Here is a 56,681-nt window from a genome sequence, read left to right as displayed (position 1 = left end):
CGTCGTGCTGAAGCCGGCACCCGATGCCCCGCTGAGCATCGGAGTGCTGATCGAGGCGATCGAAGAAGCCGGTCTGCCTGCCGGGGTGGTCAACATCGTCAATGGCGGCGTAGACACCGGCAGCTACCTGGCGTCGCACCCGGGCGTGGACAAGGTGACCTTCACGGGCTCGACTGCCGTGGGAGCCCGGATCGCCGCGGCCTGTGGAGCTCAAATGCGGCGCTGCAGCACCGAACTGGGCGGCAAATCGGCGGCCATCGTGCTCGCTGACGCACCGCTGGAGTCGACGGTGCAAGGGCTCGTTACCGGCGTGATGGGCAACAATGGACAGCTTTGCGCCGCTCTGACCCGGATCCTGTTGCCGAGCAGTCGATACGATGAGTTCGCCACGGCGGTGACCAAGGCGGTGGAGGGGCTGACGGTAGGCGATCCGGCAGATCGTTCCACCGATGTCGGGCCGCTGATCAATGAAGCCGCCCGCGACAAGGTCGAAGGCTTCCTCTCGCGCGCCCGCCGCGACGGCGCAAAGATTCTGACCGGTGGTGAGCGTCCCCCGGGCCCCGGTTGGTTCGTCACCCCGGCGGTCGTCGCTGCCACCAACGACATGGAGATCGCCCGCGAGGAGGTTTTCGGCCCCGTGGTGGTGGTGATTGAATATGACGACGCTGCAGGAGATTCCGCCGCGGTGGACATCGCCAACGATTCACCGTACGGCCTCGTCGGGGCGGTCTGGTCGGCGGACAGCGACCGTGCCTGTGCCGTCGCCTCGCAGATTCGCGCCGGGTCGGTGGCAGTGAACTCGACAGCGGTGCTCGATTTCGGCAGTCCGTTCGGGGGTTTCAAACAATCGGGGATCGGTCGCGAAGGCGGACCCGAAGGTATCGCCGGCTTCGTCGAGTACCAGGCCATCATCAAATAGAAGGAGTTCTCGTGCAGACGCAGGCTGCCGTGCTGTGGGAGCGCAACACCCCGTGGTCCATCGAGACCATCGACCTCGACCCGCCCAAGGCCGAGGAGGTGCTCGTCGAGTTGCATGCCTCGGGCATGTGCCACTCCGACGACCACCTCGTCACCGGCGACATGCCGATCAGGCTGCCGTGCATCGGGGGCCATGAGGGTGCCGGCGTCGTGAAAGCCGTTGGCGACCACGTCTCGTGGCTGGCGCCCGGTGACCACGTCGTCTTCAGTTTCATCCCGTCCTGCGGGCGGTGCACGTCCTGCTCGACGGGGCACCAGAGTCTGTGCGACCTGGGCGCGAAGATCTACAGCGGCATGCAGATCTACGACGGGACCGCCCGCCACCACGCCAACGGAGCGGACCTGGCCCTGGCATGCGGCGTCGGCTCGTTCGCTCATCACACCGTGGTGCATGAAGCGAGTTGCGTGAAGATCCCGCAGCACTACCGATTGGATCTCGCCTGCCTGTTGGGGTGCGGGTTCATCACCGGCTGGGGTTCGGCGGTCTACGCCGCCGACGTGCGTCCCGGCGACACGGTCGTCGTCGCCGGGGTCGGTGGCATCGGGGCCGCGGCGGTGCAGGGTGCCCGCTTGGCAGGCGCCCGGACGATCACCGTGATCGACCCGTCGGAGTACAAGCGCGAAGAAGCCCGCAAGATGGGTGCGACGCACGTCGCAGCCGATTGGACGGAGGCCAAAGCCGTTGTCGCCGAGGCGACGTGGGATCGCGGTGCGGACAGGTTCATCTGCGCGATGGGCGTCGGTGAAGGCCAGCTGGTCGGACAGGCTCTGGCGATGACCGCGAAACGCGGCCGGCTGGTGATCACCAACATCCATCCGATGCTGGAGCGGGAGATCCGAGCCAACCTGATGGATCTCACCTTGACCGAGAAGCAGATCGTCGGCACGCTCTACGGCTCCGGCAATCCGCGCGCGGACATCCCGAAGATCCTCGAGTTGTACAGCGCAGGTCAGGTGGACCTGCAATCCATGGTCACCAGGACCTATCCACTGGAGAAGGTCAACGACGGCTACGCCGACATGCACGCGGGCGCCAACATCCGCGGCGTGCTGATCTATCCACCGGCCGAGTAGGCACCGGTCACGGCGCTCCGCCGTCGGCGAAGATCGTCTGACCTGTGACAAACCCACACCGGTCGGACAGCAGAAACGCGATCAGCGCGCCGATCTCGTCGGGTTGCCCCGGGCGGCCGAGAGCGGCGTCGAACCCGAAATCCTCGACGAGCGCGCGTTCGAGGGCTTCCTCGTACGGATATCCCTTACTCTCGGCGAGGTAGCCCCGGATCGCATGCAGCGCATCGGTTTCCACCGCGCCGGGGGCGACGCAGTTGGCCCGGACCCCGTCCTTGCCGTGCGTGCGGGCGATGCCGCGGGTGAAGGTGGCGACGGCCGCCTTCAGGCTCGCGTACGGCAACCGTGGTTCGTGCGGCGAGCGCGCCGAGTACGCCGCCGTCGTCACGATCGCGCCCTTGGTCTTCGCCAGGTGTGGCAGGGCCGCCTGAACGGTGCGCGTCGTCGCGAGCAACACATCGCGGAACGCGGCGTCCCACGCCTCGTCGTCGGAGTCGATCGGCATCATGCCTGCGGTGCCCATCGTGATCGCAATGCCGTGCAGGGTCCCGCCCAGCAGATCGACGGCGGCACTGACGGCGGCACCGGCGGCGCCGGGCTTGCTCACGTCGTAGCTGAGCCCGTGTGCCGCCCCGGCACCCGCCCCCGACACCGCTTCCGCCGCAGCTTTGGCCCTGCCCTCATCGCGGCCGACCACGGCGACCCGGGCCCCGTCGGCCGCAAGCGCTTTGGCGGCCGCAAGGCCCATGCCTGCGGTCCCACCGATCACGACGTACGACTTGTCCTGCAGATTCAGATCCATTGCCGGTGCGCCTTCCGATTGTGAACAGTACTGTCAGAACATAACTGATGGCCAGAGCCGCTATAGGGTAAGTAGACGAACTCAATTAGGACAGCCAGCACCTTAGCCGCGATCCTCGTTGTTGCCATTGAGTGACAGTAATGCCAGAATCAGAGAGTGCCTGCGACCGAAACCAGTGAACTCGAGTACCGCTCGCTGATCGACCTGCGATGGTGGCAGGATCGTCCGGACGAACGAGCCGCGCTCTACGCCCGGTTGCGGGAAGAGGGCAAACCGGTATTCGTTCGCACCAATCGTCCTGATGCACCGACCGCTCGCGGCTTCTGGGCAGTAGGCAGCCACGCCGACGTCGTCGACATCAGCCGTCGTCCCACGGAGTTCTGTTCCGGCGCGGGCACCCAGATCTTCGACCAAACCCCCGAAATGCGGGAGTACCGCGGCTCGATCATCGACATGGACGATCCCGAACACATGCGGCTTCGCAAGATCGTCTCCCGCGGCTTCACCCCGCGGATGCTGTCGGAGCTGCGAGGGCTGGTCGAAGAGACCACCGCCGAGATCCTCGACGAGATGCCGTCATCGGGCGAGTGTGATTTCGTCAATGCCTTCGCGGTTCTTCTGCCGCTACGCATGATCGACACCATGCTCGGCGTCCCGCGCGAGCACGAGCAGTTCATCCTGCGGGTCACCAATGTCGTTCTCGGCGCCTCCGACCCCGAGTACGTGCCCGACCAGACCGTCGCGGGCATCGAGGCCGCGGTCACCGAGAACAGCGAGCAGTTGATCGATCTGCTCAAGAGCATCGCCGAGGACCGGATCAAGAATCCCACCGGCGACGTGATCAGCAAGCTCGTCACCTCCGACGAAGAGAACCTGACCCCGCAGGAACTGGCGAAGTTCTTCATCCTGCTGGTCGGCGCGGGCAATGAGACCACCCGCAACGCGCTGACCCACGGTCTGCACATCCTGAGCCGCCACCCCGAACAACGTGATCGACTGCTCGCGGACTACGACGCCCTGGCGCCGAAAGCCATCGAGGAGATACTGCGGTACTCCAGCCCGGTCATCCACATGCGCCGGACGGTCACCGCGGACGGGGTGGCGCTGACATCCGGGACCCATACCTTCAGTAAAGGCGACAAGGTGGTCATGTGGTACCCGGCCGCCAACCGCGATCCGGCGGTCTTCGACGACCCCGAGACGTTCGACATCGCCCGGACACCCAACAACCACGTGGCATTCGGCGGACCGGGCCCGCACTTCTGCCTGGGTGCGCACCTGGCCCGACTCGAGCTCAACGTCGCGTTCAAGATGCTCTACGAGCGCTTCCCCGACATCACCTCGGTCGGCGAACCGGTGATGTTGCGCTCGAATTTCGTCAACGGCATCAAACACCTGCAGGCGACGTACACCGCATGAGCACCGAACAGACCGTGCTGTCCGAGAAGCGCGACGGCGTCCTGACCATCACCTTGAACCGGCCCGAGGCCGCCAACGCACTGCGCCCCGACGACCGTGACGATGTCATCGCGCTGCTGGGTGCCGCGGACGGCGACGACGAGGTTCGCGTCGTCGTGTTGCGAGCCAACGGTAAGCACTTCTGCGCCGGTGCCGACGTGGCCTCGCTGGCCAATCGCCGTGCCACAGTGGAGAAGACGGTGCTGGACCCGATGCGGCGGATCATGAACGGAGCTCAAAAGCTCGTTGCCGCGGTGCTGGACTGCAACAAGCCGGTGATCGCCGCGGTGCAGGGCGCCGCGACCGGAGTGGGCGCGCATCTGGTGTACGCCGCGGATCTGGTTGTCATGACCGAGAACGCCTACTTCGCCGAGTCTTTCGCCAAACGCGGCCTGGTCGTCGACGGTGGTGGCTGTTACCTGCTGCCCAGACGCATCGGGATGCAGAAGGCCAAGGAGATGGCATTCTTCGGCGAGAAGCTCACCGCTGCCGAGGCGTTGAGCCTGGGGCTGGTCAACCGGGTGGTAGCGCCCGACGAACTCGACTCGGCGGTGACCGACTTCGCGGCCCGGTTGGCCGGCGCGCCCACCAGCGCGATCGCGCTGACCAAGCGTCTACTCAACGACTCGCCGGACAGCGACCGCGCAGGCGCCTTCGTCGCCGAGGCAATGGCGCAGGAAATCCAGTCGTATTCGCACGATTCCAGAGAAGGCGTGCAGGCGTTCACCGAGAAGCGGCCGACGAAGTTCACCGGGAAGTGACACGTGGCCCGGGCTGATATTCCCACGATCGATCCCGCCAGTGCGCCCTACTGGGAGGCGGCGCGGCAGGGTCGGCTGCTGATCGCCGAGTGCAGGTCCTGCGCGACCGTGCATCACTACCCGCGGCCGTTCTGCCCGACCTGCTGGAGTGAGGACGTCCACCCCGTTGCCGCCAGCGGGACCGGCACGCTGTACACCTATTCCACGGTGTACGTGAACGACCTTCTTCCGTTCCGGGAGCGGTTGCCCTACACCGCGGCCATCGTCGAGTTGGCCGAGGGCCCGAAGGTGATGACGTTGATCGAAGGCGCTCCGGCGGAACGACTCCGGATCGGGATGACGGTGACGGCCGCGTTCCGCCCGATCGACGACGACGACCCCGACTCCCCGTATCTGACCGTCTTCACCCCCACTGAGGAGACAGCATGACAGGACTGCTCGACGGAAAGGTCGCCCTGGTCACCGGCGCCGGCCACGGTATCGGCCGCGGCCACGCTCTGGAGATGGCCAAACACGGCGCGACGGTGATTGTCAACGACCTCGGTACCAGCCTCTCCGGCGAAGGCACCGGGAAGGTCGCCGACGAAGTCGTTCAGATCATCGAGAGCCGCGGCGGCACAGCCGTTGCCGACTTCACCGACGTCGGGGACGAAGAGCAGGTCGACCTGGCGGTCGAACGCGCATACTCGCAACTGGGCCGCCTCGACATCGTGGTCAACAACGCCGGCATCGTCCGCGACAAAGCCATCTGGAACATGTCGGTCGATGACTTCGACCTGGTGATGCGCGTGCATGTCCGCGGCAGTTGGCTGACCAGTCGCGCAGTGGCCCGCAAGTGGCGCGCCGAAGCGAAAGCCGGCAGCGGCCGGATCTACGGCCGGATCATCAACACCACCTCGGGCGCCGGCCTGCACGGGCATTTCGGGCAGACGAACTACAGTGCCGCCAAGGCGGCGATCGTCGGGCTGACCCAGACGCTCAGCCTTGAACTCGCGTCGATCGGCGCCACCGCCAACGTGATCAGCCCGGGCGGCCGCACCCGGATGTCGGCGTCCATGCCCGGTGCAGCGGCACCGATCGAGCCCGACGAGCGGTCCGAAGACGAGTTCGATCCCAAGGACCCGTCGCTGGGTTCGCCGGTGGTGGCTTGGCTGGCCAGTCCCGAGGCCGGCCATATCAGCGGGCAGGTCATCCGGGCGCTCGGAGAGAATCTTCAGCTGCTCAAGGGATGGCATCCTGTGGCGAGCGTGGCCAATGGTGGAAAGCGTTGGGATGCAGAGAAACTGGGTACCATCATGGCGACCGACGTGTTCGGCACCCGCAACGCCGGACTTCGCCTGGGCGGCTGACACGTCGACAACGGTCAGCCGAACAGCACGCGTAGATCTTCAGGACTGCTTCCGTGCAGCACGAGTTCGTCCGCACCCGCTTCGTGGTAGCGCTCGAGTACGTCGATGCACGTTGACCTCGAGCCCACCGCGGCCGCGTCGGTGAGCCAATGAGACGGCACCGCCGCGACGACATCGACGAGTTGGTCGCGGGTGAGCACGGAGTCTGCGGAGCCCTTCACTCCCGCCAGGAGCGGGTGGGAACGCAAGCGGTTCAACTGCCCGGGATCCCACCCGTTCGTCGCGGCGAGCCGCTCACCGAGTCCGGGCACCTGCAGATAGGTCACCGCCCTCGCTCCCACCACCGCGGCCTCGGTCGCGGCGGGCAGCGCACAGGCCACCACCACGGTGGCGTAGACACGGGTAGCGCCCGGTGGACGGCCCGCTTCCCGTTCGGCTTCTCTGACCGACTCCACCGAACGCCGCACGGCCTCCGGGGTGAGAAAGGGATGCAGCAGAACACCATCGAAGTGCCGGCCGGCCAGTTCGAGGCCTCTCGGACCGATCGCCGCCAACACCAGGGGCGGAACCGGCTGTTCGGGAAGATCGGTCAACCGCAGCGACGGATACCGTCCGGCGGGACCGTCATAGCGCACCTTCTCACCGCGACACAGCCGCCGAAAGATGTCGGCATGGTCGACCATCGACGCGTTGGTGGATCGGGGCAGCCCTACTGCGGACCACATTGCGTCCATCGAGCGACCTACTCCGACGATCATGCGGCCACCCGAGAGCGCCTGTGCCGTCATCGCCAGAGAAGCCAGCACCGCCGGATGGCGGGACTGGAAATGTGTTATCCCCGATGCGATTTTGACAGTCGATGTCACCTGGCTGATCGCACCGGCGAGCACCCCGAGATCTTTGGTGCCCCACCGTTCACTCAGCCAGACGGTGGACATTCCGAGGTCCTGCGCCGCCCGCGCCTGCCCGACAACGGCACCGGAATCGGTGATCCGCCCGGGCAACAGGTAAGCGCCGAGCGGTATCTGCGCGGCGATCGGATCTACCATGAGCCTATTCTGACACCAGTGTCCAACAACTGACCCGAAGGGGTTACGCCATGGCGTACACGTCCGCTCGCGGCGACGTCGGCGCAGCGGTCCGCGACCGGCTGCACACGTGGCTGCCGGCCCACATCGCCCCGCGCGGCGCCACCTCTTTCACCATCTCCGAGTTCACTGTCCCCGACGCGGGATACTCGGGAAAGACCGTGTTCTTCACCGCCTCATGGACTGATCCATCAGGACGGCGACGCAGCGAAGAGTTGGTATTGCGGCTCCAAGCGGACGACCACCAGTTGTTCGTCACTCCCGACGCTGCACGGCAGGCCGAGGTGATGGAGCGCCTCGCCGGACACGGTCTCCCGGTCCCGCAGATCGTCGGCGTCGAACCCGACGAGCAGGTGTTCGGCGCGCCCTGCTACGTGATGACCCGCGTGCGGGGCCGTGTGCCATCCGACGTGCCGAGTTGGCACAAGCGCGGTTGGACCACCGAACTTAGCGCGGTACAGCGAGAACTGCTCTGCGACAACGCACTCCGCGCACTCGTAGCCGTACATCGGATCGATGACGCGGAGACGATCCAGTATCTGCGGGGACACTCCGAATCGTCGGGCACCGCGCTCCAGCGCTACCTGCACGATCTCGTCACTTGGTACGAATGGTGCAACAGCGACCTGCATGTCGGCGCGGACACGCTTGCCCGTGCTCTCCGGGTCATCCTCGACGCCGCACCGGACGAGGACGCAGAGGGGATTGTGTGGGGAGACGCCCGAGTCGGCAATATGTGTTTCGCCGATGACCTGTCGGTGGCGGCCCTATTCGACTGGGAAGCCGCAACCACCGGCCCGCCCGGGATCGACATGGGCTGGTGGCTCATGTTCGAACGGTTCCTCTGCGAGTCGCTCGGCTTCACCCGGCCCGCGGGGGTTCCCGATGACTCCGAATTCATCCGCCGCTACCGTGATTTCGGCGGTGTGCTGGGCGAAGAGATCGCCTACTACCAACTTCTCGCCGCCTTTGTGCTGTCGCTGATCAACAATCGGCTCGCAGTCCTTCTGGTTCGCGACGGCCTCGATCCCAGTGTGGCACGGCGATATCCCGAGACAGCGGTCGATCTCGTGAAGCGTTATCTGCGGCAGGTCTAGCACGAAGCGCCGGCACCCCCGAAGGGGTGCCGGCTCGACGATCGGCCTCCGCTCAGTGCACGAGCCGAAGGTCTTCGTCGGCGAGACTGAGCACGGCCTCGGTGTCGACTCGTTCCGTAGCCCGCAGGAATCCGCCGCGACGATGGTAATGCTCGACGTGGTCGGCGGGCACATTCTCGCTCCCGCTCAACAGGTCCCGCGGGGAGGGACCGATCCGGTCGGCGACCGCCTGCAGACGCTGCGCGTCCACGGGGAAGGCGCGCATCGCGTTCTCCCCGAGGATCATTCGCGCCTCGTTCTCCGGGACGCCGTCAAACGCCACCCGGATCCAGTTCCAGGTGTCCGGCCACATGCCCTCGGGGTGCGGGTAATCGATCCCCAGCATCAGCCGCTCGGCGCCGATGGCGTCGCGCGCCTCGACCTCGACCTTGTGAATCGACGACGGGGTCGCGAAGCAGTTCCTGGCCCAGTACTCGCTCGGACGCATGGTCAACGGTGTCTCCCGCTCCTCGAACCAGGAGTCCAGCAGTTGCAGCGTCATCGGGACCCAGTCCGAGCGGACCTCGGTCAGCACGAAGCGCAGTGAGGGGTAGCGATCGAAGACACCGGCGAGCATCAACTGCCACAGCAGACGCCGCGGCCCGAAATCCAGGCGGAACGGTGACGCGGGAGATTCGGCGAACTCCTTCTGCAGCGCCTCTCTGGCGTCATCGTCGAGACGCTGTTGCGCAGCCATCATCTGACTGGCTTCCTGCCCGTCGAGGTGGGTGGCGAGGAATGCGGAGATGAACTCCTGGTAGCGCCCCTGCGGGAATCCCCAACCGGCGTGGACCATGAGTGTCGTGTCGGTATCGACACAGGCCTGCCAGAACGGCTCGTAGTGATCACTGAACAGCGAGGGCAGGGTGGGGTCCTCGATGATGCCGGGCGCGCCCACGCTGACGAAGCCGTGCTCCCGAGCCCAGGTCAGTTCCCGGACCGCTGCGTCGATGTCATGGCACGGCCCCGGGTCGGCCATGCCGTAGAGGCGGCCGTCTCCGCCGGCCATGAAGTCGGCGAGCCAGCGGTGGTAGGCCCGCATACCGGCGTCCCGCAGATCCGCTTCGAACGGCTTGTTGACGACGCTGAAAAGCGGCAACGAGGAGAACTGGTGCCCGGGCACCAGGATTTCACCGGCCACGCCCTCGCTGTCGAGTTGTTGCATCCGCACGTCGATGTCCCAGCCGCCGAAACGTTCTGGAGCCGCCGGCGACCACAGCCGTTCGGCGGGATCCGGCTCCTTCTCTTCGGCCCGCGAAGTGAAGTCCGGAGCCATCATCTTGCGGTAGTCCTGCTCTTCCTGCGTGAGCAGGTCGGCGACGGTATCGCGGATCTCGGGATCGAAGTAGGGCAGGTAGTCCCTCATCCGCTTGGCGCCGGCGTGGCCGTCCGCCGAGAAGATCAAGACGTTGTCCGCTGTGTCTGCCATGTTCTGCTCCTTAGTTCCGCTTGCACTCGTCGCGAGGTTTACGGTTGCCGTGCCGGTAGGACCGGCGTGTGTCGGCGCTGGGCAGCGCCGTCATACACTCTGTATGTGGAGGATACAAACTGTATGTCCGATGGTCAACGCGCAGGGACAACCCCGAAGAAGAAGGCCGTCCGAACGGCCGACATTGCCGAGCGGGCGGAGGCGACCCGCGCCGCGCTGATCGCCGCGGGACGCCGGCTGTTCGTCGAGAAGGGCTACTTCGCGACGGGAACGGAGGAGATCGTCGCCGCCGCCGGGGTGGGTACGCGCGGCGCGTTGTATCACCACTTCCCGAACAAGCAAGCGCTGTTCATGGCCGTCTTCCTCGAAGTCCAGGAGGAACTGCACAGCCAGGCACCCCAGCCCGATGAGGCCGGCGACTCCCTACTCGCCCTGCGCAGAGGTCTACGTGCATACCTGAAGTCGTCCCAGACCGGCGAAGTCCAACGCATTCTGCTCGTCGACGGGCCGGCCGTTCTCGGTTGGCAGCAGTGGCGGGCGCTTCAAGTGCAGTTCGGTCTCGGCTCCATCCGCGCGCTGCTCGAGCGGGCGATGCAGCAGGGCGCGGTGGCCGAACAGCCGGTCGATGTGCTCGCGCATGTTCTGTTGGCGGCCACCGATGAGGCCGCGCAGTTCATCGCCAACGCCTCCGATTCTCGCCGCGCCCGCGAGGAGGCCGTCGTCGTCATCGACGGGCTACTCGCGAGTCTTGGTCACCAGCGGCGCTGACGTTCCAATGATCCGAGTCGAGCCGGCGTGAGCGTTGAAATACTAGATGTATGTCTTTCACCTTTAAGCGGTATGGAAATACACTGAGCGCATGCCCCGTGGTCGACAACCAGCGAATGCGCCGAAGACGCTTCGCGCTGCCCAAGCCGAGGCCACCCGCGCGGCGTTGATCACCACGGCGCGACGGTTATTCGTCGAGAAGGGCTACTTCTCCACCAGCATTGAGGACATCGTGGGCGCGTCGGGCGTCGGCACCCGCGGCGCGCTATACCACCATTTCGAAGACAAGCGGGCGCTTTTTCAGGCCGTATTCGAACAGGTCGAAGAAGATCTGATCGCCGAGGCCGCGGGCCTGGAGGACGGTGGTGACGCGCTCACGAGACTGCGTTCCGCACTCCTGAGATTCCTCGACGCCTCGCTGACCCCTGAGGTGCAGCGGATTCTGCTCATCGACGGTCCCGCAGTGCTCGACTGGCAGACCTGGCGTCAGCTCGAAGGGCGGTATGGCATAGGCGCCATTCATGCACTTCTCGAAAGGGCTGTACTGGAAGGCTCACTGCCGGCACAGCCGTTGATAGTGCTCTCGCACGTACTGCTCGCAGCGGTGGATGAAGCCGCACTCGTGATCGCGAACTCGCCAGAACCAACGGCCGCCCGTCAGCAGGGAGTCGACGCTATCAGCCTGTTGCTTGCCGGACTCGACGCACCGCCGCGCCGGCAGTGACGTAGATGCACCGCCGGCTGTCGGCCATCGCGGTGACGGTTGACAGCGATGTCCATATTCAACATACTGGTCGCATGTGAACCGGGCTCGATCCGCGGCCGCGTTCTACCTTCGGCGCCGAGCCCCGATAGTTCGCCGATGGCGTCGACCACTGGGGATGACGCTCCCTCACCGCTAACGAAAGGTCGCAGTGACGAACCGAACCGTCCGTATCGATGGGCTGGATATCGAATACGCCGATACCGGCGCGGGGCCGACTCTGCTGTTTGTGCATGGCGTCTATGTCACCGGCGCATTGTGGAACGACGTCGTCGCCGAGCTGCAAGGGAACTTTCGTTGCATCACCCCGACATGGCCGTTGGGCGCACATCGCACGAAGGTCGTCGACGCCGACCTTCGCGCCGAAGCGACCTCTCGGCGCATCGTGCACTTCATGGAGGCCCTCGAGCTTTCTGAAGTCACCGTTGTCGCGAATGACACCGGCGGCGGTTTGCTTCTCGCCTCCCTCGGCGACCCGACTTTGGATACGTCTCGAATCGCTCGCCTGGTACTGACGAATTGCGATAGCTACGAACACTTTCCACCGGGGTCGTTCGCACAGATCGTGAAGCTGTGCCGATTGAGCTCCGCCATCGGAGGAGCGATTCTGCGGCTGCTTGCCACTGGTCCGGGCCAGCGATTCTTCCTCAAGGCCGTATGCAAGCACGCCCCCACAGCGGAGCGTCAGCGGGAGATCTTCGGAGCATTCGCCACCAGCGGGACCACCCGGCGTGACGCCGTCACAGTGACCGCCTCCTTGGATCCGGCGCTCACGATGCGTGCCGCCCCAGCCATCGAAAGGTTCGACAAACCGGTCACGCTGGCTTGGGGCGCCGCCGATGAGCTGTTCCCCCTCAGCCACGCCTACCGACTTCGCGACGCGTTCCCGAATGCCACACTGACCGAGATCCCCGACTGTTCCAGCTTTGTCATGGTTGACGCGCCGAAGGTACTCGCCGCGGCGATCCGCGAGGGATGACCCCGGCTCGCTCAGCCTCTCCGGAGAATCCGCTCTCCGGTTCCCAGTGCGTCACCGAAGATGTCGAAGCGTCAACGAGATTTACGAGGATCAAGGTGGCAGCAGCTAGTCCATGGGCAGCGGCACCACTCGAACCTGGTGCTGGGCCGGCAGCACCTCGTACGCGGTCGAATCGCCATCGAACGGCTGCCCCTCCCCTGCGGTGAAACCATCGAGCTCGCATCCCTCCAGTGCAGCTTCCCACGGGTCGAAGACGTCACCCCACTCCAGCACGATTTGGGCGCCGGTCAGGCAAGTAGCGTCACCGAAGCGCTTGTTCCAGAACGTAAACTAGCGCGGGGACGTCTCGAGCCCACTTCTCCGAGATCGGTGCGGTGCGGCCGTCGGCGAACGCGTATCCCGCTATCTCCTCGACGGGCACCTCGTCAAGAAGTTTGATCGACTCCACCTCGCATGTTCCATCCCCTCGCCTGTTACGGGGTGGATCCTGACGCCAACGCGCGCAACGCCTTCCGGTCCACCTTCAGCATCGACGTCAACGGGAGCTCGTCGACGATGACGAGCTCGTCCGGGGCCTTATAGTCCGCCAGTTGGCTTTTGACGTAGTCACGCAGATCTTCGAGCGCAGGCGGCGGGCCCACAGGGACGACGAACGCCACGCCGATCTCGCCGATCACCGGTGCGGGACGTCCGACGACGGCTACCGCCTTCACGCCGGGGTGCTCGGCCAACACCTTCTCCACCTCCACGGGGTGGATGTTGTAACCCCCGCGGATGTACATGTCACCGCTGCGGCCGACGAGCGACAGGTTGCCATCGTCACGGATGACACCGACGTCACCGGTGCGCAGCCACCCGTCCCGGAGCACCGCGGCGGTCAAGTCGGGATCTCGCCAGTAGCCGCGCATCACACACGGCCCGCTGACCTCGACGACCCCGTCGTCGGCGACACACACCGCCATGCCGGGCGCGGCCCGCCCGACCGTCTGAAACTGGACCTCGGGCGGATCGTCGGGCGCCGTGCCGCAAATGGTCGGGCACTCCGTCATCGCGTACCGCACCACCAGCGCCACCCCGATCCGGTCCGCCACCGCGCGAACCAGATGCGGCGGTGCGGGAGCGGTGGCCACCACACCGATACGGAGGTGGGGCAACGAATCCCGGCATACACCGTCGAGTTCGAGCAGCTTCGCCCACTGGGTGGGTACCGCGCCTGCAACGGTGATCTTCTCCTCGCGCAGAACCGAGAACATCCCGTCAGCCGACCACGGTGTTGGCGGCACGACCAACGTGGTGCCCCAAACCAGCTGGTCCCACAACTTGAACATGTAACCAGCGTGCGCGAACGGCGTCGACGTCAGTCGTCGGTCGTACGGCGCGCTCATCACCCCCGCCGCCGCGGCCCCCGCGGCCAGGTTGGCACCGTCGAACACCGCCCCTTTCGGCGAGCCGGTCGTGCCGCTGGTGAAGATGACAGTCACCGGATCGTCAGCATCCAGGGACACCGCGGGCAGCGAATCGGCGGGCGCACACTTCTGGGCCAACGCGTCGCGCAACAGCACAGCCTGTCCGGCACGATCGATCTCACCGAGATCAGTGTCGGCGACGATCAGTGCCGGATCGGCTTGGTCGAGAACAGCTGTGATCTCCCGCGGACCCAGGCGCGGGTTGAGTCCCGTCGTGACCGCCCCGATCATCGCCGCCGCCGCATAACACGTCGCATAGTCGATCCCCGAGGGCAGCCACAACGCAACCACGTCCCCCTTGCCCACTCCGGCATCGGAGAATTGCACCGCGACCGCACGGGCGCGGCCCACCCAGTCGGCGAACGTGATCCGAGCCCCCGGTTCGACATAGGCCTCACGGTCACCGTGCACAACGGCGGCGGCGTGCAGCAGTGCCCGCAGATCGGGGTACTCGCCGTCCAGCGGAGGCCCGGACACCTACGGTTCCTCGCTACCGAGAATCACTGTGCCGCTGGAGCAGAACCAGCCACCGGTACCGCTGACGCAGGCGATTCTGGCATCCGGGACCTGACGCGGACCGCACTCGCCCCGGAGTTGGCGCGCCGCCTCGACGAGCAGGAACAGTCCACGTTGCCCCGGATGGCACGCGGACAGCCCCCCGCCGTCGGTATTGGTCGGTAGATCACCGCCGATACGCAGCGAACCCGCCTCGACAAATGAGCCGCCTTCACCCTTGTCGCAGAAGCCGAGATCCTCGAGCGTGCAGAGCAGCATGTAGGTGAACGCGTCGTAGATCTCGGCGACGTCCACGTCGATGGGTTTCACGCCGGCCCGCTCGAAGGCCAGCGGCCCGCTGACCGCGGCCGGCCCGACCGTCATGTCGTCCCACTGCGAGGTCAGCATGTGGGACGTCGTCTCGGCCGAACCCAACACCCAGACCGGCTGTGACCGGAGGTCTTTCACACGGTCGGCCGCGACCAACACCATCGCCGCGCCACCGTCGCTGCGGATGCAGCAGTGCAGTTTGGTGAACGGGTCGGCGATCATCGGGCCGGACAGCACATCCTCGACGGTGATGGGCTCCCGGTAGTACGCGTCGGGATTGTCGGCGGCGTTGAAGCGAGCTGACACCGCTACCTCGGCGAGTTGTTCGATCGTGGTACCGAACTGATGCATATGCCTGCGTGCCGCCATGGCGTACTTCGAGATCAAGGTGTGTCCGTACGGCGCCTCCCACTGCAACGGGCCGCGGGCACCCCAGTTGATGCTCGCCCCGCGCAACCCTTTTCGTAGGTCCGAACGCGCGGTGGAACCGTAGGTCAGCAGCACGACGTCGGCATGGCCGGCGGCGATCGCATCGACGGCGTGCGAGGCCATGACCTCCCACGCCGCGCCGCCGACAGCGGTGGAATCAACCCACCGCGGGCGCAACCCCAGGTACTCACCGACATCGACCGGCGGAAGCGTGCCCTGTCCCGTGGACGCCAAACCGTCGACATCCGACGGCGACAGCCCCGCGTCGGCGAGGGCGCGTCGGCTGGCCTGCGCCATCAACTCGAACGGGCTCTTGTCCTCGACCCGGCCGACGTCGGACAACGCGACCCCGGCGATCGCGACCGCGCGACTCACTGGGCGCGTTCCTGAGCGAGGAGTTCGGCAAGCACCTCAGCGGGCTCACTGAACAGGTGGCGAAAGACATGCGCCCGCTTCAGATACAGATGCATATCGCTCTCGAACGTGTACCCCATGCCGCCGAAGATCTGGATTCCGGCCGCGGCGTTGTCGACGGCGGCCTGTCCTGCGACGTGGACGGCCGAGAGAATCTGCAGTAACGCGTCACTACGGTCGCTGTCCATGGCGATGGCAGCGAACAGCGTCTGCGCCTGGGCCGCCTCGGCCGCGACTTCCATGTTGACGCAGGTGTGCTTGATGGCCTGATGCACACCGATCGGCTTGCCGAACTGCTCGCGTGTCTTGGCGTGGTCGGTGGCCAGCGCCGTCGACGCGCTCGCCAGGCCGGTGAGGAAGGCCGCGCTCAGAACCATGGCGCGACCCCAGAGCCATTCGTCCTCGGCGTCCACCCAGTGCAGCGGCTCGGCCGCCGCGACCGCCGCGGTGGCCAACCTCGTGCCCGGGTCGGCGGACTCGACTACAGCCAGTTCACCGAATGCGGCGATGTCGATCAGCGCAGCGCCGCTGCGGCCGACGGCCAGCGCGTACTGGGCACCGCACGGGTCGAAGAGGTCGAATGTCCCCTTGACCGGCCGGATCTCGCCGGTGCCGCGCAGTACCGCCAATGCCACCAGGACCTCACCGGAACCGATGCCCTGCGCGAGCTCCTCGTCACCGCACCGTGCGGCCACCCGGGCAGCCAACGTCGCGGCCATGAAGGGCCCGGGCGCCAGTCGCTTCCCGAACTCGACGTGCAAGAGGACTTCGTCGTCGAACGGCTGGCCGGAGCCGCCGTACCGCTCGGGGAGGCCGAGCGTGAGCAGCCCTAATTCGGCCCCTTCTCGCCAGACTCCGGGCGGAACGGCGGCCTCGGCCCGGCGGTCAGCGCGGATGCTTTCCACCGGCATGCGCTCAGAGAGGAATTCGGCAGCCGCGGAGATGATTTCGAGCTGCTCGTCAGACGGAAGCAGATTCACGGTCGGTTCCTGTCTATTTCGTTATCGGGGTAGCCCGAGTACACGTTCGCCGATGATGTTGCGCTGGATCTCCGATGTTCCACCGCCGACAGACTGCGAGAACGCGTAGTAGTAGAAGCCCACCCATCCGTCCTCATCCCAGCGCGACGAATGGCGGATGGCGGCGGGGCCGACGATGTCCATCGCCAACTTCCCGATCTCCTTGGCCAATTCCGCGTACATCAACTTCACGATCGACCCGCGGGGTCCCGGTGTCTCGGTGCGCAGCGCCTCGCAGATGTTGGTGTAGGTCAGCGCACGCAAAGACGCCACCGAGGCCCGCGCCCTGGCCAACCGGCGAGCGATCTCGTCATCGGCGATCGCGGGCCTCCGCCCGTCGGGTCCGACGTGGTCGCGGGCGTAGTCGATGAGATCCTCGAGAACCTTCGCCAACCGCACCTGGTTGGCGGTGAAGGCGGTGCCGCGCTCGAACGACAGCGTCGCCATCGCGACCGACCACCCCGATCCCACTTCACCGACCACGTTCGACAGGGGGATCCGCACGTTGTCGTAGAACACCTCGCAGAACTCCGAACCGCCCTCGATCGTCTCGATGGGACGGATGTCGATGCCCGGCGTGGACATGTCACAGATGACCCAGGTGATGCCGGAGTGCTTGGAACCGGAACTGTCGGTGCGCACCAGCAGTTCCTGGTAGTCCGCGATGGTGGCAAAACTCGTCCACACCTTCTGTCCGGAGACCACCAGGTCGTCGCCGTCGATGACCGCCTTCGCCCGCAGTGCGGCCAGGTCCGAACCCGCATCGGGTTCGGAGAAGCCCTGACACCAGACCACCTCGCCCCGAAGGATTTTCGGCAGGTGAAGTGTTTTCTGCTGGTCGGTGGCCCGGGTGATCAGCGTTGGCCCCGCATGCGAGAGCCCGACGAAACACGCGTCGATACCCGGAAATCCGCGTGCCGCGTACTCCTCGTACCAGATCAGCTGCTGCAGCAGGGTCAGCCCCTTACCGCCGTATTCTGTCGGCCAGGCGATACCCGCCCAGCCGCCCTCCCACTGGGTCCGCTGCCAGGCCAGGTCGTACTCGCGGATTCCCGCGTGGTCCCTCGGTCGTGGTTCAGTCGGCTTGTTCTCGTCGAGCCAGGTTCGGACCTGGTCACGAAACTCGAGCTGATCCGGTGTGAAGTCCAGGTCCATGAACACTCCAGTGTAGGTGACACGATAGTCAGAAAGTGAGTTCGGCTGCCGCGGTGATGGTCAGGATTGAGGCTCCTTGCCGGCGGCCGCAGCGATTGCCGCGAAAGCTTCCAGGTTCTCCTCGACCGGTTCCGGTGTCATTTCGGGCCCGTACCGGACCACGAGACCTGTGAGCCCGCAGTCGAGCCAGGGCTCGACCCGCTTGCGGATGCGGGCCACCGGGCCGACCAGCCATCCGTCGTCGATGTACTCATCGGGCACGGCACGCAGAGCGGCTTCCCAGCGCGCGCCGTCCAGTGGCGGCTCGCCGGCTTGCACACGTGCCTCGGCTTCGTCGGGATCCGTGTCGGCGAAGATGTCGGCCAGGCGTTCAGCCACTTCGGGGTAGCCGCGTGCCTCCATGAAGGGCCGGAGCATGTGGAACCAGGTGACGACAAACTCCTTGAAGGGGTGCATGGCAGTTGTCACGTCGTCGTCGACGAGGACATCGACGTGGGCCCAGATCGCGAAGTCGTCCATCCCCTTGCTTCGGCCTGCGCGATCGAATCCGCGCTGCAGCAGGGGCTCGACGGCGGGCAACATGCCCGGAGCGAATGCCGGCGGCAGCCACCCGTCGGCCAATTCCGCCGCCAGGCTGACCATCTCCGGTCCCGCGGCGGCGACCATGATCGGGATCTCGGCGATCACGTCGAGCCCGACTGCGACCGGGTCCAGGCCCGACGCGCCGGGGCCGCGGTAGGGCGCCGACCACTCGCTGCCTTCGTACTGGATCGGCTCCCCGCGCAACGCCTGCCTCAGAATCGCGATGTAGTCCCGCATCCGGCGAGTGGGACTTCCCCACCGCCGACCATGAAATCCTTCGGCGGCCACCGGGCTGGCGCTACCGAGCCCGATCATCACGCGCCCGCCACCGGCGAGGTGATCGATGGTCTGAAATGCCATGGCCGCCAGCGCCGGCGGTCGCCCGGTCACCTGGGCGATCCGCGTGCCGAGCTTCAATCTGTTGGTGTGTGCCGCGATGTAACCAAGGGGCACAAGCCCTTCGGATCCGAATCCTTCCGCGGTGAAAACGGCGTCGTAGCCGAGTTGTTCGGAGTACCGGATCCGGTCGATGGGGACGCTGAACCGGCGGTCATGCCAGCGCACTTCGGTCGCGAGTTGGATCATCGGCCCTGCCCCTCCGATTGATCGCCGCGCATCCGCTCAGCCCGGTACTTGTCGACGAGTTGCTCCACACCGCGGGCCAGTAGGGCGACGTCGGCGCCGACGAGTACGAACCGTGCTCCTGCCGCAACGTACTGCCCGACGAGTCGGGGGTTGAACGCGTTCACCCCGGCGCTCTTACCGTGCTCGACGATGGTGGCCAGGGCCCCGTCGATGGCGGCCACCACGTCGGGATGCTCCGGTTGTCCCAGCTTCCCCATCGATGCTGCCAAGTCGGCGGGGCCGATGAACACCGCATCGACGCCGTCGACGTCGGCGATGTCATCGAGGTGGCGAAGTGCTTCTGCGGTCTCGACCTGAACTGTCAGCGAGACGGTCTCGTCCGCGGTGGCGAGGTAGTCGGAGATGCGGTTCCAGCGGGAGGCGCGGGCCAATGCGCTGCCGACCCCGCGGATGCCGCGCGGTGGGTAGCGGGTGGCGGCGACGGCCGCGGAGGCATCCTCGGGACCGTCGATCATCGGCACCATGATGTTCTGCGCACCGATGTCCAGCAGTTGTTTGATCACCACCGGGTCCGCCGCCGGCGGACGCACCACCACGTCGACCTCGGGATAGCCGGCCAGTACCTGCAGTTGCTCCAGTGTGGTGCGAATGTCGTTGGGCGCGTGCTCCATGTCGAGCAGCACCCAGTCGATACCCGACCCGGCGCAGATCTCGGTGACATACCCGCTGCCCGATGCCAGCCACATGCCGATTCGCGGAGCGCCGCCGGTGATGTGTTGCGTCCAGCGGTTCATGGCGTCCCTCGTTCGAATGCGACGGACACGGTGCCCTGGGGACCGTAATCGGCTACGAAGGTGTCGCCCGGCTCGGCGAACACCGGTTTGGTGAACGACCCGGACAGGATGACCTCACCCGCGTTCAACGAAACGCCGTGCGGGGCAAGTCGATTGGCTAGCCAGGCGACCCCGTTGCCCGGGTGGTTGAGCACCGCGGCCGCCACCCCGGATTCCTCGATCACGCCGTTGCGGGACAAAAGCGCTGCCACCCACCGCAGGTCGACGTCGAGCGGACGGAATACCCGGCCTCCCAGCACCAGCCCGGCATCAGCAGCGTTGTCTGCGATCGTGTCGACGATCGTCCGAAGGTGGCCGGTGTCGGGATCGGACATCTGCACCCGCGCGTCGAGGATCTCCAACGCAGGCGTGACGAACTCGGTGGCGCGGAGGACGTCGAACAGCGTCACACCCGGCCCGCTCAGCGGCTCTCCGAGGATGAACGCCAACTCCACCTCGATGCGCGGCCGGATGAACCGACCCACCGGCACCTGTCCGCCGTCGTCGAAGAACATGTCGTCGAAAAGTGCGCCGTAGTCCGGCTCGTCAATGGACACTGCCCGCTGCATCACTTTTGAGGTCAACCCGATCTTGCGCCCTCTGACCTGGCGGCCGTCGGCGACCTTGAGCTCCACCAGGGCCCGCTGTACCGCGTACGCGTCCTCGATCGTCATCGCCGGGTAGTCGAGCGACAATTGCCGGATCGGCTCGCGGGTCTGCTCGGCGACATACAACCGTCTCGCGATGTCCTCGATCTCGTCGGGACGTGGGCGACTCATCGGCTCGGCGTCACTTCGTCAAGAAGGAAACGGCGGCGGAATTGAACGAGTCCGGGTCCTCGAAGTGCGGCCAGTGCCGCACGGTCGGCATCTCGAAGACCTCGGCGCGCGGAATCAACTGCGCGATCGAGTTCGCGGTGTCCTGGTACACCCCGTGGTCGCGGCCGGAGGCCACCACCATCACCGGCGCGGCGATGGTCTTCCACTTGTCTTCGGGGATCAGGTTGCGATCCCGGGCGGCGGCCTCCTGCAGGATCAGCAGGTGGTCGATGGTCTCTCTGGTGTCATCGCGTTGATAGATGGCGCGACGGAGGCCGATCAGATCGGGTAGACGGTTCGATTCGTCGGCGATCAGGTGGGCGAACACCCCGTGCAACGACTCCCAGGTCGGCTCGTTGACCGCCTTGGTGCGCTCGGCGCGGATGCGCGCCATGTTGGCCGCGGCGGCCTCCTTGCCGGCCGGCGACATCAGGATCACCTTCGCCACCCGGTCGGGATGCTGGACCGCGATCGTCGAGGCAACCCACGCGCCCAGCGACATCCCGACGAAATGAGACTGCCGGATTCCGAAATGATCCATCACCTTCAGCACGTGTTCGACGTACACCGGAATCTCGTAGTCGTAGTCCGGCTTGTCCGAGAAACCGTTTCCGACCATGTCGATTGCCACGCAGTGGAAATGCTCGGACAGCGCACCGAGGTTCGGGGCGAACGTCTCCCAGTGTCCGCCCGTGCCGTGCAGAAGGACCGCGTGCGGCTTGTCGGGGTCCCCCGCTTCGGCGAACCGCGTGCGGACGGCGGAACCGTTCACCTCGAGGTCGACGAAGCCCTGCCGGAACGGCACTTCCTTGAGATACATCCAGACACTTCGATAGTTCTCGGTGTCGATGGCAGCCCCGGGCGTCTCCTGGCTCATCTCGCCCCTCTCCGATTCGTCTCCGAATCGCGTTCAGGATCAGTTTCTGACATTGCTGTCAACTTAGCGCGTGCCGCGCGGACGGGCGGACGCGCACGCCAACAGTCTGCATGTTCGCATGTAGATAACGCAATAGCGGCTCTCACGCCGATACTCGGCACCGTGGCCGCCAGCCTCGATTTGATTGATTCTGACAGTCGTATGCGGTAAGACTGATGGGGTGAACACCCCGGCCGCGGACCGCCGCGTACTGGCGGACTTGGTCAACGAGTTCGCCGCTGTGCGGTTGTCTCTGGATCTGGCCGGAAACGGCCCCCGGCTGATGGTCGAGGATCTCGAAAGCGGTGAGCACATCTTCCTGTGCCCGCTCGAACTGGCCAGCTTCACCCAAGCCACCGCCGAAGACCGGGAGACGTGGCTGCGGGTGGGCAACTACCGCGTCGATCCGCCGGGGCGCGAGCCGTGAGGGACGTCGACGTCGTCGGGCTCGGAATGACCGCGATGTCCCTGAAGCCCGGAGCCACACCACTCGAGCTGGCGGTGCAGGCAAGTACCGCCGCGGTGGCCGACGCGGGCATCGACCGCTCCCGGGTCGACGGGCTGTTGGTCGGCTCTTCGCAGGGCGTCCGGCCCGACCGACTCGGTGTCGGGTTCGCCGCGCAGGGCGGTTTCTTCGATCTGCGCCTCCTCGAACACGTCGAGATCAAGGGCGCCACCACGATTGCGATGCTCCAGCGTGCACGCGACGCGATCACCAACGGTGAAGCGACGACGGTGATGTGCGTGTTCGCCGATGCGCCCCTGGTCGCGGGCAAGGGCAGCGGTTCGGCCTACGCGCACAGTGGCGGCAATGAGGGCGTGCGCGGAATGGAGAGGGCATCCGGGCTGCTGGGCTCGGTTCCCACCTACGCGCTGCTGGCCCAGCGTTGGTTGCACGTCACCGGTAACAGCCCCGACGATCTCCGCGCGGTCGCCACCACGGCCAGGGCCTGGGCGGTGGACAACCCGGCCGCGGTCAACCGGCAACCCCTCGACGCCGACGGCTACGCAGCCAGCCCGGTCATCGCGGAACCGTTGCGCCGCCTGGATTGCGCGCGACCGGTCAACGGCGCCGTCGCGGTGATCGTCTCCGGTGATCCCTCGGTCGGAGCCACGAGGCTGCGCATCCGCGGCGTTGGCCGCGACCATCCGGTCCGACGCCGGCGATCCGGCGCCGAATCATGGTTCGGCGGAGGGGGCCGCGCCGTCGACGATGCGTTGGACCAAGCCGGCGTCGCCCGATCCGATCTCGACCTCGTCGAACTCTACGACCCCTTCTCGATCGTGACGCTGGTCCTCCTCGACGAATACCGGCTCACCGGTGGCACCCCCGCCGGGGAGTTCGTCCGCGAAGGGCATATCGGTGCCGGCGGCTCTCTTCCCACCAACACCGGCGGCGGCCAACTGTCGGGGTTCTATCTGCAGGGGATGACGCCGTTGGCCGAGGCCATCATTCAGCTGCGCGGCGACGGTGGTGCCCGGCAAGTCCCCGACGCCACAGTGGCTTTGGTGGGTGGTATCGGCGGCCGGATGGACCACCACGCGGCGTTGGTGCTGGAGCGGGCCGCATGAGCGCTGTCACTCCCGCCCCCTCCGGGGACTGGTTACTCGAATCCGCACTCGCACCCGTCGTCGCCGGTGATGTCGGTGATGTCCTTGCCCCTTTCTACGACGCCGCGGCACACGGTGAACTGGCGATGCCGTTCTGCGCGGAGTGCGACCTGCCCCTGGAGATGGAGCAGCGAGTGTGCGACGGCTGCGGGGCTGCCCATGCGCGTTGGTGCGCCGTCGAACCGAGCGGTTCGGTGCATGCCGCGACAGTCATGCATCGGCTTGAACCCGGCCTGGTCCGCGTCGACGCGCCCTATCCGATCGTCGACGTGGAATTGCACAGCGGGCACCGCCTGGTGATGACCACCGTTCATCCGTCCTCGACCGCGCCCCCCATCGGCGCACCCGTGCGCATCGGCTTCCGTCGCCTCGGCGACATCGCACTACCCGCCATCGAATCCGTGGAGGAACCGCAGTGACCACAACAGAAAACTCCGCCACCTTGGAAAGACCCGACGACTTCGACGTCAGCACCGTGGTCCTCAAGGACCGGGTGCACGGCTCGGTGTACACATCCGCCGAGATCTTCCGCCGGGAGATGGACACCATTTTCAAGACCGGCTGGGTCTACGTCGCGCACGAGAGCGAAGTCAGCGAGCCCGGCGACTACCTGACCCGGTCGATCGGATCCGAGCCGGTCGTGGTGGTGCGGGGGAAAGACGGTGTGGTGCGTGTTCTGCTGAACCGCTGCACACACCGGGCCAACAAGCTGTGCAACGCGGAGAAGGGCAACGCCAACTCGTTCCGCTGCCCCTACCACGGGTGGACCTTCAGCAACACGGGGTCGCTGCAGGGTGTGCCCATGCGCGAAGGCTACGGCGAGGCGTTCAGCGCGCTGCGCACCGAGCTCGGTCTGGCGGAGGCGCCCCGGGTGGACAGCTACGGCGGGTTCGTATTCGCATCGCTGGGAACCGAGGGCGTCTCTCTGCAGGAGCATCTCGGCGGGGCCACCTCGGCGATCGACCGGCTGCTCAACCTGTCCCCCACCCGCTCGATCGACCTGCGGGCCAACTGGATGAAGCACCAGCACCACGCCAACTGGAAAATGGTGGTGGAGAACAACGTCGACGGATACCATGCGTTGTTCACCCACGCCTCGGTGTACGACGCGATCCGCCCCGCCAAGGTGTCCCACGTCCCCAGCAAGGTCGACGTCCTCGTCCGGGATATCGGCAACGGCCACTCCGAGATCGACTACAGCGACGAATACCGCAAGCTCGACGAGGAATTCATCTGGTACGGCAGGATTCCGCGCGCCAAACTCCCGAAATATGTCGAAGCCCTGGAGCAGGCCTACGGACCGGAGCAAGCGCACGACGCCCTGGTCGTCGGCCCCCCACACACCCTGATCTGGCCGAACCTGTTCCTCGCCGAGATGAACATCATGTTCGTCGAACCGCTGGCCCCCGACCGCACCATCGCCTGGACCACCGCGGTGCTGATACCCGGTCAAGACGAACTCAACGAACGCACGCTACGTCGCTCGGAGGGCGCGATGGGACCGGCTGGATTCCTGATCGCCGACGACGGCGAAATCGGGATGCGCAATCAGGCCGGGTTGGCGGCCGAGTCGCCGGAGTGGCTCGTCCTCAAGCGCGGACTCGACGACGACATCGTCGACTCGACCGGAATCATCAACCGGGACAAGAGCGCTGAGACGCCACAGCGCGGCTTCTACGCGCGATGGGCCGATGTCGTGGGCGGGCGGGCATGAGCGTGACCGACACCAGCCCCGCAGCCGTCACCCGTCCCGTCATCCGTCCGCTGCCGGACGCCGATGTGCTGTCGTTCATCTACCTCGAGGCCAGGCTGGCCGACGAGGGCCGGTACTCGGAGTGGGAGTCGCTGTGGGCCGACGAGGGCCCGGTCGAGTACCGCGTCCCGATGGACCCGGACGACGATCCCCGCACCACCCTGGCCTACATCAACGACAATCGGCGACGGATCAGGAGCCGGGTGGCACAGTTGAACACCGGCAACCGCCATTCACAGACACCGCCGTCGGTGATGCGCCGCGTGATCTCCAACAGCGAGGTGGTCGACCAGGATTCCGGGTCGGTGACGGTCGAGTCGAACTTCGCGTTGTTCGAGTATCGACTGCGGCAACGCTTCTGGGCGGGCCGCGTGGTTCACACTCTGCAGCGCTGCGACGACGGGTTCCGTCTGGTACGCAAGATCGTCCATCTGATCGACGCGAGCGGACCGCTCGACACCCTGGCCTTCTTGATCTGACGCTCATGCTGATCGGAGACATCGCCACCAACAACGCCCGCCGGTACCCGCAGAAGCGGGCCCTGGTCGACGGCCAGCGGTCGCACACGTGGTCGCAGGTCCAGGAGCGGGCCTGTCGGCTCGCCAACTTCATGCGCGGGCGCGGGCTGACCCGGGGCGACCGCGTCATGGTCATCGCCCGCAACTGCATTGAATGGCCCGAGATTTCGTTCGGCCTCGCCAAGGTCGGCCTCGTCGCCGTTCCGGTCAACATCCGGCTCGCGCCTGACGAGGTGGCCCACATCCGCGAGGACTCAGGCGCGCAGGCGGCGATCGTACATGCCGAGCAGCTGACCAAGTTCGTCGGTGAACTCGCCGACATGCGCATGGTGATGGGTATCGACGCGCGCCGGACCATCGGCGACACCGACCTGGTGACCGATTACGAGACCGCGCTCTCGCACGCCTGGTCGAGCACTCCCAACGTGGAGATGACGCCCGACGACCTTGCGGTAATCCTCTACACCAGTGGCACCACTGGGCGCGCAAAGGGTGTGATGCACACCCACCGCGGACTGCTCTACCAGGCCGCCGACACCAACCTCGTCACCGAGGCCAACCGCTCGGACGTCATGCTGGCGACGACACCGTTCTTCACCGCCGGCGGTATGGTGCGCACGGTGTCGTGGCTGTACCTCGGCCAAACGATGGTGATTCACCAGAAGTTCGACCCCCAGGCGGTCATCGACGAGATCGAACGCAGCGGAATCACGTTCACCACATTCATTCCCACCATGCTGCACCGCACTCTGGCGATCCTGGAGGACGGCCCGCCCCGTGACATGTCGAGCCTGCGCCGCATCTCCTACGGTTCGGCGCCGGTGCCGCCCGGTCTGGCGCGCAAGGCGATGGACCTTCTCGGCTGTGATCTGCAACAGCGCTACGGATTGACCGAATGTGGTGGCCAGGCAACGATTCTGACTCCGCAAGACCACCGCGACATTCTCGCCGGACGGGATTCGATCGCCACGTCGTGCGGGCAGGAGACTCCGATGTGCGTGATCCGCGTCGTCGACGAGAACGGGGACGACGTCCCCGCCGGTACTGTCGGCGAGATCGTCATCGCGAGCCCGGCCAACGCGATCGGCTATTGGAACCGGCCCGAACAGACCGCCGAGGCCTTCCGGCCGGACGGTTTGCGCACCGGTGATCTGGGCTACCTCGACGAGGACAACTACCTGCACATCACCGGGCGCAAGACCGACATGATCATCTCCGGCGGCTTCAACGTCTATCCCGCCGAGATCGAACGGGTCATCGCCCACCACCAAGATGTCGACCTGGTCGCCGTCGTCGGCGTGCCCGACCCGGAATGGGGGGAAACCCCTGTGGCGGTGGTAATTCCGAAGGCGCATGTCACAGACCACGCGACGCTGACCGATGAGCTGACCGCCCTGTGCCGGTCCGAACTGGCCGGCTACAAGCAACCCCGCCGGTTCGAATACCGGCGGGAGTTCCCACTCGGTCCGGCAGGCAAGATCCTCAAGCGCGAGATCGCCGACGATCTTCGCAGCATGGCGCCTCAGACATGACCACTTCGCGCAAGGAGCACTGGTGAGCAGCTCACTGAATTTGTCCACGCTCGAATTCGATGTGACCGATCACGTCGCCACGGTGACGCTGAACCGGCCAGAACGGATGAACAGCTTCACCGAACAGATGGCCGCCGAGCTCGCAGAAGTGTGGGCCACGGTCCGCGATGACGACGACATCCGGGTGGCTGTGCTGCGCGGCAGCGGTGACCGGGGCTTCTGCTCCGGCATCGACGTCGCCGAGGGCACCTGGTGGCGGCACAAGCCGATCTTCAACCAGGAAGATCCCGGTGAGCTGCTCGGGCCGAAGGCGCATCGTGTCTGGAAACCGGTGATCGGTGCGCTGCACGGGATCGTCGCCGGCGGCGCCATGTACTTCGTCAACGAGTGTGACTTCTCGATCTGCAGCGAAAGCACCGTGTTCTTCGATCCCCACGCAAACGCCGGTATCGTCTCCTCGCTGGAGCCGATGGGTATGCGCGCACTCGGGGTGCCGTACGGCGAGGTGATGCGCTGGGCCCTGCTGGGCAGCGAAGAACGGATCACCGCGCAGACCGCGCTCCGGATCGGATTGGTCACCGAGATCGTGCCGGACGATCAGCTGACCAGCCGGGCCACGCAGTTGGCGTGCGAGATCGCGGCTCGGCGGCCGAACGGTGTCCAGGGGACGGTTCGCGCGATGTGGGAAGCCCGCGACCTGCCCCCGAGCACCGCGGCGCGACACGGCAAGTTCTACACGGACCTCGGAAACGCCGGCGCGGGCCGCTCCGACGCACGAACCAACAGGCGATCACCACGAACTCGATGAGGTGCACATGACCGAAACGACAGAGGCGCTCACCGAATTCAAGCTCTTGATCGGGGGTGAACAGACCGCCGCGACCGCCGGGCGCACCTACGACAGCGTCGACCCGTACAGCGGCAAGCCGTGGGCACGGGTTCCGGACGGCGACGGGTCCGACGTCGACCGCGCTGTCGCGGCGGCGCGCGAGGCGCTCAACGGTGACTGGGGCAGGCTGACCCCGACCGCACGCGGCAAGCTGCTGCACCGACTGGGTGAGGTCATCGCACGGGAGGCGGAGTACCTGGCAGAGCTGGAAGTGCGGGACGGCGGAAAACTGGTGCGCGAGATGGTGGGCCAGATGCGCTCGCTGCCGGACTACTACTTCTACTACGCGGGGCTGGCCGACAAGCTGCAGGGCGAGGTGATCCCCACCGACAAGTCGAATTACTTCGTCTACACACGGCACGAGCCGGTCGGTGTGGTCGGGGCGATCACTCCGTGGAACTCACCGCTTCTTCTGCTGACCTGGAAGTTGGCCGCGGGCCTGGCCGCCGGATGCACGTTTGTGGTCAAGCCCAGTGACCACACCCCGACCTCGACACTCGCGTTCGCAAAACTGTTCGCCGAAGCCGGGTTTCCGCCCGGGGTCATCAACGTGGTGACCGGCTGGGGACCGGCAACCGGCGCGGCGCTGGCCTCTCACCCGGGCGTGGACAAGATCGCGTTCACGGGGTCGACCGGAACGGGGATCGAGGTCGGCAAGGCCGCGATCTCGAACATGACCAGATTCACCCTCGAACTGGGCGGCAAGTCCGCACAGGTGGTATTCGAAGACGCGGACCTCGACGCAGCGGCCAACGGAGTGATCGCCGGCGTGTTCGCCGCCACCGGTCAGACATGTCTGGCCGGCTCACGACTGCTTGTCCACGAAGACGTCGCCGACGCGCTCGTCGAGAAGATCGTCGCCCGGGCCGCCACGATCAAGCTCGGGGATCCCAAGGACCCGGCCACCGAGATGGGACCGGTGTCGAACGAGCCTCAGTATCAGAAGGTGTTGTCGCACTTCGCCTCCGCTCGTGAGCAGGGCGCGACCATCGCCTACGGCGGCGAACCCGAGGACAGCCTCGGCGGCTACTTCGTCAAACCGACGGTGCTGACCGGAGTCGACCCCTCGATGCGCGCCGTAGCCGAGGAGGTCTTCGGCCCCGTCCTGGCGGTGATGACGTTCAGCGACGAGGACGAAGCGATCGCGGCGGCCAATGCGACCGAATTCGGCCTCGCGGGGTCGGTGTGGACCAAGGACGTACACCGAGCGCACCGGGTGGCCGCCAGGCTGAGGGCCGGGACCGTCTGGGTCAACGCGTATCGTGTGGTGGCGCCGCATGTTCCGTTCGGCGGCATGGGTTTCAGTGGTATCGGTCGGGAGAACGGCGTCGACGCGATGAAGGACTTCACCGAGACCAAGGCGGTGTGGGTGGAGTTGTCCGGAGCGACCCGGGACCCGTTCACCCTCGGATGATTGACAAAGGAGCGCCGTGCGTTTCAACCTGATGTTCCCGATGCGGGCGGTGAAGCATTGGGACACCTGGAGCCAGGGCGCTTCACTCGGCGACATTGCGCGTCTGGTGGAGCAGGTCGGCTTCGACGGCTTCTCGATGTCGGAGCACCCTTACCCCGACAAGAACTGGCTGGCCACGGGGGGCCACCACGCTTTCGATCCGATGGTGTCGCTGAGCTTCGCGGCAGCCGCGACCACCCGGCTCCGGGTGATGACCTACATCCTCGTCTCGGGTTACCGCAGCCCGTATCTGACTGCGAAATCGGCTGCGAGCCTGGACCTGCTGTCCGGTGGGCGGTTCACCCTGGGCACCGGCGCCGGGTACCTCAAGTCCGAGTTCGAGGCGTTACACGCCGACTTCGCGGGTCGTGGAGCGCTGCTGGACGAGGCGATCGCCGCGTGGAAGGCGACCTGGAACGGCGAGGAGCACGACGGTCCCGAATTCGGAGTGAGCGGCCACATCGCGCTTCCGCTGCCGTCCACCCCGGGTGGACCCCCGATCTGGATCGGCGGCAACGGTGCAGCTGCGCGGCGCCGTGTGGTCGACATCGCCGACGGCTGGATGCCGATGGCCGCCTCCGGTGAGATGGCTGCCATCACCCGGTCACAACCGCTGGAAGACATCGACACGCTGACCGAGTGGATCGCCGCTGTCAACAAGCGTCGAGCCGACCGGGGGCGCGGTCCCGCCGATGTGTCCTTCGTGCCGTTCGAATCCGGATCGCTGGTCAGCGGCGACTGCGCACCGTTCTGCTCAGCGCTCGGCGCCCAACTCGACGCCTATGCGGATGCCGGGGTCACCTGGATCACCATCGAACCCGCCAGTCGCAGCTTCAGCGATTTCCGCACCGACGTCGAACTCATCGCGTCACAACTCATCCAGCGCTGAGGAGGCGAGCACCGTGGCACTACCCGCTCTGGTCCTGGTACACGGCGGCGAACACGCCGCCGACTGCTGGGACCTTCTGATCGCGGAGTTGCGCCGCCAGGACCCTGAATTACAGACGCTGGCAGTGGATCTGCCGGGTCGTGGCCGCACCCCCGGTGACCTCGCCACGGCCACTGTCGACCAGTGGGTACACTCGGTCGTCGGCGACATCGAAGCCGCGGGCCTCGGTGACATCGTGATCGTCGGCCATTCGATGGCGGGGGTGACCGTACCGGGTGTCGTTGCCGAACTCGGTGCCCGGCGAGTGCGCGAGATGGTGCTGGTCTCGGCCTTCGTACCGCCGCAAGGACAGGCGATCGTGGACACGCTCGGGGGGCCGTTGGCATGGTTCGCCCGCCGCGCCGCTCGAACAGGCAAGCCCACGAAGGTGCCTCGCCTGGCCGCCCGATACGCGTTCTGCAACGGCATGACACCGCAGCAGCGGCAGTTCGCTTTGTCGCGGTTGTATCCGGAATCGGCCCGCATCCCGGCCGAACCCGTGGACCGCAGCGCGCTTCCCGCCTGCGTGCCACGCACCTGGATACTGACCACCCGCGACCGGGCGTTGTCGGTGAAGTCCCAGCAGGCCAGCATCGCGGCGCTCGGAGGAGTCACCCAGGTCATCCCCATCGACGCGTGTCACGACGTGATGATCAGTCACCCAGGACATTTGGCACGGCTGCTCGCCGAGCGCTGCCGAGCTCACACCAACTGAAGGAGAAAGTGCATGCGCAGAGTGGTCATCGGAACGACCGAAGACGGCAAGTCAGCTGTGATTTCGGATAGGGCACCCGAAACAGTTCTTCATGTGCCGCCGGATGAACCGCCCTCCGTGCTGACCGACGGATGGAGCGGCGCAGAACTGCGTCGTGGCGAGACCGTCGTCCACCACCTGTGGGCCTTCGACGCAATCCCGACGCCGCCGACTGCCGGCGCCACCGCGTCCACTGACGTGGCATTCGACGCTCCGGCCGGCGGCACCAAGTGGATCATCACCGAGATGGGCCCCGATGTCGAAGCGCCGCTGCACAAGACCGCCACCGTCGACTACGGAGTGATTGTCGCGGGTGAGGTCCGCCTGGGCCTGGAAACCGGGTCGGTGGACCTGGCGGCGGGCGATGTGGTCTTGGTGGGCGGGGCGCAGCACTCGTGGCATGCGGGACCGAACGGATGTGTGATCGCGACCGTTCTCGTGGGTCTGCCCGACGAGTATGCGGCCGAGAACGTCCCCGGGGCGGTCTGAGACCACCGCCCCGGGGCGTGACGTCCTCTCATCGGCGTCGCGAGGGCGTCGCGGGGGCTCAGTGTGACCGCACGCCGAAGTCGAAATCGGCCAGCCTGCGCAGCGGCTTGAAATCCGGCTTGCCGTACCACGAGGGCCGCGCCTGGTGCCCCGGCTCCGGTCGCGCCCACTCGACCCAGTCGCCCCAATCGTCGCGGCGAAGCTTCTGCTCGAGAGTCTGCGGGAACCGTTGATCGGCTTCGGCGTAACGCTGCGCGAACACCTTCATCTCGCCCATCAGCCAGATGTCCTCTTCCCGTTCCCACTTGCCGTCACCGGCGTAGTCGATGATCTGGGTGGACGGGAAGTCGATGGGCGGCTGCCCCGGTTCCGGATTGTCGGCGCGGTTGAGGCACTGGTACACGACGCGAGTTCCGTCGATGACGTACCACTTCAGTACCGAGTACACCATCGGTGACGCCGCCATGGTCCCTTCCAGGAACCGGGCGACTTCCTCGGGACCGGTGAACGTGCCGTAGTAATGGTCGAAATACTTCGCGTCGTCGGTGAAGAGCCTGCCCCAAGCAGCCCAGTCCTCGAGAACCGGGCCGGTCATGTAGTAGTGCCGGAATGCCTGTTCAACCTCGGTGCGATCGGTCATCGATGTTCCTTTCAGTCCTGCCATAGGGTTTCGAGTGAAACGACGGTGTGGTTCGGCTGCGGGACGGGCTGCGGAGTGCGGCTGAATCGCGGCGCGGGCGCCGGCTGGACCCTGCCGTCGACTTCGATGAGGACATTGCGAGCCGTGAGATGCGGGTCGGCAACGGCCTCGGCCATCGACAACACGGGTGTCACGCACGCGTCGGTGCCGGCGAAGGTCATCGCCCACTCGTCACGGGTCCGCCCGACGAACCGGTCGGCGAACAGCTTGCGCATGTGCGGCCACCGCGACTCGTCCCGTTGCGGGCCGACGTCATCGGGGTCGAGCCCGAGCGTCGCCAACAACTCGGCGAAGAACTCCGGCTCCAACGCGCCGACGGCCACGTATCGACCGTCCGCGCACTCATAGCACCGGTAGAACGGTGCTGAACCGTCGAAGATGTTGACGGCACGCTCATCGGACCACCGGTTGTTCGCCCGCATCGACCACATCGCGTGAGTGAGTTGAGCCGCGCCGTCGACCATCGCGGCGTCGATCACCTGTCCCTTACCGGACGTGTGCCGCTCGACAAGCGCGGCCAGCACGCCGACCACGGCGGTCATCGACCCGCCGCCGTAGTCGCCGACCAGGTTCAGCGGTGGGACCGGGGGCTGGCCGGCGGGCCCGATCGCATTGAGCACGCCCGTGATCGAGATGTAGTTGATGTCATGCCCCGCCTCGTTCGCGCGCGGCCCGGTCTGACCCCACCCCGTCAGCCGCAGAAACACCAAGCCGGGATTGGTGGCGCAGCAATCGTCGGGCCCCAGACCGAGGCGCTCGGCGACGCCCGGCCGGAATCCTTCGATCAAGACGTCGGCGCGGTCGATGAGGCGTCGGATATCGGCGACGTCGTCCGGGTTCTTCAGGTCCGCCTCGACGATCCGGCGGCCGCGATACTGAGCGCCCGTCGGTGCGGTCCCCTTGCGGGGACGCTCGATTCGCAGCACGTCGGCGCCGAGGTCGGCCAGGATGGTCGCGGCGTGCGGACCCGGCCCCATCCCACCGAGCTCGACCACCCGGTAGCCCGTCAGGGCAGCTGTCGGCACCACATCCACACCGTAACTTGTTTCTGACAGTATGTACATTATCCGTTCGGTGGCGACGGACTCCGGCGGGGAAGGATTCGATGTGCCCGAAGACGACGATGGCCAGGCTCCCCTGGTCGGTGTCACTGTCGTAAGCCTCGAGCAGGCGGTTGCCGCCCCGTATGCGACCCGGCAACTCGCCGACCTCGGCGCCCGTGTCATCAAGATCGAACGCATCGACGGAGGCGACTTCGCGCGCGGTTACGACCGAAGCGTCCACGGTCTGTCCAGTTATTTCGTCTGGCTCAACCGGGGGAAGGAGTCCTTGGCGCTCGACGTCAAACACCCTCGGGGCCAACGGATCCTGCGGGAGCTTCTCGCGACGGCAGACGTGTTCGTGCAAAACCTCGGGCCGGGTGCCACCGCCCGGATGGGGCTGGACGCCTCGACGTTGTCGGAACTCCATCCCCGGTTGATCGTCTGCGACGTCACCGGCTACGGCGAGACCGGGCCGCGACGCGACCGCAAAGCCTACGACCTTCTTGTCCAAGCGGAGGCCGGCCTGCTCTCGGTCACCGGAAACGACGATCAGCCGGCACGTACCGGCGTTTCCATTGCCGACATCGCCGCAGGGATGTACGCCTACTCGGGGATCCTCACCGCGTTGTTCGTCCGGGCCACCACCGGTCGGGCCAGGCCGGTCTCCGTCTCACTGTTCGAGGCACTCGCCGAGTGGGTGAGCCAACCGGCGTATTACGCGCAGTACAGCGGGATTCGACCACCGCGCACCGGTGCCCGCCACGCGACGATCGCACCCTACGGCCCGTTCGTCACCGGTGACGGGGAAGCGGTGCTGCTGGCCGTGCAGAACGACCGCGAATGGCGACGCATGTGTCGTGAGGTGCTCGGCATGCCGGGGATGGCCGATGACCCGCGGTTCGCGACCAACACCGACCGGGTGGCCAACCGAGACCAGGTCGAATCCGCCATCGGCGACATCCTGGCCACCTTCAGCACCGGGGAGACGATGCGACGGCTCGACGAGGCCGGGGTCGCCTACGGGCAGATGACCGATGCGGCTCGCCTTTTCTCCCATCCGGTGCTGGTCGGCCGGGACCGCGTGCGTCGGATCTCCACCGACCGCGGAAGCATCGACGCGTTGCTCCCTCCGGCCACCCTGGGTGGCGCCGAGCCCGCGCTCGGCGACGTCCCCGCACTGGGCGCACAGGGTCCGGCGATCCTGCAGGAACTCGGCTATGACGACGCTGCCGTCGACGACTTGTCGCGGGCCGGCGTCGTCCGGACCGAATCGAGCGTCTGACATCTCGTCGGGCCAAACCCCTACCGCAATGTTTCTGACATCGTGTACATTTCTTCACAAGCCGAACGCGCAAAGAGGAGAACCATGGACATCGATGTCACCGCGGCCAACGCGGTACTGGCCGGGCTGCGCCCGTTTCCCGTCGCGGTCACCAGTATCGACGGCGATTTCGCCAACGGGCTGATGTCCCTGTCTGCCGGCGCGGCGAGCATCGTGCCGGAGCTGCCGCGGGCCACGGTGAGCTTGACGAAGTACAACCGAACTCACGACATGTTGATCAACTCCGGCGTTTTCGTCATGCACATGCTGTCGGCCGGCGAAGACGAGATCGACAAATCGATCGAGATTCTGATGACGCTCGGCGGGAGCTCCGGCCGTGACGGTGACAAGATCTCCAAGCTGCGCACCAAGCCGGGGGTGACCGGCGCGCCGATCCTTCTCGACGCGCACAGTTACGTGGAGTGCCGCATCACGGGATCGCTCGACAACGACGAGAACACCATCTTCGTCGGCGACGTGGTCGCCGCCGAGGTCTTCAGCAGCGCCAAGCGCCTGCAGATCGGTCCGGCGTGGGCCAAGCTGCCGCCCGAGTGGATCGAGCGCTACGAAGCCAACCACGAACCGCAGCTGCAGAGCGCACGGGACCTGCGAGCGGCGGCTGCGCAGTCGTCGTGAGCGCCGACGACGCTCGCGTCACCGGCGCCTGGGAGCTACCGGAAGAGCTCGTACTGCTGCGCGACACGGTGCGGCGGTTCATGACGGCTCACGTCCACCCTATCGAGTCCACGCTTGCGCACGACGCCATCGGCCTGCCTCGCGAGCAACTGCTCGAACTGCAGAGCAAGGCCCGCGAGCTGGGGTTGTGGGCACTGCAGACCCCCGAAGAGTTCGGCGGTGCCGGTCTGAGCGTTCTCGGCCAGGTTGTCGTCGCCGAAGAAGCCGCCAAATGCCGTATGGGAGCGTTCTTCCCGGCGCTGGGCGCCTTCGGCGGGAACCCGCCGAATGTCATGTTCAAGGCGAGCGACGAACAGTTCGCCAAGTATGCCCAGCCGATCATCGACGGCACGATGACGAAGGCCTACACGGCGATCACCGAAGCCTCCGGAGGCTCGGATCCGGCGCGCGCCATCCAACTGCGGGCGGTCCGCGACGGCGACGCCTACGTGCTCAACGGTTCGAAGATGTGGATTTCGCATGCCCCCGGTGCGGATTGGGGCATCGTCTACGCACGTACCGGCGAGGGGCGCAACGGCATCTCGTGCTTCATCGTCGAAAAGGACACACCGGGCGTCAGTTTCAGCCGGATCGACGTGATGGCGTCCTTTGCCCCCTACGAGTTGCACTTCGCGGACGTCCGGATCCCGGTCGACCAACTCGTGGGCGAGGAGGGCCAGGGCTTCGCATTGGCCAGTGACTTCCTGGTGTACGGCCGCATCACCTACGCCGCCGGTCCGATCGGCATCGCCCAGGCAGCACTCGACCTCGCCTGCCAGTGGGCCAAAGACCGCGAAGTGTTCGGCGGCAAGCTCGCCGACAAGCAGGGCATCCAGTGGATGCTCGTGGACAGTGAAGTGGACCTGCGGGCGGCACGGCTGTTGGTGTATCAGGCCGCATGGAACGCCGACCTCGGCCGCAATGTCCGCGTCGACGCATCGATCGCCAAGCTCAACGGGACCGAAGCCGCCTATCGGGTGTTGGACCGATGCATGCAGATCCACGGTGCGCTCGGCCTTTCCACCGAACTGCCGCTGGAACGCTGGTTTCGCGATCTACGGGTCAAGAGGCTCGGTGAAGGCGCCACCGAGGTGCAGCGCGAAGTCGTCGCCCGCCAGCTACTACGGCCGAAGCGATGACGCTCCGCGTCGGGGTGATCGGGGTCGGGTGGGGCTCCCACGTTCAAGTCCCGGCGTTGCGTGCAGCGCGCGGCTTCGACGCCGTGGCCCTGTGTGCCCGCAACCCGGAACGGCTCGCGACGATCGCGGAGAAGGTCGGCATCTCCGACACCTCGACTGACTGGCAGTCGTTCGTCACCCGGGACGACCTGGATGTCATCTCGGTGGCGACACCCACCGTTCTGCACCGCGACATGACGTTGGCCGCGCTGGCTGCCGGGAAGGCGGTGCTGTGCGAGAAGCCGCTCGCCGGTGACCTCTCCGCCGCGCGCGACATGGTTCGCGCGGCCCGTCAGTCCGGACGACCCACCGCGTGCTGCTTCGAGAACCGGTGGAACCCGGACTGGCTCGCCCTCGCCGACACCGTGGGCTCGGGATTCCTCGGCAAGCAGTACGTCGCGCGGGTCAGCCGCAGCGCCTCCTATTGGCATCCCACCCGCGCACCGCAAGCGCGGTGGATGTACGACCGCGCGCAGGGTGGCGGCTACCTCGCCGGGATGCTGGTGCACGATCTCGACTTCGTGTGCAGCATCCTCGGGCGACCGGAAGCGGTGTGCGCCGAAGTGCGAACCAGCGAACCGGTGCGTCGTCTCCCCGACGGCGAGACGCTCGACGTGACCGCCGACGACACCGCTGCTCTGCTGATGCGAATGGAGTCGGGCGTGCTCGCTGTCCTGAGCATCTCGGTCATGGGCGCGCACGCCGACCACTATCGCCTCGAGTTGTTCGGCTCGGACGGCACCATCATCGGCGACGGTGACCTGCGCTCGACCGCGTACAGCATCGGCGCCGCCACCGATGACGGACTGCGACCCCTTCCGGTCAGCGACCGCGTTCCTGCGCATCCGGAGAACCTCCCGAAAGGCCTTGCCGGACATGCCAGCCGGGCGATGGCGCTGATGCTCGAGGACTGGTTGCCTGCATTCGACGGTGCGCCCAGCACAACCCCGACGTTCTCCGACGGCTTGCTCAGCCTCGCGATCATCGATGCGGCGCATCGCTCATCGCAGGGCGGCGGCTGGGAACCCGTCAACGTCACCGTCTAACTGTGCGAAGGGACACCCATTGACGCTCGATGAACTCCTGGCCCGAGAAGGTGTTCGGGACACGTACGCGCGGTACAACCACGCCGGCGATCGGGGCCGGCTGGAGGAGCTCGCGGACTGCTTCGCAGCTGACGGGGTCCTGGAGGTCAGGAACCGGTTCACGGCGACGGGACGCGACGAAATCGTCGACTCGCTGAAATCGGTCTCGGGTGAACTCACCCATCACGAGCCGCCGCCCGGTACGCGCCATATCGTCCGGCACTACGTGGCCAACCTTCTGTTCACCGACGTTTCGGCCACCCGCGTTGAATCAACCGCGTACTACGTGGTGTTCCTCGCCGATGCCGCCGACCACTGGGGACGCTACCGCGACGTCTTGGTTCCGGTCGACGGTCGGTGGCTCTTCGCCCACCGACTCGTGACGGTCGACGGCGGCCGGGCCGAGTCGCTGGCGCTGCTGAGAGGATGACCGCGCTGGGCAGTGTGCGGTCACCAGCGCAGCGGTAGGCACTCCAGGCTGTAGACCCCGCCGGTGTGCTCGACCACCTTCGACTCGTCGGCGACCTCGTAGTCCGGGATCAGCCGGTGCCATTCCTCGAGGGCGACCGTCAACTCCTGGCGCGCGAGATGTGAGCCCAGGCAGCGGTGCGGCCCGGCACCGAACGCGAAATGGCGGGGCCGCGGTGCGTCCAGATCGACTGTGCCGCCGCGCTCGTGCGCCTTCGGGTCGCGGTTGGCCATACCGAGCGGGAAGGCCACCATGTCGCCCTTCTTGACCGGGCAGCCGTGGAAATCCAGGTCCGTGGTGGCGATCCGGGCGGTCTGCACGATCGGATAGGCCCGCACCAACTCCTCGACCGCGAGCGGGATTCGCGAGGGATCCTCGACGAGCTTGCGCCGGTCATCGGGATGGGTCGCCAGGTGGTAGAAGGTGTAGGACAGTTGCGCGGCGACGGTATCCAGGCCCGCCATGAACAGCAGCAGCATGCACGACAGCAGGTCGCTCTCCGAGGGCTTCTCACCGTCGATCTCCCACTCGATCGCGTGGCTGACGATGTCGTCGCCCCGGGCGTCGGGGTTCTCGCGCTTCTCGGCGATCAGTCCGCCGAAGTACCCCATCACCTCCATCATCGCGCCGACCGCAATCGAGCGGTCCGGGTCGGTTTCCGCTGTGCCGTAGAGGATCTTCTCCTCCCACACCAGGAAGTCGTCGAGTTTGTCGATCGGCAATCCCATGATCTGCAGGAAGATCGTGGTGGGAAAGACCGCAGCGAAGTCGGCGTAGAAGTCGCAGGACCCCGCAGCCCGGAACTTCTCGATCAGATCGACGGCGAACGCCCGCTGTTGTGCCTCTTGACGTTTGACGCGCCCCGGTGAGAAGTACAGGCCCAGCACGTGCCGCCATTTCGTGTGGTCCGGCGGGTCGAGCATGATCGGGATCCACTTGTACTGCGGATCCGGTTCGATCGGCACCATCACCGCGTTCGAGAAATGCTCGGGATGTTGCAGACCGTCGAGGATCGCCTCGTGGTCGGTGAACACCCAGTACCCGTTCGCCTCGTCGCAGTGCAGGTACGGCCGGTTCTCCGCCTGCAGTGTGTCCAGTCGCCGGAAGTTCGCGCACGCCGGGTCCTTGCTGCGCATGTACTCGTAGCCGACCGTCGTGTCTGCCTTGACGTTCACTGGTTCCTCCCGGGTTGTGCGGTTCTGGCGGCCGAGCGCATCCGCCGCCAGTCATGGATCGACCAGACGTCCTGGTCCTCGCCGGCGAGCTGCTGTCCGTCGATGGTCCACGACAGCAGCGTGCAGGCGCAGATGTGGTTGCCCTGGGACAGCAGCAGCCGGCTCACACCGTCGGCGTGCCCGCTGACCTGTTGTCCGCCTTCGGTTTCCGCGTCGAAGTCGATCGCGGTGACCCAGCCCTCGACGGGATCGCGGTCGACGCGCCTTCTGCCGCTCACCAGCCGGTCGAGTCGGTCACCGCGGCGCAGATAACCGGAGTAGATCTCCTCGGCCGCGTCCTGGCCCGTCGGCGCGGTGTAGGTCAGCAGGCTCAGGTCCTGCGCGGCGGCCCACGTGTAACCGACCCGGCGGTATCCGCGCTCGTGCCGCGGCCCCCAGGAGCGGTCGCGCATCGCGAAGCAGTCGATCGCGATCCCTTCACCGTCGAGGGTGATTGCGCCGGTGACGCGACCGGTCTGATCGAAGTGGTGCGCCTTCGGGTACGGCGGCTCACCGGTGCGCAGCGGCACCGGCGGTTCCAGCGCGTCGAAGCGCAGTTCGGCCTGCATCCGGTTGCGGTCGTCGTAGATGACGTCGTAGCTCATCAGCGGTTCGCGCACCCGAACGCTCATCCCGGTGGCGAAATCGATTTGCGTCGAATTGATTTAGGTCGGCAGCTTCAGGTGCGCGAAGTACTTGTAGAACGGGGCGTCGATCGGATGCGGTGTGCTGCCGTCCCACAGCCACATCCTGCCCGCAGTGACGCCGGCGTTCTGCCGCACCGAGGCGTAGACCCAGCCGCCGATGGCGCGCTCCGGCGCGAAGAACGAGAACCAGAACGTCTCGGTCTCGTAGTGGGACTCCCCTGGCGGATGCAACATGTCATCGGCAGGGCCGAACGGGTTCTCGATCATCGCGCCTCGTCGGGCAACGGGTCGAACCGACGCTCGGCCAGGACACCCATCGCCGGGCGCATCAAGGCGAGCTGCAGATAGGCGCGGTCGCGCAGATACTCGACGAGCTGTTTGTGGCCCAGCGAGTCCGCGGTGATGGTGTCCGCCAACGCGCGGCGGCCCGTCGCGACGGTGGCCGGCCTCTTTCCGAGAAGCGCCTGCAGCCAGTCTAATTCGAGCTGTTCGGCCGCGCGCCCGGAGCGGTCGACCTCACGCAGATATTTGACGATGCGCGCCAGGCCCTTGCCGCGCAGTGCGGCGAAGGGATCGGACGTGCCGGGCACGATGATGTCGCGCAACTGGGCCAGCATCACGTCGTACAGCCACTGTTGTTCGCTGGGCTCGGCGTCGGGTTGGACGGATACGTCGTCGGTCAGCCCGTATTGTTCGGCGAGCGCGTCGGCGAACAGCCGGTTGTGCAGTGTCTCGTAGATGAGCAGGTTGCCGACCTCGGCGAGCGGGTCGAAGCTCACCGAACGCCGGAACCCCAGGATCACGACCTTGAGTTCGGCGAACAGCCGGTAGTAGCGCAACCGGTCGAGGTCGACGGCGATACCGGACGCGCGTTCGTAGTCGGCGAGGCGGTCTGCGAAGTCGGTGAACGGTTCCTGCACCGCCCGCAGGGCCAGCCAGCCGAGGTCGTCCATCGGATCACCGAAATGCGCCAGCTCCCAGTCCAGCACGGCGGTGATGCGCCCGTCGTGGTAGAGGAAGTTGCCGGGTCCGGTGTCGCCCTGCACGATGACCGGGGCGACGTCGGTGTCGGGGATGTTGGCCTTCAGCCAGGCGAGGCCGAACTCGACAGTCGGGTCCTTCGGCGGGTCGCCGAACCGGTACAGCCCCTCCCATCGGGCGATGTCCGCCTCGACGCAGGCGCGCACCGTATTCCGCGGTTCGTCGATGTCGACTTTCGCGGCGTCGAGGCGGTGCAGCGCGGCGAGTTTCGTCATGAATTCCCGTGCGATGGTGAGCCGTTGATCTTCGTCCGTGAGCCGGGAGAATCAGGTCTCCCCGCTCACCCGTTCGCAGAGCACCGCCTGCAGCTCGGGGTGAGAGCCGACGAGCCGCGGTACCGGTACTTCGGAGTCCTGCAGCGCGGCGTAGAAACGTGACTCGCGGTCAAGGGTGAACGGGTCGCCCGAGTCGGCGGGATCGGAGCGGTCGTATCGCAGGAAGAGTGGCTCGCTGACGCCGTCAGACCGGTGCACGTCGACCAGCCACGCCTCGCGCCGACCACCACCGGGGCGCCGTTGCGCCTCGACACCGTCAGCGCCGGTGATGTCCTGGATCCAGGAGATGATCTCCCGCGGCAGCGTGGCGGTCGTCATCGTGCCGCCACCTGGGCCCGTGCGGTGTCGATGCGGCCGCGGGAGTCGCCGCGAAAGAACCGGTTGAAATCGGTTTCGGCGGTGAGCAGGAACAGAGTGCACCCGTCGGGCCCGCCAAGCTCGACCGCGACCGCCCAGCGGCCCGGGGTGGGGATCGTCTCGCTGATGTCGCCGCCTTCGCTGACCCGGATGAACTTCTCCTCTTTGTAGCATCCCGCCCAGGCCGCTCCGGTCGGGTCGATCGCCAGACCGTCGGGGTGCATACCGGGAAGTTCGGCCCAGACACGCCGGTGGGACAAGGAACCGTCGGGACCGATGTCGAACGCCGTTATCCGTTGTGCGAACGTCTCATTCGCCAGGAGGACACGATCGTCGATGATCACCATCCCGTTCGGGAAGGCCAGTCCCTCGGCTTCGATGCTGACCGTGCAGTCCGCAGCGACGCGCGCGATCTTGCCGGCTGCCGCCTCGGTGTTCGGGCCCATGACTCCGACCGCCCCGACGTACGCGGATCCGTCAGTGGCGACCACCATGTCGTCGAGATGCCCGTCGACCATCGCGCGCAGGTCGGCATGGACCTCTAGACCGTTGCGGCGCAACGCATACAGCCGCGCGGTCTCGGTGCCGACGACCAGCGGTGTGCCGTCGGGCAGGAAGCCCAGCCCGCCGGGCATCTCGTCGAACTCTGCGACCGTGTCGACCGCGCCGGCCAGCGTCGTCGTGCACACCCGCCTGCCGATCATGTCGGTGAACCACAGCTTGTCGCCGCGCCACCGCGGTGCCTCGGGGAAGGCGAGGTCTCCGACCAACGGCGCGACGGAGAAGCTCATCCCCTCGTTTCTACCCCGTTCTCCTGGCGAGCAGACGCAAAGTGCCCGAAATTGTTCGCAAACAAGGGCACTTTGCGTCTGCTCGCGGGGTCAGGGCACCAGCGTCGACGGCTCGCCGAACGCCAGCCGGATCAGGATGCAGGGTGTCACCAGGAACAGCCAGTAGGTCACGTTGAACATCAAGACCCAGGCCAACACACGCAACGTGTCACGTCGGATACCTCTCGGCAGGTCCGGACTCGCGATCAGCGCCTCGAAGCGGGGACGTCCTCGGGCATTGGTCCAGCCGATCAAGAACGCCGTCACCGCGCCGAACAACCCGAACGGAATGTTCGGGTACAGCAGGGGCATCGTTCCCGCTTCCGAGTGCAGGGCCGGCCCGACCGTGTCGACATAAGACCAGAATCCGAGGGTCGCCACTGAGATGTACTCCATCACAACGTTGAAGGCGATCAGCACGGGCCCAGCGGTGAGCAGACTCAGAAGAAGTGGGTGGACGCGCGGCCACCGCCGACGCGCCCACCGTTGAAGTGCCAGCATTGCGAGAAACGCGGCAGTCATGAACACCGGATAGGACCACAGGTTCATCGCGGGTTTGTCAGGCGTCGTCAACGGCGTCGTACCCCAGGGAAGCATGCGGTAGTCGGGGTTCCACATCAGGTAGGCGCCCCAGTCGGCATAGAACTCCTGCCAGAAGATGCTGAACCCTGCGACGGCAAGTAATCCGACCAAGCCGATTTCACGGCGTCGTCTGGTGTCGATGACGATCCAGATCATCAACACTACGAAAGCGGCCAGCATGAACACTTCGAAATAGACGGGACTGACCACGGTCATCGGCTCCTACGTTGCGGCGTCTCGGGCGGGTAGGGCGTGAACGGTTGACACACGTGGTGGGCGACCATGGCCGAGCCCGGCGGCCCCAGCGAAGCTTTGTGCCTGATCAGCCGGCGGTAGAAGAGCTGGCAGAGTTGTGCGTCATGGTGGCCGTCGTCGTCGAGGACGAACCTCTCCAGCGCGGCGTCACCGTCCTGCCAGGTCCCGGGGCGGTGCCCGAGAAGCGGCACGAGGTCGTCGAGATCGGCGTTGGTGACTTCGGCGCCGATCTCGTCTTCGCGTTGCAGGTAGCGGGCCAGCCGGAACGCGACCCGGAGCCGGTAGCGGGCGTACTCGTCCTCACTGCCGGGGTCGCGCAACATTTCGACGAGTTGGCGGTGCGCGGTCGCTGCCCTGGTGGGGGGCACGTCGGGAGTATCGGGTGGTTCGAGGTCGAGTCCGATGCGCTCGGCGAGCGCCTCCATCGCATGCAGGTTCGTCTCGCTGCACCAATGCAAGTTGGTCATGTAGTCCGACTCCGGTGACGGATCGTTGAGCGAGTTGCGGAATGCGAGCTCATTGGTGAGCGTGAATGCGATGTGGTGCAGTTGGACCGCGTCGATGTCGACCGGGTAACCGCCGGCACGCTCGTACTCTGCGTAGAGGGTGTTGAAGTCACCGAAATGCAGAACGGTGTCTCGCATTCGGGGCGCAGCCAGGTCCATCATCGGGTCGCCGATGTGTCCTGCCTCCAGATCGAGCAGGGCGACGAACCGGCCGTCCTTCTGATGCAGTTGCCCTGAGTCCCACACGATGGCCGACTCTCGGCCGCGACTGTCGACGGGATGGCGCCTCAGCCAGCCCAACACGAACTCGAGCAGCGGATTAGGCGCGTTCTTGCCGGCTCGCCAAACCTCTTCGAATCGTTTCATACCGAGACGGCCCGATTCGGCGGGAGAGGACGCGCGGTAAACCCCTGCATCGACGAACGGCTGCAGCGGAAGTCGGTGCAGTTCGGCCAGCGCGGCCATGTAGTCGCGCATGACTGCGTCACGCTGATCGGTGGTCAGCCCATCGAAACCCGGTTGACCGTCAACACGCTCCATGACGTAGGCGGGCAGCTCGTCGATCCACCCGTACACCGAAGGCACGGGGATACGGTGCGCGCCCATCACGCGCTGCAGCGCCATCTCGTGGCTGAGGGGGAACTGCATCGGAATACCGGCCCCACGTTCGCCGCGAACGACGACACCGAGTGCTTCTCCGTTACGCTCGACATCCACGAACCATGTTGGTCGCCAACGCGATTGGCGCGTCATTGACGTGACGCGCCCTCCGACCTCTTGCGTGATCCAGTCCGAGATCACGGCATCCGTCTTCGACATCGTCGCCTTTCGCCGGTCGAGTTCCGACATTTGAATATTTTTGTCGGACTTCCAACAACGTAAACTTTTTGTTGGATCATGACAAGATTGGGGTACGGTCGGCAGGACATGACAGCTCGAACCGATCCGAAGCGGGCCGGCCCCTGGGGCGCGGATACCCCCGTCGATGAGGAGCAGGCACGAGACCGGTTGCTTCTGGCAGCCGAGAAATGTTTCGCTGAGCGTGGTCCGTCCCGTACTCGGATGAGTGAGATCGCCCAGGCAGCAGGGGTACACCGGTCGACGCTGTACTACTACTTCCCGAGCAAGAACGCGGTCCTGGCAGCATCGTTGATTCGCGGGTTGGCCAAGACTATGAAGTCGACCGAGTCACTGTGGAACACCGATGAACCGTTCCTGGAGCGTCTGGTTCGAGTTTGTCTGGCCGGTAACGAAGCAGCGCGCGCTTCCGCCACCCTGCGCACCCTCATCGACAGCACCGAGGCTGGCCACACGTACCGAGCCGTCGAAACATCGGTTCTGTGGCAGGACGCGCTCATCAAAGCGCTGGGGCAGCGCCTCGCCGAGGCAGCCGCGGCCGGTGAGATCCGCACCGACGTCGGGCCAGAAACGTTGGCGCGGTGGATCGCCCGGGTCAATTTCAGCTTGATGGCCGAACCTGGTAACCCCTTGGACGGCGGCGACGAGGGCATCCTGCGAACCTTCCTGGCCGCGTCACTCATGCCGCGTAGATGACTACCCGACGGGAATTGGTCGCGCTTCCACGTCCTCCCGCTTCGCGTGCCGTCCGTAGGCCGCGGGTTCGCGCTCCGGTATCCACAATGCGAGCACCAGGGCGCTGGCGGCCGTCACGAGGGACAGGACCAACGCGGCGTTGGAGTGGCCGTCCACGAAGGCGGCCTGGGCAGCCTCGGACAACCGTGCACCCGCTGCGCCGAGGGTCTGCGCTACCTCCAACGCGGCTGCGGGCGAATCCGCGGCCGCGCCTCTCGCCGACGCCGGCACATGTTCGAGCGCCGATGCGATCCGGTTCGAATACCCGGTCGCGAGAATGCTTCCCGCAACAGCGATCCCGATCGCGGCACCCACCTCCCGGGCCGCGTCGTTGACTGCCGCCCCGACGCCATGGTCGTCCGCCGGGGTCGCGGTCATGATCGCGGTGGTCGCGGGCGCCATGCACAGGCCCATCCCGGCGCCCAAGAGCAGCAGCGGCCACAGAACGTCGAGGTAGACGGCGTCGACGGTCAGCCTGCTCGTCAGATACAGCCCGGCCGCGACGAGCAGGAAGCCCGGGACGGTGAGCAGTCGCAGACCCACGCGAGGCTCCAGCCACGGAGCCAGCACCGAAATCCCCACCAGCGGAACTCCCAACGGTGCGATCGCGACAGCCGATTCCAGTGCCCCGTAGCCGAGAATCAGCTGCAGGTACTGCACGATCAGAAACGCCAGGCCGAACATGACCAGGAACTGCAGGCCCACCGATAGTGCGGCGCCACCGAAGATGCGGTCGCCGAACAACCGCAGGTCGAGCAACGGATGCTCGATACGCAGTTCGACGGCCCCGAACACGAGCGTCGCGACGGCACCACCGGCGAAGAGCATGAGCACCACCGGGTCGGCCCACCCGCGCGAGGGAGCCTCGATGAGTCCGACGACGATCAACGCGATCGCCGCCACCACCGCCGCCGACCCGACGATGTCCATCCGGCGCCGGACCTCCTGGCGGGACTCGGGAACGGTGCAGGCCGCGAGCAGCAGTGCCGCGCCCGCTACGGCGAAGGCGATGAAGATCGACGTCCAGGACCACCAGCGCAGCAGCATCCCGGAGCACAGAAGTCCGATGATGGCGCCCGATCCCGCAACACCGGCCCACATGCCCACCGCACGGCCGCGGTGTGCGGCAGGGAATGTCGCGGTCATGATCGACAGAGTCGACGGCATCATCAGTGCCGCACCGGCACCGGCAAGCGACCGCGAGGCGATGATCCATGTGGGGTCCGAGGCGAACAGCGGGATGAGCGACGCGCCTGCAAACACCGCCAGCCCGACGGCGAGCACCCTACGACGCCCGTAGCGGTCGCCCATCGCGCCGGCCGGCAGCAGCAGACATGCCAGGACCAGGGTGTACCCGTCGACGACCCACGTCAGCTGGGTCTGGGTGGCGCCGGTCTCGGTGGCTATCGGCGCCAGCGCGGTGTACAACGCCGCCATGGATCCGACGACCAACGCGACCGTCAGGCAGGAGACCGCAAGGGTCCACTTCTCTCGCGCGGACAACCTCGATACCGTCAAATGACACTCCCGCCAATAAGCTACTTTCCGTAGCGCTACGCTACTATGAGTAGCACACTGGGAACAAGGAGGGCGACATCGCGACTGAGACCGCCTCCGACGACGACATCGACCCGCGGCGCCTGCGCTCTCGCGCGCGACTGCTGGACGCGGCGGCGCGCCTGCTGTCGACCGGCGGCGTGGAAGCCGTCACGGTCGATGCGGTGACGCGGGCATCCAAGGTGGCCAAGACCACGCTCTATCGTCATTTCGACAGCGCGACAGAGCTTCTCGCCGCCACGTTCGAGCGGGTTCTGCCTCAGGTCACTCCGCCTCCGGCGACCGGAACCGTTCGCGAACAACTGGTCGAGTTGCTCAGCCGGCAGGCCACCCTGCTGCACGAGGCCCCGCTGCACCTCACACTTCTGGCCTGGGTGTCGCTGGGTCCGGCGGACGACGGCTCGCGAAGCTCACTGCGCGCACAGGTGATCGAGCAGTACCGTCAGCCGTTCGACCGGCTACTCGACAGCCCCGAGGCCCGCGCTGAGCTCGGTGAGTTCGACCTGTCGCTGGCCTTGGCACAACTGCTGGGCCCGTTGATCTTCGGGGTGATGACCGGCATCCGCACCATCGACCGCGACGACTGCGTCCGCATCGTCGACGACTTCTTCGCCACCCACAGGGGCTGAGTAACCCTGGCGAGCAGACACAGAATCGCATAGATCTGCGCCGAAGAGTGCGATTCTGCGTCTGCTCGGCCTACTAGCGCGAGAAGAACTTCAGCGGGCGCTCGACGAACTCGAACACCACCCCGTCCGGCGAGCGCAGGAACGCGATGTACAACCCGTCGATCTTGGTGCCCGGCAGCGGGCACCACACCGGATCGCCGCACCGTTCGACCGAACCCGGCGTGGCGGCAAGCGCCTTCTCGACACTCTCGACGCGCAAGGCGCAGCGGTAAAGCCCCTGGCGGTTGCCGCCCCACGGCACAGGGTCCTGTCCCGCAGTTGCCGGATGCGAGACCACCGAAACGGTGAACCGGTCGGCGTCCTCGGGTAGCGCGAACCGCGCGACCGTGCATTCGACCGCCTCGTCCGTCGCGTCCGGCGCCAGTTGCTGCCCGGTGACCGGCATCAGTGCCGGCGCCGAGACCTGCACGAAACCGATCGCGGTCAGGAACTCGGCCGTGGCCACCGCGTTGATGGCCGCGATCCGGATCCCACCGAACAACGCACCCTTGGACGCATCGACATCACCTGGCGCCTGGGCCAACTCGACGATCACACCGTCCCCGTCGATCGCCAGCACCGACTTGGTGCCGGAGATCAACCCGTCCACCGGGTCGCCCACCGTCGCTCCGGCATCCCGCAGCGCGGCAGCGGCGGCGTCGAGGTCGGCCACCCACATCAGCGCCGACCGGATACCGGGCCGCGTCGGCTCAACCCGGTTGTCCCGCAGAAGCTCCGGCTTCTGATACTCGATCGCCTCCAGCGCGCAGCCGTCGCGGGCGCCGCGGGAATCGTAGAGAAATGCTGTCTCGCAATAGGTTTCGTCGTCAATGCCCAGAATCGCGCCGTTGGTCGCCACCGACGGATCCGTCCGCATCCGCGCCGACAGCCCGAGCGCCCCGGCATACAGCTTCTCGGTCGCGTCGAGCGACGTGCAGTTCAGGTTGACGTGCAGAAACCGCCGTGCGAGATCGTCAGAAGCCACTACAGCGCAACCGATTTGATCTTGAGGTCGATGATGCCTTCCTCGTCGTACCCGAGTTCGGCGAGAAGCTCGTCGGTGTGCTCACCGTGTCCCGGCGCGCACCGCAGCGACAGCGGGGTCTCGTCGAACTGCACGGGACTGGCCGCCAGCGCGAACTCGTTGCCGTTGGCATCGGTGGTGCGCGGCAGGTACCCGTTGGCGATCGCCTGCGGGTCGTCGTGGATCTCGCGGGCGGTGCGCATCACGTCCCACACCCCGTCGAAACCCTCGAACGCCTTCTCCCAGTGCGCAAGATCCTGCGAGCCGATCGTCTTACGCAGTTCGACGATGCACTCGGCACGGTTCTCGAAACGCACCATCGCGTTGGCGAACCGCTCGTCGTCGATCAGGTCGGTGCGGTCGATCCGGGTGCAGAAGTCGGCCCAGAAACGGTCGGCCTGCAACAGCACGAACGCGATGTGGCGACCGTCGCGCGTCTGGTACATGCTGGCCACCGGGTTCGGCATCTCCGGCAGGTGGAACTTCGGAATGTCGACTCCGGTAACCCCGGCGCCCACCACGTCCAGACCCAGCTGCCAGATCGCCGCACCGAGCAGCGACACGTCGACCACCGACGGCTCGCCGGTGCGTTCGCGCTTGAACAACGCACCGGCGATGCCGGAGGCGATTGTCAAGCCGCCGTAGACATCTCCGAACGCCGGCCGTTGGATCGGCGGATACGAGCCGTCGCCGGCGGCGTACGCCTCACCGATGCCGCCACGCGACCAGTACGCCGCGAGGTCGAAGCCGCCCTGCGTCGCGAGATCGCCCTTGGTTCCGTACCCGTGCCCGCGCGCGTAGATGATCTTCGGGTTGCGCGCGCGCACCTGTTCGACGTCGATCCCCATGCGCTGCCGCGAGTCGGGCAGCAGGTTGGTCAGGAACACGTCGGCGGTCTCGACGAGCTTCATCAACACCTCGAGACCCTCCGGGGTCGACGTGTCAAGACCGATGCTGCGCTTGCCCCGGTTCGGCTGTTCGATGAAGTGGTTCACCCCGCCCGCACCGGCGACGATCCCCGAACTCACCAGTCCGCGTTGCGGATCGCCGGTTTCGGGGTGCTCGACCTTGATGACGTCGGCGCCCCAGTCGGCCAGCACGGCACCGGCCGCGGGCACGAAAGTCCATGCGGCGATCTCGATTACCCGGACGCCTTCGAGAATGTCGGTCACTGTGCTGACTCCAAGGGGTAGGCGATCGTTTTGGTCTGCAGGTACTGTTCGAAGCCCTCGTGCCCGTTCTGGCGTCCGATGCCACTCATCTTGTACCCGCCGAACGGGGCGTCGGCGCCGTAGAAGATGGCACTGTTGACACACACCGACCCGGTGCGGATGCGCCGGGCGACGGCCATGGCACGTTCGTTGGAGCCCAGCACCGTGCCGGCCAGACCGTACTGCGAGTTGTTGGCGAATTCGACGGCCCCGTCGTCGCCGCCGTCGTACGGGGTGATCGACAGCACCGGCCCGAAGATCTCCTCCTGGAAGATCGTGTGGTCCGGTTCGACGTCGGCGACGACGGTGGGCGCCACGAAGTAGCCGCGGTCCAGTCCCTCGGGGACGCCGCCGCCGACGGTCACCCGGCCGCCGTCGCGCTTGGCGATCTCGATGTAGTTCAGCACTCGTTCACGCTGTTTGGCCGACACCAGCGGTCCGCAGAACGTGTTGGGATCGGCGGGGTCGCCGACGGACAGGGCACCGAAGGTGGCGGTCGCCACCTCGACGGCCTGGTCGTACAGCGCACGCGGCACCAGCATCCGGGTGGTCAACGCGCAGCCCTGGCCGGAATGCATCAGCGCGCCCATACAACCGGGCAGCGCCGTCTCCAGGTCGGCGTCTTCGAGCAGCAGATACGCGGATTTGCCGCCGAGTTCGAGCATGTTGCGCTTCATCGTGTCGCCCGACAGCCGCTGGATCAGCTTGCCGACCGCCGTCGACCCGGTGAACGACACCATGTCGATGCGCGGGTCGGTGGCCAGCATCTGGGCGATGTCGTTGTCCGACGTCGGGACGATGTTCACCACACCGGCGGGGATGTCGGTCTTCTCGGCGATGATCCGGCCCCAGCGCAGCGCGCTCCACGGCGTCTCCATCGCGGGCTTGAGCACCATGGTGTTGCCGGTGGCCAGGATCTGGCCCATCTTGTTGCTGATGATCTCGAACGGGAAGTTCCACGGGGTGATCGCGCCGACCACTCCCATCGGCTCTTTGACCACGACCCGGTTGTACGGGACGCCCATCTTGGCGTCCTGGTCGAGCATCCGCTCCCACGGGAACTTCGAGATGTACTCGGCCGGCCACTTCACCGCGTCCGCCAGCGGCCACTCCATCTGCGCGATGAAGGTCATGCCCACCGTCGAGCCGACCTCGGCGATCAACTCGGCGCGGATGTCCTCCTTCTCCTCCTGCAGCGCGTTGTGCAGCTGCATCAGGCAGTGCTGGCGGAACTCGTGGTTGGTCGCCCAGTCGGTGGTGTCGAACGCGCGGCGCGCGGCGGCGATGGCCTGCTCCATGTCGTCGGCACCGGCGTCGGTCGCGGTACCCAGCACCTCCTCGGTCGCCGGGTTGATGTTGTCGACCGTCCTCCCGGTCGCCGAATCACGCAGTTCACCGTCGATGTAGAGGCGGGTCTCCGGGTTGAACTGGACGGTGCTGGCATCGACTGGCGAAGCCGTCATTGGCGCTCCTTCTCGCTGGACTGTCGTCGCGCGTTAGTGTACCTCTTATAGATAATTGTTTAGCTGATTCGCGCCGCAGGCCGAACCGAAGATCGAAGAAGGGGGTGGCGCACATTGTCGGCGCCCAGCGACCCCGCCCCGAACAGTAGCGACTACGTGTCCGATGTCGCCGCGTTCCGCCAGGATTTCCGGCAGTATCTGCGGCGCCTCGACTGCGCCGACGCATGGCGCTCCGCGGCGTTCCCGTCCGCCGAGGAGGGGCTCGCGCACGACGCCACCGTGATGGCGCGACTGCACGCCGACAACTGGATCCGCTACGGCTGGCCGGAGGTGGTCGGCGGGCTGGGCGGCACCGAGATCCACCGCGCGGTGCTCTACGAGGAGCTCGGCCAGGCGATGCTGCCGATCCCCGCCCAGGCCTGGACGCTGGAGGTGATGGCGCCCGCGACCCTCAAGTTCGCCCCGCACCTGGCCGGCGAGTACCTGCCGAACTATCTGAACGGGTCCGAGTGGTGGGGGCAGGGCTTCTCCGAACCCGATTCCGGCAGCGACCTGGCGTCGCTGCGCACCCGCGCCACCGAAGACGGCGACGGCTTCGTGGTCAACGGGCAGAAGATCTGGACCAGCCAGGGCGGCACGGCCAAACGACTCTGTGTGCTGGTGCGCACCGGAACCCCGGAGAGCAGGCACCGCGGCCTGTCGATGCTGCTGATCGACACCGACGCACCCGGCCTCACCGTGCGCCCGATCGCGCTGGCCAGCGGGCGTCGCGAACTGGCCGAGGTGTTCTTCGACGACGTGCGCGTGCCCGCGAACCGTCTGGTGGGCGAGGTCGGCGGCGGCTGGGCCGTGACCATGTTCCTGATGCAGTACGAGCGCGGCATGTACGGCTACGCAGCACTGAACAAGGTGTTGATGGAGCTGGGCCGGCTACGCCAGTACATGGTGGACCGCGCCGTCGGGCAGGCCGCGCGGGAACGGTTCGCCCGCGTGTACGTCGACGTCATCACCGCGCAGGCGCGCGCCGCCACCACCGTTCGCAAACTGGCGGCCGGGGAAGCGGTCGGCCCGGAGAGCAGCATCGACAAACTCCTGTGCAGCGAGGCCGAACGCGCGGTCAACGACCTGATCCTCGACGTGGCGCGCGACCACATGATGGTCAACGCCGCCGGCGCCGAGGCCGCCGAACTCGACACCGCACGCGCCGAGTGGTGGTACTCGCGGGCCGCCACGATCATGGGCGGCACCGCCGAGGTGCAGCGCGGCATCATCGCCGACCACATACTGGGCCTGCCGAAGGAAAGGCGCGCGTCATGACCCCGCGGCACGAACCCGACGAGTCGTGGCCGATGGTCGAGGAGGCGGTGTTCCGGCTGTTCGACGAGATCGCGAACAAGCAGGACCACGTCGTCATCGAGCCGCTGCTGGCCGACCTGGGCTGGGCCGAGATCGAGGCCGAGTACCCGGTCGAGGCGTGCGCGGTGCTGTTCCGCGCCCAGGGCCGCTCGCTGGCGCTGACCGACGCGCTGGACCGGGTCATGCTGGCCGAGCTGGCGTCGCTGCTGGACTCCCCCGTCGACTGCGTCGTCCTACCCGGGTTTGCGCAGGGTTCGGGGCCCAGCTCCAACGAGGGCCAGGTCAAGGGCATCGTGCTCGGCCCGCTGCGCGGCCGCGTCGCGGTCCCGGTCTCGGGGGCGATGGGCACGGTGTCGGTGACGGTCGTCGAATCCGACCAGCTGCGCGGCGAACGGCTCGACACATTCGACAGCTCGGTCATCTGGACCCGGGTCGAAGGCGCCACCGACGGCGAGCTCGTCGACGCGTCCACGGAGTGGGGCCGCGCGATCGCCGCCGCGCACCGCTCACTGGCCACCGAACTTGTCGCGCTGGCCGACCGGGCACTGCAGATCGCGGTCGAACACGTCAGTGTCCGAGTGCAATTCGGTTCGCCGATCGGCGCTCTACAGTCGCCCCGGCACGCACTCGCGGCGGCCGCCGCCAAACTGGAAGGCGCCCGCGCGTTGCTCGACGACTCGTGGCGCTACGGCGGTGTGCTGTCGGCCCAGACCGCGAAGGTCGCCGCCGGGCGCGCACACCGCGCGGTCGCCGACGCGGTCCTGCAGGTGTGCGGCGCGGTGGGCCTGACCGCCGAGCACGATCTGCACCGGTACGTCAGGCGTGGCTTCCAGATCGACGCACTGTGCGGTTCCTACCTTCAGCTGGAGTCGGCGCTCGCCGACCGGCTCTTCGACATCTACGCGCCTGGCCGCGCGCTACCGGCAATCATCAACCTGGACTGAGGACATTCATGCGCCGCAACATCTTCGAAGAAGTACACGACGACTTCCGCGCCACCGCGCGAGAGTTCTTCGAACGCCACTGTGTGCCCAACGTCGAAAAGTGGGAGCGCGACGGCAAAGTCAGTCGCGAGGCGTGGCTGGCCGCAGGCGAGCACGGCCTGATCGGCTGGGAATTCGACGAGAAGTACGGCGGCTTGGGAGTCAAGGACTTCCGGTTCAACCAGATCATCTCCGAAGAGTTGTTCATGACCGGTTCGGTCGGCATCGGCCTCGGTGTGCAGAACGACATCCTGATGCCGTACATGAACCACCTGACCACCGAGGAGCAGAAGGAACGGTGGCTGCCGAAGTTCATCTCCGGCGAATACATCGGTTCGATCGCGATGTCGGAACCCGCCGCGGGTTCGGACCTGGCCGGCATCAAGACCACCGCGCGTGACGAGGGCGACCACTGGGTGGTCAACGGGCAGAAGACCTTCATCAGCAACGGCCTGCTGTCCAAGTTGGTGCTGACCGCGGTCAAGACCGACCCGGCGGCCGGCCGAAAAGGCATCAGCCTGCTGATGATCGAGGACGGCATGGAGGGTTTCACCCGCGGCCGCAAGCTCGACAAGATCGGCCAGTTCTCCGCCGACACCGCCGAACTGTTCTTCGAGGACGTCAAGGTGCCCAAGGAGAACCTCGTCGGCGAGCTCAACCGGGGCTTCTACCATCTGGTGTCGAACCTGCCGTTCGAGCGGGTCGGCGTGGCCTGCTACGCGCTGCCGGCCGCGCGGCGGGCGCTCGACCTGACCAAGGCGTATGCGTTGGAGCGCACCGCGTTCGGGCAGCCGATCGGCAAGTTCCAGGTCAACCGGCATTTCATCGCCGAGATGCAGGTCAAACTCGACGCCGCGCAGACCTATCTGGACCAGTGTGTGCTCGCGGTGAACGAGGGCACGCTGTCGGATGCCGACGCCGCCGGCCTCAAATGGTGGACGTCGGAGGTGCAGTGGGAGATCATCGACCGCTGCCTGCAACTTCACGGCGGCTACGGCTACATCAACGAGTACGAGGTGGCCCGACTGTGGCGCGACTCGCGGGTGCAGCGCCTGTACGCCGGCACCACCGAGATCATGAAAGACCTGATGGGACGAGCGATGGGCTACTGATGAGCTTGCTCACTGTGCGGGCGCGTACAGGTGTTGACTCAACGCACGTCGGTTAACCTGAGAAATAGTTAGTTGATTCCGAATACCGGTGGAGGACGATATGGAGGTCACCAGCCTTCGCGAGCCGAAGATGGCGGACCGGGTGGCCACTGTGCTCCGCCGCATGTTCATCCGCGGTGAGATCGCCGAAGGGACGATGCTGCCGCCGGAGTCCGAACTCATGGAACGATTCGGCGTGTCACGCCCGACGCTGCGCGAGGCGTTTCGCGTTCTGGAGTCCGAATCGCTGATCGTCGTCCAGCGCGGTGTGCGCGGCGGCGCCCGGGTCACCCGGCCGCGGCGTGAGACGCTCGCGCGCTACGCGGGGCTGATCCTCGAGTACGAGGGCGTCACGGTCAAGGACGTCTACGAGGCCAGGATGGCGCTCGAGACGCCGATGGTGCGACGGCTGGCCGAGGAGCGCGACCCCGCGGTCATCGCCGAACTGGAGAAGGTCGTCGAGACCGAGGCGCAGCTGGAGCCCGGCAGCGACACCGTCGACCAGCTGACCGATTTCCACGCCGCGATCGCCCGCCTGTCGGGCAACAAGACCCTGCAGATCGTCACGGACATGCTGCACCACATCGTCGAGAAGGCGAACCGGTCGTTGCAGCCCACCGAGGGCGCCCGCGCCGAGCAGGCCGTGCGGCGTTCGGCGAAGACCCACCGCATGGTCCTCGACCACATCAAGGCCGGCGAGGCCGACAAGGCAGCCGATCTCTGGCAGCGGCATCTGCAGAAGGCCGAGGAGTTCGTGCTCACCGGCGCCGAGATGTCCACTGTGGTCGATCTTCTCGAATGACGGCGGACGTGAGCCGGGGGCCGTCTCAAGACATCGAGACGCCGCTTCATCTGTTGCGCCGGTTCGGCATCGAGGTGTTGGTGGCCGACCAGCAGTCGGCCGTCGTGGAGATGTCGATGCCGCTGGCGGGCATGCGTAACCCATTCACGGGCCAGCCGACGATTGCCCCGCTCGGGCTGCTCGCCGACGCGGTCAGCGGTATGTCGAACCACTTCCGCCACCAGGGTGACGAGTGGACCGTGACCACCGAATTGACCGTCGAGCTGAGCCCGGAGGGCTGCGGAATGGCTACCGCGCACGGCGCACCGCCGGTGGTCGCGGCCGGCCGTCCGCTGGGGCCCCGCGACGCCGGATCGTCGCTGTCGGTGTACACGCTGTCGTGCGACGGGGTCGTCATCGGCGGCGGCACCGTGCGCTCCTACTTCCTGCAGCCGGAGACGGTCGACCTGAGTGAACCGGCGGAAACACTGAACCGGCACGAACACACGACGCTGGCGGAGCTGATGGCCGTCGAGCCGATGCCGGCCACCGACGACGTCCGGGTGCTGCGCCAGCACGCCGACCCGTTCCTGAACAACGCCGTCGGCATCGTCAACGGCGGAATCGCCTCGGCCGGTTTGGAACTCGCGGCCTCGGCGGCGGTCAACACCGGGGACGTGCCGATGCGCACTGCGTCGGTGCGGGTGAACTTCCTGCGACCCTTCCCGGCCGGTGAAACCTCGCGCTACGAAGCGACACCGCTGCGGGTGGGTCGCGGCACCGCCGTCGCCGACGCCCAGGCGATCGGCGACGACGGACGACCCGCGCTCGTCGCGCGGATCACCGCCTACCGTTAGCGATTTCGGCGTAGTCAGGCGCGCTCACCGCCATGTCGTGTTTGGGGACATCGCTGACAGGTGTATGTCTCGGGACATCGCTGACACCTGAGTAGGGGCCTGGGCAAGATGATCCATGGCTCAGAAGGTGGCGGCGATGGATCTTCGTATCGCGACGGCGGCGGCTGGACAGATCGACAATGTGTCGCAGTTTTGCCGCGATCATCGGATCAGTAGGCAGACGTTTTACAAGTGGCGCAGCCGCTTCAGCCAGGAGGGCCTGGCCGGTCTCGAGGAGCGCTCGCGCCGGCCGCTGTCCTCACCGGGCC

Annotated in this window: 59 protein-coding genes and 1 pseudogene (1 of these 60 running past the window's edge); 34 read left to right on the top strand and 26 right to left on the bottom strand. The window is 66.5% G+C overall.

Annotated features, from left to right (window positions below; genetic code table 11):
- A protein-coding gene (locus tag BHQ18_RS15010) for an aldehyde dehydrogenase (protein ID WP_069414421.1) crosses the window boundary here: on the top strand, positions 1–919 show its 3' portion. The gene continues 554 nt to the left of window position 1, outside the view; the window shows 919 of its 1,473 coding nt (coding positions 555–1,473); its start codon lies off the left edge, out of view; the stop codon is at positions 917–919.
- Between the two features lie 11 nt (positions 920–930).
- The gene (locus BHQ18_RS15005; protein ID WP_069414420.1) at positions 931–2,052 is read left to right on the top strand and encodes a Zn-dependent alcohol dehydrogenase; all 1,122 of its coding nucleotides are present in this window, start codon (positions 931–933) and stop codon (positions 2,050–2,052) included.
- 7 nt (positions 2,053–2,059) lie between these two features.
- Here BHQ18_RS15005 and BHQ18_RS15000 read toward each other — a convergent pair whose 3' ends face one another.
- Positions 2,060–2,851, bottom strand: coding sequence for an SDR family NAD(P)-dependent oxidoreductase (locus tag BHQ18_RS15000; protein WP_084294085.1), 792 nt, complete (start codon positions 2,849–2,851; stop codon positions 2,060–2,062).
- A gap of 156 nt (positions 2,852–3,007) precedes the next feature.
- Between BHQ18_RS15000 and BHQ18_RS14995 the strand changes: the two genes are divergently transcribed.
- The 4 genes from BHQ18_RS14995 to BHQ18_RS14980 are packed head-to-tail and all read left to right on the top strand — an operon-like array spanning position 3,008 to position 6,419.
- On the top strand, positions 3,008–4,270 hold the full coding sequence (locus BHQ18_RS14995; RefSeq protein WP_069414419.1) for a cytochrome P450: 1,263 nt from the start codon (positions 3,008–3,010) through the stop codon (positions 4,268–4,270).
- A complete protein-coding gene (locus BHQ18_RS14990) occupies positions 4,267–5,070 on the top strand; it encodes an enoyl-CoA hydratase/isomerase family protein (RefSeq protein ID WP_069414418.1) in 804 nt (267 codons plus the stop codon). The genes BHQ18_RS14995 and BHQ18_RS14990 overlap by 4 nt, the downstream gene beginning before the upstream one ends.
- Before the next feature lie 3 nt (positions 5,071–5,073).
- The gene (locus BHQ18_RS14985; RefSeq protein ID WP_069414417.1) at positions 5,074–5,499 is read left to right on the top strand and encodes a Zn-ribbon domain-containing OB-fold protein; all 426 of its coding nucleotides are present in this window, start codon (positions 5,074–5,076) and stop codon (positions 5,497–5,499) included.
- Positions 5,496–6,419 carry an SDR family NAD(P)-dependent oxidoreductase gene (locus BHQ18_RS14980; RefSeq protein ID WP_069414416.1) on the top strand — a complete coding sequence of 308 codons (924 nt, stop codon included), beginning with the start codon at positions 5,496–5,498 and terminating at the stop codon, positions 6,417–6,419. The genes BHQ18_RS14985 and BHQ18_RS14980 overlap by 4 nt, the downstream gene beginning before the upstream one ends.
- Positions 6,420–6,433: 14 nt before the next feature.
- On the opposite strand, the gene BHQ18_RS14975 is transcribed toward BHQ18_RS14980, so the two are convergent.
- Positions 6,434–7,468, bottom strand: coding sequence for a TIGR03857 family LLM class F420-dependent oxidoreductase (locus BHQ18_RS14975; protein WP_084294084.1), 1,035 nt, complete (start codon positions 7,466–7,468; stop codon positions 6,434–6,436).
- A 50-nt stretch (positions 7,469–7,518) separates the two neighbouring features.
- Between BHQ18_RS14975 and BHQ18_RS14970 the strand changes: the two genes are divergently transcribed.
- Entirely contained in the window at positions 7,519–8,604 is a 1,086-nt protein-coding gene (locus BHQ18_RS14970) for a phosphotransferase family protein (protein ID WP_069414415.1), read from the top strand.
- A 52-nt stretch (positions 8,605–8,656) separates the two neighbouring features.
- Here BHQ18_RS14970 and BHQ18_RS14965 read toward each other — a convergent pair whose 3' ends face one another.
- Complete coding sequence (locus tag BHQ18_RS14965; RefSeq protein ID WP_069414414.1) at positions 8,657–10,072, bottom strand: amidohydrolase family protein; 1,416 nt, start codon at positions 10,070–10,072, stop codon at positions 8,657–8,659.
- A gap of 123 nt (positions 10,073–10,195) precedes the next feature.
- Here BHQ18_RS14965 and BHQ18_RS14960 point away from each other — a divergent pair, with 123 nt between their 5' ends.
- The 3 genes from BHQ18_RS14960 to BHQ18_RS14950 all read left to right on the top strand — a co-directional run bounded on the left by BHQ18_RS14960 (position 10,196) and on the right by BHQ18_RS14950 (position 12,582).
- The gene (locus tag BHQ18_RS14960; RefSeq protein WP_069414413.1) at positions 10,196–10,840 is read left to right on the top strand and encodes a TetR/AcrR family transcriptional regulator; all 645 of its coding nucleotides are present in this window, start codon (positions 10,196–10,198) and stop codon (positions 10,838–10,840) included.
- A 91-nt stretch (positions 10,841–10,931) separates the two neighbouring features.
- Positions 10,932–11,564 carry a TetR/AcrR family transcriptional regulator gene (locus BHQ18_RS14955; RefSeq protein ID WP_069414412.1) on the top strand — a complete coding sequence of 211 codons (633 nt, stop codon included), beginning with the start codon at positions 10,932–10,934 and terminating at the stop codon, positions 11,562–11,564.
- 220 nt (positions 11,565–11,784) lie between these two features.
- Positions 11,785–12,582 (top strand): alpha/beta fold hydrolase, encoded by a 798-nt coding sequence (locus BHQ18_RS14950; protein ID WP_084294094.1) that lies wholly within the window; start codon positions 11,785–11,787, stop codon positions 12,580–12,582.
- A gap of 301 nt (positions 12,583–12,883) precedes the next feature.
- Here BHQ18_RS14950 and BHQ18_RS30505 read toward each other — a convergent pair whose 3' ends face one another.
- The 9 genes from BHQ18_RS30505 to BHQ18_RS14910 are packed head-to-tail and all read right to left on the bottom strand — an operon-like array spanning position 12,884 to position 21,585.
- Entirely contained in the window at positions 12,884–13,030 is a 147-nt protein-coding gene (locus tag BHQ18_RS30505; RefSeq protein ID WP_234794190.1) for a hypothetical protein, read from the bottom strand.
- 25 nt (positions 13,031–13,055) lie between these two features.
- Positions 13,056–14,525 carry a class I adenylate-forming enzyme family protein gene (locus BHQ18_RS14945; RefSeq protein ID WP_069414410.1) on the bottom strand — a complete coding sequence of 490 codons (1,470 nt, stop codon included), beginning with the start codon at positions 14,523–14,525 and terminating at the stop codon, positions 13,056–13,058.
- A complete protein-coding gene (locus BHQ18_RS14940) occupies positions 14,526–15,677 on the bottom strand; it encodes an acetyl-CoA acetyltransferase (RefSeq protein WP_069414409.1) in 1,152 nt (383 codons plus the stop codon). It lies immediately after the preceding gene.
- Positions 15,674–16,696 carry an acyl-CoA dehydrogenase family protein gene (locus BHQ18_RS14935; protein ID WP_069414408.1) on the bottom strand — a complete coding sequence of 341 codons (1,023 nt, stop codon included), beginning with the start codon at positions 16,694–16,696 and terminating at the stop codon, positions 15,674–15,676. The genes BHQ18_RS14940 and BHQ18_RS14935 overlap by 4 nt, the downstream gene beginning before the upstream one ends.
- A gap of 21 nt (positions 16,697–16,717) precedes the next feature.
- Positions 16,718–17,890: an acyl-CoA dehydrogenase family protein gene (locus BHQ18_RS14930; RefSeq protein WP_069414558.1), complete on the bottom strand. Its 1,173-nt coding sequence runs from the start codon at positions 17,888–17,890 to the stop codon at positions 16,718–16,720.
- A gap of 60 nt (positions 17,891–17,950) precedes the next feature.
- Positions 17,951–19,057 (bottom strand): LLM class flavin-dependent oxidoreductase, encoded by a 1,107-nt coding sequence (locus tag BHQ18_RS14925; protein ID WP_069414407.1) that lies wholly within the window; start codon positions 19,055–19,057, stop codon positions 17,951–17,953.
- Positions 19,054–19,851: an aldolase/citrate lyase family protein gene (locus tag BHQ18_RS14920; protein WP_069414406.1), complete on the bottom strand. Its 798-nt coding sequence runs from the start codon at positions 19,849–19,851 to the stop codon at positions 19,054–19,056. The genes BHQ18_RS14925 and BHQ18_RS14920 overlap by 4 nt, the downstream gene beginning before the upstream one ends.
- On the bottom strand, positions 19,848–20,669 hold the full coding sequence (gene hpaH, locus BHQ18_RS14915) for a 2-oxo-hept-4-ene-1,7-dioate hydratase (protein ID WP_069414405.1): 822 nt from the start codon (positions 20,667–20,669) through the stop codon (positions 19,848–19,850). Before hpaH ends, BHQ18_RS14920 begins: the two co-directional genes overlap by 4 nt.
- A 10-nt stretch (positions 20,670–20,679) precedes the next feature.
- A complete protein-coding gene (locus BHQ18_RS14910; protein ID WP_069414404.1) occupies positions 20,680–21,585 on the bottom strand; it encodes an alpha/beta fold hydrolase in 906 nt (301 codons plus the stop codon).
- 220 nt (positions 21,586–21,805) lie between these two features.
- Here BHQ18_RS14910 and BHQ18_RS14905 point away from each other — a divergent pair, with 220 nt between their 5' ends.
- From BHQ18_RS14905 to BHQ18_RS14855, 11 genes are all read left to right on the top strand, one after another.
- Positions 21,806–22,051, top strand: a complete 246-nt coding sequence (locus tag BHQ18_RS14905; protein WP_069414403.1) for a hypothetical protein — start codon at positions 21,806–21,808, stop codon at positions 22,049–22,051.
- Between the two features lie 26 nt (positions 22,052–22,077).
- The gene (locus tag BHQ18_RS14900) at positions 22,078–23,196 is read left to right on the top strand and encodes a thiolase family protein (protein ID WP_069414557.1); all 1,119 of its coding nucleotides are present in this window, start codon (positions 22,078–22,080) and stop codon (positions 23,194–23,196) included.
- Positions 23,193–23,654 carry a Zn-ribbon domain-containing OB-fold protein gene (locus tag BHQ18_RS14895; protein WP_069414402.1) on the top strand — a complete coding sequence of 154 codons (462 nt, stop codon included), beginning with the start codon at positions 23,193–23,195 and terminating at the stop codon, positions 23,652–23,654. Before BHQ18_RS14900 ends, BHQ18_RS14895 begins: the two co-directional genes overlap by 4 nt.
- The gene (locus BHQ18_RS14890; RefSeq protein WP_205866107.1) at positions 23,651–24,949 is read left to right on the top strand and encodes an aromatic ring-hydroxylating oxygenase subunit alpha; all 1,299 of its coding nucleotides are present in this window, start codon (positions 23,651–23,653) and stop codon (positions 24,947–24,949) included. Before BHQ18_RS14895 ends, BHQ18_RS14890 begins: the two co-directional genes overlap by 4 nt.
- Positions 24,946–25,467, top strand: a complete 522-nt coding sequence (locus tag BHQ18_RS14885) for an aromatic-ring-hydroxylating dioxygenase subunit beta (protein WP_069414401.1) — start codon at positions 24,946–24,948, stop codon at positions 25,465–25,467. The genes BHQ18_RS14890 and BHQ18_RS14885 overlap by 4 nt, the downstream gene beginning before the upstream one ends.
- Before the next feature lie 5 nt (positions 25,468–25,472).
- Positions 25,473–27,038, top strand: coding sequence for a class I adenylate-forming enzyme family protein (locus BHQ18_RS14880; RefSeq protein WP_069414400.1), 1,566 nt, complete (start codon positions 25,473–25,475; stop codon positions 27,036–27,038).
- Positions 27,039–27,060: 22 nt separating this feature from the next.
- Positions 27,061–27,846: an enoyl-CoA hydratase/isomerase family protein gene (locus tag BHQ18_RS14875; protein ID WP_069414399.1), complete on the top strand. Its 786-nt coding sequence runs from the start codon at positions 27,061–27,063 to the stop codon at positions 27,844–27,846.
- A 7-nt stretch (positions 27,847–27,853) separates the two neighbouring features.
- Positions 27,854–29,341 (top strand): aldehyde dehydrogenase, encoded by a 1,488-nt coding sequence (locus BHQ18_RS14870; protein ID WP_069414555.1) that lies wholly within the window; start codon positions 27,854–27,856, stop codon positions 29,339–29,341.
- A gap of 16 nt (positions 29,342–29,357) precedes the next feature.
- Positions 29,358–30,269 (top strand): LLM class F420-dependent oxidoreductase, encoded by a 912-nt coding sequence (locus tag BHQ18_RS14865; protein ID WP_069414398.1) that lies wholly within the window; start codon positions 29,358–29,360, stop codon positions 30,267–30,269.
- Between the two features lie 13 nt (positions 30,270–30,282).
- Positions 30,283–31,023, top strand: a complete 741-nt coding sequence (locus BHQ18_RS14860) for an alpha/beta fold hydrolase (protein ID WP_069414397.1) — start codon at positions 30,283–30,285, stop codon at positions 31,021–31,023.
- A gap of 93 nt (positions 31,024–31,116) precedes the next feature.
- Positions 31,117–31,551 (top strand): cupin domain-containing protein, encoded by a 435-nt coding sequence (locus BHQ18_RS14855; protein ID WP_234794189.1) that lies wholly within the window; start codon positions 31,117–31,119, stop codon positions 31,549–31,551.
- Positions 31,552–31,609: 58 nt separating this feature from the next.
- Here BHQ18_RS14855 and BHQ18_RS14850 read toward each other — a convergent pair whose 3' ends face one another.
- Entirely contained in the window at positions 31,610–32,191 is a 582-nt protein-coding gene (locus BHQ18_RS14850) for a nuclear transport factor 2 family protein (protein WP_069414396.1), read from the bottom strand.
- A gap of 11 nt (positions 32,192–32,202) precedes the next feature.
- The gene (locus BHQ18_RS14845; RefSeq protein ID WP_069414395.1) at positions 32,203–33,315 is read right to left on the bottom strand and encodes a CaiB/BaiF CoA transferase family protein; all 1,113 of its coding nucleotides are present in this window, start codon (positions 33,313–33,315) and stop codon (positions 32,203–32,205) included.
- A gap of 10 nt (positions 33,316–33,325) precedes the next feature.
- Here BHQ18_RS14845 and BHQ18_RS14840 point away from each other — a divergent pair, with 10 nt between their 5' ends.
- From BHQ18_RS14840 to BHQ18_RS14820, 5 genes are all read left to right on the top strand, one after another.
- The gene (locus tag BHQ18_RS14840) at positions 33,326–34,576 is read left to right on the top strand and encodes a CaiB/BaiF CoA transferase family protein (RefSeq protein ID WP_372516620.1); all 1,251 of its coding nucleotides are present in this window, start codon (positions 33,326–33,328) and stop codon (positions 34,574–34,576) included.
- 84 nt (positions 34,577–34,660) lie between these two features.
- Positions 34,661–35,251 carry a flavin reductase family protein gene (locus BHQ18_RS14835; RefSeq protein WP_069414394.1) on the top strand — a complete coding sequence of 197 codons (591 nt, stop codon included), beginning with the start codon at positions 34,661–34,663 and terminating at the stop codon, positions 35,249–35,251.
- Complete coding sequence (locus BHQ18_RS14830) at positions 35,248–36,429, top strand: acyl-CoA dehydrogenase family protein (protein WP_069414393.1); 1,182 nt, start codon at positions 35,248–35,250, stop codon at positions 36,427–36,429. Before BHQ18_RS14835 ends, BHQ18_RS14830 begins: the two co-directional genes overlap by 4 nt.
- Positions 36,426–37,514 (top strand): Gfo/Idh/MocA family protein, encoded by a 1,089-nt coding sequence (locus tag BHQ18_RS14825; protein WP_069414392.1) that lies wholly within the window; start codon positions 36,426–36,428, stop codon positions 37,512–37,514. The genes BHQ18_RS14830 and BHQ18_RS14825 overlap by 4 nt, the downstream gene beginning before the upstream one ends.
- 19 nt (positions 37,515–37,533) lie before the next feature.
- Positions 37,534–37,983, top strand: a complete 450-nt coding sequence (locus BHQ18_RS14820; RefSeq protein ID WP_069414391.1) for a nuclear transport factor 2 family protein — start codon at positions 37,534–37,536, stop codon at positions 37,981–37,983.
- A gap of 20 nt (positions 37,984–38,003) precedes the next feature.
- Here the strand turns inward: BHQ18_RS14820 and BHQ18_RS14815 are convergent, their stop codons facing one another.
- From BHQ18_RS14815 to BHQ18_RS14790, 8 genes and pseudogenes are all read right to left on the bottom strand, one after another.
- On the bottom strand, positions 38,004–39,197 hold the full coding sequence (locus tag BHQ18_RS14815) for a cytochrome P450 (RefSeq protein ID WP_234794188.1): 1,194 nt from the start codon (positions 39,195–39,197) through the stop codon (positions 38,004–38,006).
- Entirely contained in the window at positions 39,194–39,868 is a 675-nt protein-coding gene (locus tag BHQ18_RS14810; RefSeq protein ID WP_234794187.1) for a DUF7064 domain-containing protein, read from the bottom strand. Before BHQ18_RS14810 ends, BHQ18_RS14815 begins: the two co-directional genes overlap by 4 nt.
- A gap of 33 nt (positions 39,869–39,901) precedes the next feature.
- Positions 39,902–40,150, bottom strand: coding sequence for a hypothetical protein (locus BHQ18_RS30500; protein ID WP_234794186.1), 249 nt, complete (start codon positions 40,148–40,150; stop codon positions 39,902–39,904).
- A pseudogene (locus BHQ18_RS14805) lies at positions 40,147–41,163 on the bottom strand (phosphotransferase family protein); the annotation flags it as partial. The pseudogene BHQ18_RS14805 and the gene BHQ18_RS30500, both read right to left, overlap by 4 nt.
- 27 nt (positions 41,164–41,190) lie before the next feature.
- Positions 41,191–41,517 (bottom strand): protein kinase family protein, encoded by a 327-nt coding sequence (locus BHQ18_RS29130; RefSeq protein WP_084294082.1) that lies wholly within the window; start codon positions 41,515–41,517, stop codon positions 41,191–41,193.
- Positions 41,514–42,347 carry an SMP-30/gluconolactonase/LRE family protein gene (locus BHQ18_RS14800; protein ID WP_069414390.1) on the bottom strand — a complete coding sequence of 278 codons (834 nt, stop codon included), beginning with the start codon at positions 42,345–42,347 and terminating at the stop codon, positions 41,514–41,516. The genes BHQ18_RS29130 and BHQ18_RS14800 overlap by 4 nt, the downstream gene beginning before the upstream one ends.
- Positions 42,348–42,437: 90 nt before the next feature.
- Positions 42,438–43,154, bottom strand: coding sequence for a spirocyclase AveC family protein (locus BHQ18_RS14795; RefSeq protein WP_205866105.1), 717 nt, complete (start codon positions 43,152–43,154; stop codon positions 42,438–42,440).
- 26 nt (positions 43,155–43,180) lie between these two features.
- Positions 43,181–44,824, bottom strand: a complete 1,644-nt coding sequence (locus BHQ18_RS14790; RefSeq protein ID WP_234794185.1) for a phosphotransferase family protein — start codon at positions 44,822–44,824, stop codon at positions 43,181–43,183.
- Here BHQ18_RS14790 and BHQ18_RS14785 point away from each other — a divergent pair.
- Positions 44,792–45,283, top strand: coding sequence for a TetR/AcrR family transcriptional regulator (locus BHQ18_RS14785; protein WP_234794184.1), 492 nt, complete (start codon positions 44,792–44,794; stop codon positions 45,281–45,283). The two genes, BHQ18_RS14790 and BHQ18_RS14785, sit on opposite strands and share 33 nt — an antisense overlap.
- Here the strand turns inward: BHQ18_RS14785 and BHQ18_RS14780 are convergent, their stop codons facing one another.
- The gene (locus BHQ18_RS14780; protein ID WP_069414388.1) at positions 45,284–46,825 is read right to left on the bottom strand and encodes an MFS transporter; all 1,542 of its coding nucleotides are present in this window, start codon (positions 46,823–46,825) and stop codon (positions 45,284–45,286) included. It lies immediately after the preceding gene.
- Positions 46,826–46,917: 92 nt separating this feature from the next.
- Here BHQ18_RS14780 and BHQ18_RS14775 point away from each other — a divergent pair, with 92 nt between their 5' ends.
- Positions 46,918–47,508, top strand: a complete 591-nt coding sequence (locus tag BHQ18_RS14775) for a TetR/AcrR family transcriptional regulator (RefSeq protein ID WP_069414387.1) — start codon at positions 46,918–46,920, stop codon at positions 47,506–47,508.
- 73 nt (positions 47,509–47,581) lie between these two features.
- Here BHQ18_RS14775 and BHQ18_RS14770 read toward each other — a convergent pair whose 3' ends face one another.
- The 3 genes from BHQ18_RS14770 to BHQ18_RS14760 are packed head-to-tail and all read right to left on the bottom strand — an operon-like array spanning position 47,582 to position 51,245.
- Positions 47,582–48,532, bottom strand: coding sequence for a VOC family protein (locus tag BHQ18_RS14770; RefSeq protein WP_069414386.1), 951 nt, complete (start codon positions 48,530–48,532; stop codon positions 47,582–47,584).
- Positions 48,532–49,743, bottom strand: coding sequence for a CaiB/BaiF CoA transferase family protein (locus tag BHQ18_RS14765; RefSeq protein WP_084294079.1), 1,212 nt, complete (start codon positions 49,741–49,743; stop codon positions 48,532–48,534). Before BHQ18_RS14765 ends, BHQ18_RS14770 begins: the two co-directional genes overlap by 1 nt.
- Positions 49,740–51,245, bottom strand: a complete 1,506-nt coding sequence (locus tag BHQ18_RS14760; protein WP_069414385.1) for an aldehyde dehydrogenase family protein — start codon at positions 51,243–51,245, stop codon at positions 49,740–49,742. The genes BHQ18_RS14765 and BHQ18_RS14760 overlap by 4 nt, the downstream gene beginning before the upstream one ends.
- 156 nt (positions 51,246–51,401) lie before the next feature.
- Between BHQ18_RS14760 and BHQ18_RS14755 the strand changes: the two genes are divergently transcribed.
- From BHQ18_RS14755 to BHQ18_RS14730, 6 genes are all read left to right on the top strand, one after another.
- The gene (locus BHQ18_RS14755) at positions 51,402–52,562 is read left to right on the top strand and encodes an acyl-CoA dehydrogenase family protein (RefSeq protein ID WP_234794183.1); all 1,161 of its coding nucleotides are present in this window, start codon (positions 51,402–51,404) and stop codon (positions 52,560–52,562) included.
- Complete coding sequence (locus BHQ18_RS14750; protein WP_069414383.1) at positions 52,559–53,545, top strand: acyl-CoA dehydrogenase family protein; 987 nt, start codon at positions 52,559–52,561, stop codon at positions 53,543–53,545. The genes BHQ18_RS14755 and BHQ18_RS14750 overlap by 4 nt, the downstream gene beginning before the upstream one ends.
- A gap of 8 nt (positions 53,546–53,553) precedes the next feature.
- Complete coding sequence (locus tag BHQ18_RS14745) at positions 53,554–54,696, top strand: acyl-CoA dehydrogenase family protein (RefSeq protein ID WP_069414382.1); 1,143 nt, start codon at positions 53,554–53,556, stop codon at positions 54,694–54,696.
- A gap of 100 nt (positions 54,697–54,796) precedes the next feature.
- Positions 54,797–55,537: a FadR/GntR family transcriptional regulator gene (locus BHQ18_RS14740; RefSeq protein ID WP_069414381.1), complete on the top strand. Its 741-nt coding sequence runs from the start codon at positions 54,797–54,799 to the stop codon at positions 55,535–55,537.
- On the top strand, positions 55,534–56,373 hold the full coding sequence (locus BHQ18_RS14735; RefSeq protein WP_069414380.1) for a PaaI family thioesterase: 840 nt from the start codon (positions 55,534–55,536) through the stop codon (positions 56,371–56,373). The genes BHQ18_RS14740 and BHQ18_RS14735 overlap by 4 nt, the downstream gene beginning before the upstream one ends.
- A gap of 115 nt (positions 56,374–56,488) precedes the next feature.
- Positions 56,489–56,681: helix-turn-helix domain-containing protein (locus tag BHQ18_RS14730; protein WP_131815691.1), on the top strand; the 193-nt coding region annotated here is incomplete at its 3' end.

It is taken from the genome of Mycolicibacterium flavescens (assembly GCF_001722335.1).
GTDB lineage: Bacteria > Actinomycetota > Actinomycetes > Mycobacteriales > Mycobacteriaceae > Mycobacterium > Mycobacterium flavescens.
This window is presented reverse-complemented; position numbering and strand designations above follow the sequence as displayed.

Excerpts from the sequence above, each read along its gene's own strand:
- BHQ18_RS14975 (WP_084294084.1), bottom strand. The coding sequence starts at position 7,468 with ATGGTAGATCCGATCGCCGCGCAGATACCGCTCGGCGCTTACCTGTTG.
- BHQ18_RS14750 (WP_069414383.1), top strand. The coding sequence starts at position 52,559 with ATGACCCCGCGGCACGAACCCGACGAGTCGTGGCCGATGGTCGAGGAG.
- BHQ18_RS14850 (WP_069414396.1), bottom strand. The coding sequence starts at position 32,191 with ATGACCGATCGCACCGAGGTTGAACAGGCATTCCGGCACTACTACATG.
- BHQ18_RS30500 (WP_234794186.1), bottom strand. The coding sequence starts at position 40,150 with ATGATCGAGAACCCGTTCGGCCCTGCCGATGACATGTTGCATCCGCCA.
- BHQ18_RS14955 (WP_069414412.1), top strand. The coding sequence starts at position 10,932 with ATGCCCCGTGGTCGACAACCAGCGAATGCGCCGAAGACGCTTCGCGCT.
- BHQ18_RS14800 (WP_069414390.1), bottom strand. The coding sequence starts at position 42,347 with ATGAGCTTCTCCGTCGCGCCGTTGGTCGGAGACCTCGCCTTCCCCGAG.
- BHQ18_RS14895 (WP_069414402.1), top strand. The coding sequence starts at position 23,193 with ATGAGCGCTGTCACTCCCGCCCCCTCCGGGGACTGGTTACTCGAATCC.
- BHQ18_RS14930 (WP_069414558.1), bottom strand. The coding sequence starts at position 17,890 with ATGGACCTGGACTTCACACCGGATCAGCTCGAGTTTCGTGACCAGGTC.
- BHQ18_RS14740 (WP_069414381.1), top strand. The coding sequence starts at position 54,797 with ATGGAGGTCACCAGCCTTCGCGAGCCGAAGATGGCGGACCGGGTGGCC.
- BHQ18_RS15000 (WP_084294085.1), bottom strand. The coding sequence starts at position 2,851 with ATGGATCTGAATCTGCAGGACAAGTCGTACGTCGTGATCGGTGGGACC.
- BHQ18_RS14990 (WP_069414418.1), top strand. The coding sequence starts at position 4,267 with ATGAGCACCGAACAGACCGTGCTGTCCGAGAAGCGCGACGGCGTCCTG.
- BHQ18_RS14880 (WP_069414400.1), top strand. The coding sequence starts at position 25,473 with ATGCTGATCGGAGACATCGCCACCAACAACGCCCGCCGGTACCCGCAG.
- BHQ18_RS14885 (WP_069414401.1), top strand. The coding sequence starts at position 24,946 with ATGAGCGTGACCGACACCAGCCCCGCAGCCGTCACCCGTCCCGTCATC.
- BHQ18_RS14965 (WP_069414414.1), bottom strand. The coding sequence starts at position 10,072 with ATGGCAGACACAGCGGACAACGTCTTGATCTTCTCGGCGGACGGCCAC.
- BHQ18_RS14835 (WP_069414394.1), top strand. The coding sequence starts at position 34,661 with ATGGACATCGATGTCACCGCGGCCAACGCGGTACTGGCCGGGCTGCGC.
- BHQ18_RS14900 (WP_069414557.1), top strand. The coding sequence starts at position 22,078 with ATGACCGCGATGTCCCTGAAGCCCGGAGCCACACCACTCGAGCTGGCG.
- BHQ18_RS14745 (WP_069414382.1), top strand. The coding sequence starts at position 53,554 with ATGCGCCGCAACATCTTCGAAGAAGTACACGACGACTTCCGCGCCACC.
- BHQ18_RS14925 (WP_069414407.1), bottom strand. The coding sequence starts at position 19,057 with ATGATCCAACTCGCGACCGAAGTGCGCTGGCATGACCGCCGGTTCAGC.
- hpaH (WP_069414405.1), bottom strand. The coding sequence starts at position 20,669 with ATGAGTCGCCCACGTCCCGACGAGATCGAGGACATCGCGAGACGGTTG.
- BHQ18_RS29130 (WP_084294082.1), bottom strand. The coding sequence starts at position 41,517 with ATGACGACCGCCACGCTGCCGCGGGAGATCATCTCCTGGATCCAGGAC.
- BHQ18_RS14785 (WP_234794184.1), top strand. The coding sequence starts at position 44,792 with ATGAGTGAGATCGCCCAGGCAGCAGGGGTACACCGGTCGACGCTGTAC.
- BHQ18_RS14970 (WP_069414415.1), top strand. The coding sequence starts at position 7,519 with ATGGCGTACACGTCCGCTCGCGGCGACGTCGGCGCAGCGGTCCGCGAC.
- BHQ18_RS14980 (WP_069414416.1), top strand. The coding sequence starts at position 5,496 with ATGACAGGACTGCTCGACGGAAAGGTCGCCCTGGTCACCGGCGCCGGC.
- BHQ18_RS14960 (WP_069414413.1), top strand. The coding sequence starts at position 10,196 with ATGTCCGATGGTCAACGCGCAGGGACAACCCCGAAGAAGAAGGCCGTC.
- BHQ18_RS14845 (WP_069414395.1), bottom strand. The coding sequence starts at position 33,315 with ATGTACATACTGTCAGAAACAAGTTACGGTGTGGATGTGGTGCCGACA.
- BHQ18_RS14760 (WP_069414385.1), bottom strand. The coding sequence starts at position 51,245 with ATGACGGCTTCGCCAGTCGATGCCAGCACCGTCCAGTTCAACCCGGAG.
- BHQ18_RS14920 (WP_069414406.1), bottom strand. The coding sequence starts at position 19,851 with ATGAACCGCTGGACGCAACACATCACCGGCGGCGCTCCGCGAATCGGC.
- BHQ18_RS14825 (WP_069414392.1), top strand. The coding sequence starts at position 36,426 with ATGACGCTCCGCGTCGGGGTGATCGGGGTCGGGTGGGGCTCCCACGTT.
- BHQ18_RS14870 (WP_069414555.1), top strand. The coding sequence starts at position 27,854 with ATGACCGAAACGACAGAGGCGCTCACCGAATTCAAGCTCTTGATCGGG.
- BHQ18_RS14735 (WP_069414380.1), top strand. The coding sequence starts at position 55,534 with ATGACGGCGGACGTGAGCCGGGGGCCGTCTCAAGACATCGAGACGCCG.
- BHQ18_RS14910 (WP_069414404.1), bottom strand. The coding sequence starts at position 21,585 with ATGAGCCAGGAGACGCCCGGGGCTGCCATCGACACCGAGAACTATCGA.
- BHQ18_RS14810 (WP_234794187.1), bottom strand. The coding sequence starts at position 39,868 with ATGAGCGTTCGGGTGCGCGAACCGCTGATGAGCTACGACGTCATCTAC.